Annotated in this window: 52 protein-coding genes (2 of these 52 running past the window's edge); 12 read left to right on the forward strand and 40 right to left on the reverse strand. The window is 70.0% G+C overall.

Annotation, left to right across the window (positions count from 1 at the left end):
• The 10 genes from JYK02_RS33500 to trpS form a co-directional block, all read right to left on the reverse strand.
• Window positions 1-507, reverse strand: partial view of a type VI secretion system protein IglI family protein gene (locus JYK02_RS33500; protein ID WP_207056982.1) — the 5' end (the start) only. It extends 570 nt beyond the left edge of the window; the window shows 507 of its 1,077 coding nt (coding positions 1-507); it begins with the start codon at window positions 505-507; its stop codon lies off the left edge, out of view.
• Complete coding sequence (locus JYK02_RS33505) at window positions 500-886, reverse strand: DUF4280 domain-containing protein (RefSeq protein ID WP_207056983.1); 387 nt, start codon at window positions 884-886, stop codon at window positions 500-502. Before JYK02_RS33505 ends, JYK02_RS33500 begins: the two co-directional genes overlap by 8 nt.
• 13 nt (window positions 887-899) lie before the next feature.
• Window positions 900-2,615 (reverse strand): long-chain fatty acid--CoA ligase, encoded by a 1,716-nt coding sequence (locus JYK02_RS33510; RefSeq protein WP_207056984.1) that lies wholly within the window; start codon window positions 2,613-2,615, stop codon window positions 900-902.
• Window positions 2,616-2,621: 6 nt separating this feature from the next.
• On the reverse strand, window positions 2,622-3,536 hold the full coding sequence (locus tag JYK02_RS33515; RefSeq protein WP_207056985.1) for a hypothetical protein: 915 nt from the start codon (window positions 3,534-3,536) through the stop codon (window positions 2,622-2,624).
• 147 nt (window positions 3,537-3,683) lie between these two features.
• Window positions 3,684-5,642: a cyclic nucleotide-binding domain-containing protein gene (locus JYK02_RS33520; protein ID WP_207056986.1), complete on the reverse strand. Its 1,959-nt coding sequence runs from the start codon at window positions 5,640-5,642 to the stop codon at window positions 3,684-3,686.
• On the reverse strand, window positions 5,643-7,760 hold the full coding sequence (locus tag JYK02_RS40945) for a HEAT repeat domain-containing protein (RefSeq protein ID WP_207056987.1): 2,118 nt from the start codon (window positions 7,758-7,760) through the stop codon (window positions 5,643-5,645).
• A gap of 97 nt (window positions 7,761-7,857) precedes the next feature.
• Window positions 7,858-10,524, reverse strand: a complete 2,667-nt coding sequence (locus JYK02_RS33530; protein WP_207056988.1) for a pseudouridine synthase — start codon at window positions 10,522-10,524, stop codon at window positions 7,858-7,860.
• Window positions 10,525-10,551: 27 nt separating this feature from the next.
• Complete coding sequence (gene scpB, locus JYK02_RS33535) at window positions 10,552-11,553, reverse strand: SMC-Scp complex subunit ScpB (protein ID WP_207056989.1); 1,002 nt, start codon at window positions 11,551-11,553, stop codon at window positions 10,552-10,554.
• On the reverse strand, window positions 11,540-12,352 hold the full coding sequence (locus tag JYK02_RS33540) for a segregation and condensation protein A (protein ID WP_242589522.1): 813 nt from the start codon (window positions 12,350-12,352) through the stop codon (window positions 11,540-11,542). The genes scpB and JYK02_RS33540 overlap by 14 nt, the downstream gene beginning before the upstream one ends.
• 202 nt (window positions 12,353-12,554) lie before the next feature.
• Complete coding sequence (gene trpS / locus JYK02_RS33545; protein WP_207056991.1) at window positions 12,555-13,568, reverse strand: tryptophan--tRNA ligase; 1,014 nt, start codon at window positions 13,566-13,568, stop codon at window positions 12,555-12,557.
• A 243-nt stretch (window positions 13,569-13,811) separates the two neighbouring features.
• On the opposite strand from trpS, the gene JYK02_RS33550 reads away from it, so the two are divergent.
• Both JYK02_RS33550 and JYK02_RS33555 read left to right on the forward strand, forming a co-directional pair.
• Window positions 13,812-14,999 carry a DUF4388 domain-containing protein gene (locus JYK02_RS33550; RefSeq protein WP_207056992.1) on the forward strand — a complete coding sequence of 396 codons (1,188 nt, stop codon included), beginning with the start codon at window positions 13,812-13,814 and terminating at the stop codon, window positions 14,997-14,999.
• A gap of 4 nt (window positions 15,000-15,003) precedes the next feature.
• A complete protein-coding gene (locus JYK02_RS33555) occupies window positions 15,004-15,999 on the forward strand; it encodes an RNA ligase family protein (protein ID WP_207056993.1) in 996 nt (331 codons plus the stop codon).
• Here the strand turns inward: JYK02_RS33555 and JYK02_RS33560 are convergent.
• The 5 genes from JYK02_RS33560 to JYK02_RS33580 are packed head-to-tail and all read right to left on the reverse strand — an operon-like array spanning window position 15,986 to window position 19,690.
• Window positions 15,986-16,348 carry a DUF2019 domain-containing protein gene (locus JYK02_RS33560; RefSeq protein ID WP_207056994.1) on the reverse strand — a complete coding sequence of 121 codons (363 nt, stop codon included), beginning with the start codon at window positions 16,346-16,348 and terminating at the stop codon, window positions 15,986-15,988. The two genes, JYK02_RS33555 and JYK02_RS33560, sit on opposite strands and share 14 nt — an antisense overlap.
• Window positions 16,345-17,571: a SitA5 family polymorphic toxin gene (gene sitA5, locus JYK02_RS33565; RefSeq protein ID WP_207056995.1), complete on the reverse strand. Its 1,227-nt coding sequence runs from the start codon at window positions 17,569-17,571 to the stop codon at window positions 16,345-16,347. The genes JYK02_RS33560 and sitA5 (JYK02_RS33565) overlap by 4 nt, the downstream gene beginning before the upstream one ends.
• A 45-nt stretch (window positions 17,572-17,616) precedes the next feature.
• Window positions 17,617-18,573, reverse strand: coding sequence for a homocysteine S-methyltransferase family protein (locus JYK02_RS33570; protein WP_207056996.1), 957 nt, complete (start codon window positions 18,571-18,573; stop codon window positions 17,617-17,619).
• A 53-nt stretch (window positions 18,574-18,626) separates the two neighbouring features.
• Window positions 18,627-19,409, reverse strand: a complete 783-nt coding sequence (locus tag JYK02_RS33575) for an SDR family NAD(P)-dependent oxidoreductase (RefSeq protein ID WP_207056997.1) — start codon at window positions 19,407-19,409, stop codon at window positions 18,627-18,629.
• Window positions 19,409-19,690 carry a hypothetical protein gene (locus JYK02_RS33580; RefSeq protein WP_207056998.1) on the reverse strand — a complete coding sequence of 94 codons (282 nt, stop codon included), beginning with the start codon at window positions 19,688-19,690 and terminating at the stop codon, window positions 19,409-19,411. Before JYK02_RS33580 ends, JYK02_RS33575 begins: the two co-directional genes overlap by 1 nt.
• 129 nt (window positions 19,691-19,819) lie before the next feature.
• Here JYK02_RS33580 and gcvA point away from each other — a divergent pair, with 129 nt between their 5' ends.
• On the forward strand, window positions 19,820-20,731 hold the full coding sequence (gene gcvA, locus JYK02_RS33585; protein WP_207056999.1) for a transcriptional regulator GcvA: 912 nt from the start codon (window positions 19,820-19,822) through the stop codon (window positions 20,729-20,731).
• A 15-nt stretch (window positions 20,732-20,746) separates the two neighbouring features.
• Here gcvA and JYK02_RS33590 read toward each other — a convergent pair whose 3' ends face one another.
• Both JYK02_RS33590 and sitA5 (JYK02_RS33595) read right to left on the reverse strand, forming a co-directional pair.
• Window positions 20,747-21,109, reverse strand: a complete 363-nt coding sequence (locus JYK02_RS33590) for a DUF2019 domain-containing protein (RefSeq protein WP_207057000.1) — start codon at window positions 21,107-21,109, stop codon at window positions 20,747-20,749.
• Window positions 21,106-22,302 (reverse strand): SitA5 family polymorphic toxin, encoded by a 1,197-nt coding sequence (gene sitA5 / locus JYK02_RS33595; protein ID WP_207057001.1) that lies wholly within the window; start codon window positions 22,300-22,302, stop codon window positions 21,106-21,108. Before sitA5 (JYK02_RS33595) ends, JYK02_RS33590 begins: the two co-directional genes overlap by 4 nt.
• A 110-nt stretch (window positions 22,303-22,412) precedes the next feature.
• Here sitA5 (JYK02_RS33595) and JYK02_RS33600 point away from each other — a divergent pair, with 110 nt between their 5' ends.
• Window positions 22,413-22,796 (forward strand): hypothetical protein, encoded by a 384-nt coding sequence (locus tag JYK02_RS33600; protein WP_207057002.1) that lies wholly within the window; start codon window positions 22,413-22,415, stop codon window positions 22,794-22,796.
• 6 nt (window positions 22,797-22,802) lie between these two features.
• On the opposite strand, the gene JYK02_RS33605 is transcribed toward JYK02_RS33600, so the two are convergent.
• The 4 genes from JYK02_RS33605 to xerD all read right to left on the reverse strand — a co-directional run bounded on the left by JYK02_RS33605 (window position 22,803) and on the right by xerD (window position 26,871).
• Complete coding sequence (locus JYK02_RS33605) at window positions 22,803-23,246, reverse strand: PAS domain-containing protein (RefSeq protein WP_207057003.1); 444 nt, start codon at window positions 23,244-23,246, stop codon at window positions 22,803-22,805.
• Between the two features lie 142 nt (window positions 23,247-23,388).
• Window positions 23,389-24,132: a glutathione S-transferase family protein gene (locus tag JYK02_RS33610; RefSeq protein WP_207057004.1), complete on the reverse strand. Its 744-nt coding sequence runs from the start codon at window positions 24,130-24,132 to the stop codon at window positions 23,389-23,391.
• A 54-nt stretch (window positions 24,133-24,186) separates the two neighbouring features.
• Window positions 24,187-25,716 (reverse strand): hypothetical protein, encoded by a 1,530-nt coding sequence (locus JYK02_RS33615; RefSeq protein ID WP_207057005.1) that lies wholly within the window; start codon window positions 25,714-25,716, stop codon window positions 24,187-24,189.
• Between the two features lie 216 nt (window positions 25,717-25,932).
• Window positions 25,933-26,871, reverse strand: coding sequence for a site-specific tyrosine recombinase XerD (gene xerD, locus JYK02_RS33620; protein WP_207057006.1), 939 nt, complete (start codon window positions 26,869-26,871; stop codon window positions 25,933-25,935).
• A gap of 129 nt (window positions 26,872-27,000) precedes the next feature.
• Here xerD and JYK02_RS33625 point away from each other — a divergent pair, with 129 nt between their 5' ends.
• Window positions 27,001-27,315 (forward strand): hypothetical protein, encoded by a 315-nt coding sequence (locus tag JYK02_RS33625; RefSeq protein ID WP_207057007.1) that lies wholly within the window; start codon window positions 27,001-27,003, stop codon window positions 27,313-27,315.
• Here JYK02_RS33625 and JYK02_RS33630 read toward each other — a convergent pair whose 3' ends face one another.
• From JYK02_RS33630 to JYK02_RS33660, 7 genes are all read right to left on the reverse strand, one after another.
• On the reverse strand, window positions 27,316-28,302 hold the full coding sequence (locus tag JYK02_RS33630) for a hypothetical protein (RefSeq protein WP_207057008.1): 987 nt from the start codon (window positions 28,300-28,302) through the stop codon (window positions 27,316-27,318).
• A 23-nt stretch (window positions 28,303-28,325) separates the two neighbouring features.
• Complete coding sequence (locus JYK02_RS33635; protein ID WP_120524187.1) at window positions 28,326-28,946, reverse strand: L-threonylcarbamoyladenylate synthase; 621 nt, start codon at window positions 28,944-28,946, stop codon at window positions 28,326-28,328.
• Between the two features lie 49 nt (window positions 28,947-28,995).
• Window positions 28,996-30,294 (reverse strand): cation:proton antiporter, encoded by a 1,299-nt coding sequence (locus tag JYK02_RS33640; RefSeq protein WP_207057009.1) that lies wholly within the window; start codon window positions 30,292-30,294, stop codon window positions 28,996-28,998.
• Window positions 30,291-31,526, reverse strand: coding sequence for a sodium:proton exchanger (locus tag JYK02_RS33645; RefSeq protein WP_207057010.1), 1,236 nt, complete (start codon window positions 31,524-31,526; stop codon window positions 30,291-30,293). The genes JYK02_RS33640 and JYK02_RS33645 overlap by 4 nt, the downstream gene beginning before the upstream one ends.
• Window positions 31,527-31,562: 36 nt before the next feature.
• A complete protein-coding gene (locus tag JYK02_RS33650; protein WP_120524190.1) occupies window positions 31,563-31,898 on the reverse strand; it encodes a hypothetical protein in 336 nt (111 codons plus the stop codon).
• A 39-nt stretch (window positions 31,899-31,937) separates the two neighbouring features.
• Window positions 31,938-32,387: a general stress protein gene (locus JYK02_RS33655; RefSeq protein WP_242589502.1), complete on the reverse strand. Its 450-nt coding sequence runs from the start codon at window positions 32,385-32,387 to the stop codon at window positions 31,938-31,940.
• 229 nt (window positions 32,388-32,616) lie between these two features.
• Window positions 32,617-32,754, reverse strand: coding sequence for a hypothetical protein (locus tag JYK02_RS33660; protein ID WP_207057139.1), 138 nt, complete (start codon window positions 32,752-32,754; stop codon window positions 32,617-32,619).
• Here JYK02_RS33660 and JYK02_RS33665 point away from each other — a divergent pair.
• The gene (locus JYK02_RS33665) at window positions 32,753-33,445 is read left to right on the forward strand and encodes a TVP38/TMEM64 family protein (protein WP_242589503.1); all 693 of its coding nucleotides are present in this window, start codon (window positions 32,753-32,755) and stop codon (window positions 33,443-33,445) included. The two genes, JYK02_RS33660 and JYK02_RS33665, sit on opposite strands and share 2 nt — an antisense overlap.
• Here JYK02_RS33665 and JYK02_RS33670 read toward each other — a convergent pair.
• On the reverse strand, window positions 33,432-34,334 hold the full coding sequence (locus tag JYK02_RS33670; protein ID WP_207057013.1) for a LysR family transcriptional regulator: 903 nt from the start codon (window positions 34,332-34,334) through the stop codon (window positions 33,432-33,434). The two genes, JYK02_RS33665 and JYK02_RS33670, sit on opposite strands and share 14 nt — an antisense overlap.
• A 103-nt stretch (window positions 34,335-34,437) precedes the next feature.
• On the opposite strand from JYK02_RS33670, the gene JYK02_RS33675 reads away from it, so the two are divergent.
• The 3 genes from JYK02_RS33675 (at window position 34,438) to thiD (ending at window position 37,046) form a co-directional block, all read left to right on the forward strand.
• Window positions 34,438-35,088 carry an NADPH-dependent F420 reductase gene (locus JYK02_RS33675; protein WP_207057014.1) on the forward strand — a complete coding sequence of 217 codons (651 nt, stop codon included), beginning with the start codon at window positions 34,438-34,440 and terminating at the stop codon, window positions 35,086-35,088.
• A gap of 87 nt (window positions 35,089-35,175) precedes the next feature.
• Window positions 35,176-36,192, forward strand: a complete 1,017-nt coding sequence (locus JYK02_RS33680; protein ID WP_207057015.1) for a hypothetical protein — start codon at window positions 35,176-35,178, stop codon at window positions 36,190-36,192.
• Window positions 36,193-36,236: 44 nt separating this feature from the next.
• Window positions 36,237-37,046 (forward strand): bifunctional hydroxymethylpyrimidine kinase/phosphomethylpyrimidine kinase, encoded by an 810-nt coding sequence (gene thiD, locus JYK02_RS33685; protein ID WP_207057016.1) that lies wholly within the window; start codon window positions 36,237-36,239, stop codon window positions 37,044-37,046.
• 292 nt (window positions 37,047-37,338) lie between these two features.
• Here the strand turns inward: thiD and JYK02_RS33690 are convergent, their stop codons facing one another.
• The 6 genes from JYK02_RS33690 to JYK02_RS33715 form a co-directional block, all read right to left on the reverse strand.
• A complete protein-coding gene (locus tag JYK02_RS33690; protein ID WP_207057017.1) occupies window positions 37,339-40,905 on the reverse strand; it encodes a DEAD/DEAH box helicase in 3,567 nt (1,188 codons plus the stop codon).
• Between the two features lie 20 nt (window positions 40,906-40,925).
• On the reverse strand, window positions 40,926-42,707 hold the full coding sequence (locus JYK02_RS33695; RefSeq protein ID WP_207057018.1) for an N-acetylmuramoyl-L-alanine amidase: 1,782 nt from the start codon (window positions 42,705-42,707) through the stop codon (window positions 40,926-40,928).
• Between the two features lie 84 nt (window positions 42,708-42,791).
• On the reverse strand, window positions 42,792-43,559 hold the full coding sequence (locus JYK02_RS33700; protein WP_207057019.1) for a DUF3592 domain-containing protein: 768 nt from the start codon (window positions 43,557-43,559) through the stop codon (window positions 42,792-42,794).
• 131 nt (window positions 43,560-43,690) lie between these two features.
• Window positions 43,691-44,653, reverse strand: a complete 963-nt coding sequence (locus JYK02_RS33705) for a hypothetical protein (RefSeq protein ID WP_207057020.1) — start codon at window positions 44,651-44,653, stop codon at window positions 43,691-43,693.
• A gap of 227 nt (window positions 44,654-44,880) precedes the next feature.
• A complete protein-coding gene (locus JYK02_RS33710) occupies window positions 44,881-45,798 on the reverse strand; it encodes a DUF2381 family protein (protein ID WP_207057021.1) in 918 nt (305 codons plus the stop codon).
• A gap of 24 nt (window positions 45,799-45,822) precedes the next feature.
• On the reverse strand, window positions 45,823-47,595 hold the full coding sequence (locus JYK02_RS33715; RefSeq protein WP_347402645.1) for a serine/threonine-protein kinase: 1,773 nt from the start codon (window positions 47,593-47,595) through the stop codon (window positions 45,823-45,825).
• A gap of 137 nt (window positions 47,596-47,732) precedes the next feature.
• Between JYK02_RS33715 and JYK02_RS33720 the strand changes: the two genes are divergently transcribed.
• The gene (locus JYK02_RS33720) at window positions 47,733-48,092 is read left to right on the forward strand and encodes a helix-turn-helix transcriptional regulator (RefSeq protein WP_207057023.1); all 360 of its coding nucleotides are present in this window, start codon (window positions 47,733-47,735) and stop codon (window positions 48,090-48,092) included.
• A 4-nt stretch (window positions 48,093-48,096) separates the two neighbouring features.
• On the opposite strand, the gene JYK02_RS33725 is transcribed toward JYK02_RS33720, so the two are convergent.
• Window positions 48,097-49,266 (reverse strand): serine/threonine-protein kinase, encoded by a 1,170-nt coding sequence (locus tag JYK02_RS33725; RefSeq protein ID WP_207057024.1) that lies wholly within the window; start codon window positions 49,264-49,266, stop codon window positions 48,097-48,099.
• Between the two features lie 126 nt (window positions 49,267-49,392).
• Here JYK02_RS33725 and JYK02_RS33730 point away from each other — a divergent pair, with 126 nt between their 5' ends.
• Complete coding sequence (locus tag JYK02_RS33730; RefSeq protein WP_207057025.1) at window positions 49,393-49,743, forward strand: DUF2019 domain-containing protein; 351 nt, start codon at window positions 49,393-49,395, stop codon at window positions 49,741-49,743.
• A gap of 27 nt (window positions 49,744-49,770) precedes the next feature.
• On the opposite strand, the gene JYK02_RS40620 is transcribed toward JYK02_RS33730, so the two are convergent.
• On the reverse strand, window positions 49,771-49,896 hold the full coding sequence (locus tag JYK02_RS40620; RefSeq protein ID WP_277991481.1) for a hypothetical protein: 126 nt from the start codon (window positions 49,894-49,896) through the stop codon (window positions 49,771-49,773).
• Window positions 49,897-49,923: 27 nt separating this feature from the next.
• Here JYK02_RS40620 and JYK02_RS33735 point away from each other — a divergent pair, with 27 nt between their 5' ends.
• On the forward strand, window positions 49,924-50,691 hold the full coding sequence (locus JYK02_RS33735; RefSeq protein WP_207057026.1) for a hypothetical protein: 768 nt from the start codon (window positions 49,924-49,926) through the stop codon (window positions 50,689-50,691).
• Between the two features lie 18 nt (window positions 50,692-50,709).
• Here JYK02_RS33735 and JYK02_RS33740 read toward each other — a convergent pair whose 3' ends face one another.
• The 3 genes from JYK02_RS33740 to mutS all read right to left on the reverse strand — a co-directional run.
• Window positions 50,710-51,609 carry a universal stress protein gene (locus JYK02_RS33740; protein ID WP_207057027.1) on the reverse strand — a complete coding sequence of 300 codons (900 nt, stop codon included), beginning with the start codon at window positions 51,607-51,609 and terminating at the stop codon, window positions 50,710-50,712.
• An 84-nt stretch (window positions 51,610-51,693) separates the two neighbouring features.
• A complete protein-coding gene (locus JYK02_RS33745; RefSeq protein ID WP_207057028.1) occupies window positions 51,694-53,970 on the reverse strand; it encodes a hypothetical protein in 2,277 nt (758 codons plus the stop codon).
• Window positions 53,971-54,093: 123 nt separating this feature from the next.
• Window positions 54,094-55,631, reverse strand: the 3' portion of a protein-coding gene (gene mutS / locus JYK02_RS33750) for a DNA mismatch repair protein MutS (RefSeq protein ID WP_207057029.1). 1,237 nt of this gene lie beyond the right edge of the window; the window shows 1,538 of its 2,775 coding nt (coding positions 1,238-2,775); its start codon lies beyond the right edge, outside the window — the gene reads right to left on this strand; it ends in the stop codon at window positions 54,094-54,096.

Genomic DNA, 55,631 nt, shown 5'->3' on the forward strand with positions numbered 1-55,631 from the left:
CAGGATGGCGAGGGCGGCGATGAGCGGGTCGCCCAGGGCCAGGGCCTCTTCCATGGGCTCGCGGTTGCCGGGTGCGTTCCAGGCCTGCCACTGCGCGTCCTTGAGGCGCGAGTGGTGCTCCAGGTGCTTGCCCATCATCTTGAGCAGCCAGCGCATGCCGGTGTCCGCGAAGACGATCTTCTTCTCCACCGGGCCGAAGAAGTCCCAGTTCTCCGTCAGCGTCCGCTTGAGGGAGCGGAACAGGACGGGCAGCGCCTTCATGCCGTCCGCGAAGAAGTGGCCGAAGAGGTACGGCCCCACGAGGCGCACGTCGCGCACGCCGTCGCGCAGCAGCTTCGCGGCGGCGCGGGCGGCGTCGGGGTACTCGCTCTTGGCGACGAGGCCGGTGATGGCCTCCAGGCGCGGATCCGGCCCCTCGGATTCGTCCAGCGGCACGGGGGCGCTGGTGAACTGCGTGTCGAGCAGCGTGAAGTCGACGGCCTCCAACACCAGCGCCGGGCTACCCATCGATGGCCACCATCTGTCCGGGGGAGACGACCTGGATGACGCCGCCGTAGCTGCAGATGCACTTGGAGTTGCTCTCCAGCGCCGGCATGTTGCCGATGAGCACCTTGGGGCAGCCGGGCACCCACGGCGCCGCGGTGGCGGGGATGCAGGGCATGGGGGTGAGGACGCCCAGGGCCGCCGCGGTCGCCGCCGCCACCATGGGGTTCGCCAGCGAGTTGCACATGGCGAAGGGCAGGATGTTCACGAACGGCTTGTTGTCCATGATGTTCGCCGCGGGCGTCGTGGCCATCACGCGGTTCATGGGCAGGACCATCAGCGACGAGGGCGCCGCCCCGAAGCTGCATTGGAGCATCGCTCCCATCACGACCTGGACACCCATGTGCCGCTCCTTTTCAGCGCGCTGGCGACGGGCCATCTTCACCCGAAGTGGCAGCGCTTTCCAGCAGTCGTCCCCGCAGCGCGGTGAGGGCCTGGAACATCGGGTCCTTCGCCTTGCGGTGCAGCGCGCCGGTGAAGAACTGCGAGGCGCACCACGCATCGTCGACTGCTCCCTTCACCCGGTGTGGAAAGAGCGGAAAGAACTCGATGCGGTCGGGCAGGAAGTCCCCGCCCAGGAGCATTTCGATGCGCCGGTTGATCTCCTGCTCGCCGGACGGGGGAGCGGGCGTGGCCCCGGTGAAGGCCAGGAGGATGAAGCGCGCGTGGCTGGCGAGGCCGCCGGTGGACACCGGCACCACGCTGGTGCCCGCGAGGAACGGCACGTCCTCCAGCGCGGCGGTGACCTCCTTCGCGGAGTAGGTGCGGCCGTCGTGCCGGAAGCCCTGCGTGCCGCCGTAGTGGTAGCGCTGGCGGATCCGCGCGAGCAGCACGTGGCCCGGCGGGCGGTCCTTGTCCGGCAGGAGCGTGAAGACGCCCACGTCCGTGGGAGCGCCCTGCCCGCTCTCGTTCGGATCCTTCAGCGTCCACGCGCGGCCCGGCACGGGGAAGACGTCCGTGTGCACGTCCGTGGCGGGCTCCGTCACGCCGCGCGACGACATCAGCACCGCGCCGCCCGCTGAGGCGTCGATGAGGATGTTGGACGACGGCACGTTCTGGAGGCCGCACTGCTTCACCCAGGTGCGCCACGCCTGGGCGTCGTAGGGCTCCTCCGGGTCGCGGAACCAGTGCTGCACGTTGCGCAGGGAGGCCCGGTGGCGCAGGAGCAGGTCGCGCAGCTTCGGCGTGACGCCCAGGGCGCGCAGCGGGTTCTCCAGCAGCGGGGCCGGGTTGAGCGCCAGGTCCGCCATCTCCAGGTGCAGGTAGGTGGCGCCGCGCAGCAGCGTGGCGAAGAGGAGCGCCGGCAGGTGCTGGAGCACCGGGAAGTCCGGCGCCGCGAGCAGGTCCCCCGGCGAGAGGCCGAACGTGAGCATCCCGTCGCCGATGGCGCCCTTCCACGCGTCCTCCGCGGTGAGGGGCACGGGCGTGTGCGGCGGATCCACCAGCGGCGAGAAGAGCAGCCCCACCACGTCCGTGGGCTTGTACGTGTGCGACGTGAAGCCCGGCGCTCCCCTGCCCTGGCTCTTGAGCAGCAGTTGTTCGTGGCCCTTGAGGAGCGGGAGCTGGTGGGGCTCGGCGGCGATGAAGTCCGGCTTCAGCGCGGCCAGCCGGGTGGCCATGGCGCGCGGGCCCATGGGCGGCAGCAGCGTGAAGCAGCCTCCCAGCTTCAGCGTGGCCAGGAGCGACACGAGCAGCTCCTGCCCCACCCCATGGACCAGGCAGACCTTCATGCCCGGCTCGACGCCCTGATCCATCCACTCGCTGGCGCGGCGCGAGGCCAGGTCGTGCAGCGCGCGGTAGCCCACGGCCTGCCAGCCCTGGATGCGCGCGTGCGTGCGGAACGCGGGGCGCTCCAGCGCGACGTGGCGCACGATGAGGTCGTGGAAGAAGTCGTACTGCTGGCCCGGGCGGCTCTTGGGCGGCGGGACGCCCCGGCCCGCGTGGGCCTCCGCGAGCGCGGCGGCGAACCCGTCCGGATCCTCCCAGCTCTCCTGCCACCACTTCGGGGCTCCGGACTCCGGAGCGAAGCCGGCTTCCAGCTGCCGGAGGATGTCCTTCACGTCGAAAGGCATGGGTGTCTAGCGGGAGGGAAAGTCGAAGCCGACCTTCACCATGAAGCGGACCTTGGAGCGCACGTTGCTGTCCGAGGGGTAGTCGATCGGGGTCGCCCCGCGCTTCGCCGGCTGCTGCTGCTTCGCGCGTTCGATGGACGTGGGCACGACGGCGCGCACCAGCGGGTGGCGGGCCTGGAGCGGCGGCACGTGCATGTCCACGTCGCGGCCGAAGAGCCACGCGCCACAGCGCCAGAGGACATCGTGGCGCCGGGTGAGCAGCGTCCAGAAGCGATCGCGCGTCTCCGTGGCCTCGAAGAGCAGCGGTGAGGTCCCGGTGTCGCGGGCCTCGCCCGGGGCCACGAGCAGGGCGCGCAGTTGCTGCGCGACACGCTCCACCTCGTTCACGTCCTCGGGCGTCACGGGCGAGCGGCCGGCGAGCTTCGCCTCGTGCTGGCGGAACAGCGCCACGAGTCCCAGGCAGTCCCCCACCACGTCGCGGTGGCCCTCGCCGTGGGCGGCCGACACGTCGCTCGCGGTGAGGAAGGAGGCCTCCGCGAGCGCCTCCGCCGTCTTCAGCAGCTTGCGGCGCAGTTGCTGGGCGCGGTCGAAGAGGCCTCCGAAGGCGCTGGCCCGCATGTCGCGCTGGACTCGGAGCGCCGCGAAGGCCAGGCCCTGGGCGAGGAGCGGCAGGTCGCGCAGCTCGGCGATGGTCACGCCCGGCAGCGTGGCGACCTCCGCCTCGCGGGCCAGCACGCTGTCCACGCCGCGCTTCGTGTTGTGGAAGGCCAGCGCGATGTTGGAGCGGCACTCCTCCACGGCGCCTTCGAGGGCTCGCGCGGGGGCGACGAACGCGTCATAGCCGGGCTCGGAGCCAATGGCTTCCAGCTCGGCGATGTCGTCGGGCCCCAATCCCGCTGTCGCGTGCTGGCCTCCAGCCATGCAGGGCAGGATAGCGGGCGCTTCCGGGTGTCACAACCTGGCGCCCTGCCCCGCTTTCCCGTGGGCCTGACGGGTCGTCCGGCGTGAGTCCGACCGGGTGACTTCGCGGGTGGGACGCGGGCCGTGGGACCCGTGAGGGCGCCTGCCTCAGACGAGGATGAGGTCCTCGTCGTCGGTGTCCGGCGCGGCGTCCGCTCCGGTGCCCAGCACGTGCTGCGTGCGGCGCAGGCGTTCGTCGCTGAGGTCCGACACGAGCATCAGCACCTGCGGGTGGCTGGAGATGAGCGAGTCGAAGTCCTCGCGCGGCAGGCGCAGCAGCGTCGTGTGGCGCGAGGCCTCCACGGTGGCGGTGGCCGGGGTCTTCTGCAGGAGGGAGATCTCTCCGAAGAGGTCCCCTTCCTTCAGGCGCGACAGCGGCTGCCCGTTCTTGTGGACCTCCACCTCGCCGGAGAGGACGACGTAGAGGCCGTCGGTGGCGTCGCCCTCGCGGATGATGACGTCGCCGCGCTCGACGTCGCGGGCCCGGAAGCGCTCCACGAGTCCGCGACGGTCCTGGCGGTTGAACGGCCGGAACAGCGCGGAGCTGTTCATCACGTTCGCGAGGAGGCGCTCGCGGCAGAACTTCTTGAGGGCCTTCGCCACCGGCGGGTGGCTGCGCGACAGCGTGGCGAGCACGGAGGCGGAGATCTCGAGCACCTGCGTGTCGTCGGAGAGGGACTCCACGGAGGCGGCGCGCGGGGCTCCGGACAGGAGCGCCATCTCGCCGAAGAAGGCTCCGTCCGCCAGCGTGGCCAGGTCCTGGCGGCGGCCGTCCTCCTCGCGGAAGACGCGCACGCTGCCCTCGCAGATGACGTAGAACGCGTCGCCGTGCGTGCCCTGCGCGAGGATGCGCTCACCGGGGCCGAAGCGGCGCAGCGGGCAGCGCTCGAAGAGCTGGATGAACGCGTCGCGCGGCAGGTCGGAGAAGAGCGGGATGGAGGGCAGCGCGTCCCAGGTGCCGGTGGTAGGCTCGGCCTCCTCCGTCAGCTCGTAGACGGGCTCCTCTTCGGTCGCGTGTTCGGACAGGCCGCGCTGGGCCGCGAGCTCCACCGCGTGCAGCAGCGAGTCCGCTTCGATCTCCAGCTCCGTGAAGCTGGAGACGCGCAGGGACGCGCGCCACGGCTCCGGGGCTCCGGCGGTGGTGGGCACCACGGAGGCTCCGGCGGCGGGCGTGACCGTGCTCTTGGCGGGCGCATCGGTACGGCGCGGGCGCAGGCCTGGAGGTGCCGCTTGGGAGGAGGCCTTCGGCTCGGTGGGGGCCGGGGCGGTGTCGGGACCCGTGATGGGCGGCGCGAGGGCCTGCCAGCGTCCGCTGGGTGTCCGGGTCTGGGGAAGCTCGGGCATGGGGGATGGGGACGGCGGGGGGCGCGGCGGCGCTACACGGACGGACTGGCCCGTCGGAGCGGCTTCGGCCGGTGAGGCGGACGGCGGAGGAAGGGTTGGCGCCGGGGCGGCAGTGACTGGCTGATCCGACGCTTCGGGCGTCAGGTCCCAGGCGGGTTCGTCTTGGGTGGGTTCGACCTGCACCTCGACGGAGATGACGACTTCGGTGTCATCCGTGGCGGGCGCTTGGGGCAGGGCCAGCTCCGGCGGGAGCGAGTCCGACAGGTCCACCGGCACGCCTTCCGCCTCCAGGGGCGCGGGGGGCGCGGCGGGTTTCGGAGTGGGCGGGGCCTCGTGCTGGGTGATCAGGCTCGCGGGGGGCTGCTGGGGCGCTGCGTCCTTCGGCTTCGCCCTGGACGTGGCCGGCGTGCCCTTGCGCGCGTACAGATCCGCGAGCATCTGCTGCACGCCCTGATGGGACGGATCCAGCTCGAGGATCAGCTTGCTCGCGGCGATGGCGCGCGGCAGGAAGCCCTCCTTCGCGAAGCCCTCCGCCGCGGACTGGTACGCGGAGATGGCGCGGTCCTGCTGCCCGGCCTTGGCCCACGCGTCGCCCATTCGCAGCCGGCTCTGGTGGTCCTTCGGATCCGCCTGGCAGTAGTCCTGGTACAGCTCAGCGGCCTTCGCGAACCGGCCCTTGCTGAAGGCCTCCGTCGCCTTGTCCTTGAGCGCGCGCAGCTCCATTCACCGCGCCCCGCCGGCCGCCGTGCCTTCCTTCGTCGGCGAGGCGCCCGCGGCGACGCGGACCTCCCGGAAGTAGTCGCCCTTCAGCGCGTCCAGCGGCTCCGCCTCCACGCCCGAGTTCATCTTGCGCAGCGCCGTGGCCGCCGCGGCGCGGATCTCCGGCAGGTCGTGGTACAGGTCGCGCCCCACCACCTCCGCGGACTTCGCGTCGCCAATGACTCCCAGCGCCAGCAGCACGTCGCGCCGGGCCACGCTGTTGGAGTCGTCCAGCGCCTTGAGCAGCGTGGGCACCGCGTCCTTCGCGCCCATCCGTCCCAGGAGCTGCGCCGCGAGCGCCGCCTCCGCCCCACCCTCCTTCACCACGCCCTGCAGCGCCTCCGACGAGGACGCGGGCGGCGCTCCGACGCGCTTCAGCGCGTCCAGCACCACCAGCTTCTCGCTGCCCATCTTCGGCAGCGATGCCACCAGCGCCAGCTGCCCGGCCTCACCCTGCTCCGCCAGCGCCAGCGCCAGCGTCTTCTGCAGCTCGCGGTCGGGCTCCAGCAGCGCCGCGCGGGCCACCTCGATGCCTTCGGGTCCCACGGACGTGAGCCCCACCAGCGCCGCCGCGCGCAGCACGGGGCTGGCGTCCTCCGCGTAGCCCTTGAGCACCTCCAGCGCTCCGGGCGCCTTGAGCGTGCCCAGCGCGGTCAGGAGCGTGGCCAGCGGCTGCAGCTTCGCGGGATCCACGTCGTCGCTCAGCTCCGAGGGGACTCGCGGCGGGACCACCACGCGGCCGGCCTCCTTCGCGCGGGCCGCGTTCAGCGCCTGGAGCCGCTCGAAGAGCTGCGCGTGCTTGGCGGAGCGGTTGTCTTCCGCCCCCTTGAGCGCCTCCGGACGCGGCGCCGACGGATCCATGTTGGCGGCGTACTTCTGCGGCAGCGCCTGCGTGACCCAGTCCGCGCGCAGCGCCGTGAGCCCGGCGACCTCCTGCTCGTAGAGCTTCTGGATGACGGGCACCACGGAGGCGTCGCGCACGTGGGTCACGGCCTCCACCGCGAGCGTGCGCAGCGCCACGTCCGGCTGGTTCAGCCACGGCGTCACCTTGGGCAGCAGCGCCTGCGCCGCCGGGCCCAGGCCCGTCACCGCCTGGAGTCCCGACGCCGCGGTGGCCGGGCGCGAGAGCCGCTCCGCGATGGGCTCCGCCGGGCAGCCGCCTCGTGAGCGCATGGCGTGGCCGGCGTCCAGGGCCTCGTCCCGGGCGCCGTCGAGCGCGATGGCGCACAGCGCGGCGTCCGTCGTGGGCGTGCGCGGGAAGGTCAGGATGGCCTCGGTGGCCAGCGGGCTCACCGCGCTCTTCTCCACCGCCACGGCCTGGAGCTTCGTCGCGGCGGTCGGGTCCTGCAGCTTCATCAGCGCGCCGATGGCGGACTCGCGCAGCTCCGGGAAGCTCTCGTCGAGCAGCAGCGCGATGGGGGCCACCGCGCGGGTGTCGCCCGCGTCTCCCAGCCCGCGCACGGCGGCGGCGGCGAGGATGACCTGGCTGTCGCGCACCATGGGCAGCAGCCGGTTCACGGCCTCCGCTCGGCCGCTCTTGCCCAGCTCTTCGGCGGCGCCCACGCGTTCGGGGAGCGCGCCTTCGGTGAGGGCCAGGAGGTTGCGGTCCCAGAGGCCCTTGGACTCGGCGGCGACGACGGTGGCCATGGCGCCGGGGACGTTGGCGCTCTTGAGCGCCTGGACGATGACCTGGCGCGTGGCGCGGCCCCGCCGTCCGTACTGGAGCGTGAGGTACGCCTTGGCCTTGTCGCTCTTCACCTTGGCGAGCGCCAGGGCGGCCTGGCCCTGCACGGCCTCGTCCGGATCCTCCAGGAGCTCTCCGAGCAGGTCCACGACGCGCGAGTCCTGGCTCTCCCCGAGCGCTCCGGCGGCCTCGCCCCGGACGATGGCGGAGAGGTCCTTGGCGGCGCGGGTGAAGAGGACCAGGTCGTCCGGGTTGTTCTGCGCGGCCAGCTTCTTCACGGCGGCGGCGCGGACTTCAGGACGGGGGTCCTGGATCTCCGCGAGGAGCTGATCCCGGTTGCCATTGCACCCGACGAGCAGGGTCAGGGCGAGGAAGAGGGGTCGCACGCGGATTCGCATCGTTCTCCCGGAGCGGCGGACGGTGAAGCCAGGCGGTGCTTATATCAACGCCCTCCCGGGCCGCCCACCGACGGAGCGACCCAGGAGGACGGATGTTCTAGCGGGAGCGGCCACCGCGAGGAGGCGGACGGCCTGCCCCTCCCCGAGGCGCCTTGCTGCTCCAGCGGGGCTCGGCGTCGCGCGTCTTGCGCTCCTTGAAGTCCTGGTAGCCGCCGCCGCGCTCACCCGGGGGTGCCTTCTTCACGCCCGCGCGGACGATGCGCTCGCCGGAGCTACTGGACGCGGACTCACCGCCGCGCGACCGGCTGCCGGAGGACTCACCGCGAGGCTTGAAGTCCCGGCGCTCGGGACGACCCGCGGACTCACCGCGAGGCTTCCACTCCCGGCGCTCCGGGCGGTCGCCACCCGCACCCGCGGGCTTGCCGAAGCCACGGCCCCGAGGAGCACCGCCCTCGTCACCGCCACGGCCCGCGGGCTTGCCGAACCGGCTGCCACCGGAGGGCTTGCCGAAGCTGCGTCCGCGAGGCGCGCCGCCTTCGTCTCCGAAGGAGCGACCCCGAGGAGCGCGGTCGTCACCGCCACGGCCCGCACCGGCGGGCTTGCCGAAGCCGCGGCCACGAGGAGCGCCACCCTCATCACCGAAGCGGCCCGCGGGCTTGCCGAAGCCGCGGCCGCGAGGAGCACCCCCCTCTTCGCCGCCGAAGCGGCTGCCACCGCGCGACGCACCGCCCTCGGAGCGACCGGCACCGGCGGGCTTGCCGAAGCCGCGGCCACGAGGGGCACCGCCTTCATCACCGAAGCGACCGGCAGGCTTGCCGAAGCTGCGTCCGCGCGGCGCGCCACCCTCGTCACCGAAGCGACCCGCTGGCTTGCCGAAGCTACGGCCGCGCGGCGCGCCACCCTCGTCACCGAAGCGACCGGCCGGCTTGCCGAAGCTACGGCCACGAGGAGCGTCGTCACCGCCACGCCCCGCACCGGCCGGCTTGCCGAAGCTACGGCCACGAGGGGCACTGCCCTCTTCGCCACCGAAGCGGCTCGCGGGCTTGCCGAAGCTGCGTCCACGAGGCGCTTCGTCACCGCCACGACCCGCACCGGCCGGCTTGCCGAAGCTACGGCCACGAGGGGCACTGCCCTCTTCGCCACCGAAGCGGCTCGCGGGCTTGCCGAAGCTACGGCCGCGAGGCGCTTCGTCACCGCCACGACCCGCACCGGCCGGCTTGCCGAACCGACCGCCGCCACGCGGCGCTCCACCTTCGTCACCGAAGCGGCCCGCGGGCTTGCCGAAGCGGCCCGCGCCGCCCTCGGAACGACCGGCACCGGCAGGCTTGCCGAAGCTGCGGCCACCACGCGGCGCGCCGCCCTCTTCGCCACCGAAGCGGCTGCCACCGGCCGGCTTGCCGAAGCTACGGCCGCGAGGAGCACCCCCCTCGTCACCGCCACGGCCCGCCGGCTTGCCGAAACGCCCGCGCGGTGCTTCGTCACCGCCACGGCCCGCGCCAGCCGGCTTGCCGAAACGGCCGCCACCGCGCGACGCACCGCCCTCGGCACCGAAACGGCCGCCGCGCGACGCACCGCCCTCGCGGGCCGGCTTGCCGAACTTCGCGGCGCCCCGGGGTGCACGCTCACCGTCAGCCTTGCCCGTACGGCCCGCGCCTCGCGCGGCCTTGCCGTAGGTGGCGCCTTCCGCGGCGTCGGACTCCGTCACTTCCTCACCGTCGTCGTCGAACGACGGCACGTCATCCAGGTCCAGGTCCGCGTCGCCGCCGTCCGTCTCCAGCGTCGCCCCGCGCTTCGCGAACTTCGGCGGACGCGTGCCACCGTCCTGCACGCCCTTCCACTCCTTGCGCTCCGGACGCGCCTCGCGGGTCTTCGGTCCCGTCGGCGCCTTCTTCTCCGTGCGCTCCGCCTTGCGAGGCGCCACCGGCGCGTCGTCGTCCATGGACAGCTCGACGTCGTCGTCATCCGGCCCGTTGAAGCCCGGCGCGGAGCGCCCGTGACGGCGCGGCGGCAGCTTCAGCTCGGCGGCGTTCGGCTGCGCGCGGCCCTCCGCCACCTCCGTGAGCTGGTTCACCTCGGAGACCTTCAGCGGACGCAGCTCGCCGGGGCGCAAGCCCTCCACGCCCACGCCCGCGTAGTTCGGACGGAACAGGCGCACCACCGGGTGCCCCACCGCCGCGCACAGGCGCTTGATGAGGTGCGGACGGCCTTCCGCGACGACGATCTTCAGCCAGGTGTTGCGCTCGGCCTTCTCGAAGATGTCCACCGACACCGGCGTGGCCATGCCGTCTTCCAGCCGGACACCGCCGCGCAGCTTCTCCAGCGTGGGCATGTCCGGCACGCCCTTCACCTTGGCCAGGTACGTGCGCGGCACCTGGAAGGACGGGTGCGTGAGCTTGTGCGCCAGCGCCCCGTCATCCGTGAAGAGCAGCGCCCCTTCGGCGTCGTAGTCCAGACGGCCCACGGGGAACAGGCGGCGGCCCGTCTCCTCCAGGTAGCTGGCCACCGTGGGCCGGCCCTGCGGATCCGACAGCGTCGTCACGACGCCCACGGGCTTGTAGAGCAGGTAGTACGACGATTCTTCCGGCGGCGTGACGAGCTTCCCATCCACGGTCACCAGGTCCACCCCGGGCTCCACCCGGCTGCCCAGCTCCGTCACCGTCTCGTTGTTCACTCCGACGCGACCGGAGGTGATGAGTTCTTCCGCGTGCCGGCGCGAAGCCACTCCCGCGCGAGCCAGGTACTTCTGCAAACGTTCCGCCGCCATGCCTTGCCTTCTTCCAGTTGCCGCCCGTCACTCGGGCTTGGGCCCCTCGCTATCACCCTTCTCGGGCGATGGGGGGCTTTCCAGGATGCTGGAGCTGACCTTCTGGCTCCGCTCCGCGGCGGCCATGGCCTCCTCCAACTCCTCCAATGCGGCCTCGCTGGCCGCCTCGTTCTTCTCCATCCGCTTCGTGAAGTTCGGGTCCGACAGCGCCGCCACCGTGCCTTCCGCCTTCGGAGCCGGGGGCGCCGCCTCCTTCTCCACGATCTCCCGGTGCTCCTGGGTCAATTCATGGAATTCCCGGAGCGTGGGCAGCGCGGAGAGGTCCTTCAGCGCGAAGAACTCCAGGAACTCCTTGGTCGTTCCATAAAGGATGGGCCGGCCGACTTCTTCCCGCTTGCCCAGGATTTTCACCAGCTTGCGGTCCATCAGCGCCTTGAGCACCGCGCCGCAGTCCACGCCGCGGATGTCCTCCAGCTCCGGCCGGGTGACGGGCTGGCGGTACGCGATGATGGCCAGCGTCTCCACCGCCGCCCGGGTGAGCCGCTGCGGCTTCACCCGCAGGTAGCGCCGGACGTACTCCGCGGAGTGGGGGTCCGTGCGGAACTGCCACCCGCCCGCCACCTCGTAGAGCACCACGCCGCTGATGCCCTCGCGGTGGATGCCGGAGAGCTGATCCAGCGCCTGGAGGATGGGCTCTCGCTGGATGCCGGTGGCCTGGTACAGCTCGTCCACGGACAGGGGGCGCTCGGCGACGAAGAGCACGCTCTCCAGCACCGTGCGGATGCGGTCCGGGGAGAGGTTGCGGCTCTTGGCGAGCAGCTTCTCGAAGGAGGACTGGAGGTCCGGGACGTTGTCGTCGTCGTCCGAGCCCTCTTCGATGGCGGCCGCCTCCACCCCGTCCAGCTCCGCGTCGTCGGGGCCGGGGCCGGTGACGGAGGCGATCTCCTCCTCGGAGAACTGTCCGGGGCCGCCGGGCGTGCCGGGGGCGGGCGTCTCGTCCGCGTCGTCGGGACCGTTACCGGTAGTCACTCTCGTCGACCTCCGTGGGGACGAGCTTCTCCAGCGCGTCCCCGTTGGGCGTCACCTGGATGGGGCCCAGGGGCTCCTCCTGGAAGACCTTGATGAGGCGGCGCTTCACCATCTCCAGCATGGCGATGAAGGTGATGACCACCTCCTGGCGCGTGGCCGCCTCCGTGAACAGCGCCTCGAACACCACCTGCCCGTCCTTCTTCACCCGCTCGGCCAGCCGGAGGATGGCCTCGGAGAGGCTGACGCGCTCCAGCACCACCTCGTGCTGCACCTTGGGCGTCAGCCGCTCGAGCACCCGGTCGAGCGCCTCCACCAGCTTGAGGACGCTGATCTCCTGGAGGCCCACCTCGTCCTCCGGGATGGGGACGGCCTCCACGGGCACCTTCCGGGCGAACACGTCCCGGTCCAGGATGTCCTGCATGGCCAGGTGCTCCGCGGCCTCCTTGTACTTCTGGTACTCCAGGAGCCGCCGCACCAGCTCCGCGCGAGGGTCCTGCGCCTCCTCGACCGCCGCGAGCACGTCCGCCCCTTCCGGCACCTGGGCCGCGTCCTGCCGGGGCAGGAGCATGCGGCTCTTCAGGTGGGCGAGCGTGGAGGCCATCACCAGGAACTCGCCGGCGATGTCCAGGTTCAGCTCCCGCATCCGCTCGATGTACTCGAGGTACTTGGCGGTGATCAGCGCCAGCGGGATGTCGAAGATGTCGACCCGGTGCTCCTTGATGAGGTGGAGCAGCAGGTCCAGGGGACCCTCGAAGTTGGGCAGCGCCACCCGGAAGGCGTCTCCGGGCGTGCGCGGCAATCCCTCCCCGTCGGGGTCTGGCGGGAGGTCGTCGGGCGGTGGGGGCTTGCGACCTTCGCTCACCGGCCGGCGTCCTTCTGGGGGGATGGGAACTTCGTCATGCGAAAGGGTCCGAATTTCCGGCCTTTAGCGCGCGCCGGGGGGACAGACCTCCTTAGCAATGCCTCCCAGGTGGGTCAAACATTTGAACAGGAACGGGTGTTCAGGGGATTCCCACGGCCCGTCTCACCTGGTCCATCAGGCGGGTGGCTTCCGCCCGGGCGCGCTCGGCGCCGGCGTGGAGGATGCGCTCCAGCTCACCGGGGTCGTTGAGCAGCTCCTGGCGGCGCTGGCGGGCGGGGCCGAAGGTGGTGTGGAAGGCCTCCAGCAGCTTCTTCTTGTAGTCGCCGTAGCCCTTGCCGCCGGCCTTCCAGGACGCGTCCACGTCGGAGAACTCGCCGGGCGGGAGCATCAGCTTGAGCAGGTCGTAGAGCGGCGCGTCCGTGGTGGGCTTGGGGGCCTCCACCGGCGTGGAGTCCGTCTTGATGGACATGATCCGCTTCTTGATGTCCTTCTCCTCGCCGAAGAGCTCCAGCGTGTTGCCGTAGGACTTGGACATCTTGCGCCCGTCGATGCCGGGCACCGTGGCGGCGCTCTCCTGCACGAAGGCGGCGGGCAGCTTGAGGATGCCGGGCGCGTGGCCCCGCTCCTTGCCTTCCGGATCCGCGGGGTCGTAGCCGGGGACGTACTGGGTGTTGAACTTCACGGCCCAGTCGCGCGCGAACTCGATGTGTTGGATCTGATCCTTGCCCACCGGGACCTGATCCGCGCTGTAGAGCAGGATGTCCGCCGCCATCAGCACCGGGTAGGCGAAGAGGCCGAAGTCCGGGCTGATGTTGTTGGCGACCTTGTCCTTGTAGCTGTGCGCGCGCTCCAGGTGCGCCTGGGGCACCACGGTGCCGAGGATCCAGTTGAGCTCCAGGACCTCCTTGACGTCGCTCTGGCGGAAGAGGACGGCCTTCTTCGGATCCAGGCCCAGCGACAGGTACGTGAGGGCCGCGTCGCGCGTCAGGTCCAGGGCCAGCTTCGGATCCCGCACGGTGGTGAGCGCGTGGTAGTTGGCGATGAAGTAGTAGGCCTCGCCCTGATCCTGGAGCTGCACGAACTGCCGCATCGCCCCGTAATAGTTGCCGATGTGCAGCCTTCCGGACGACTGGACGCCTGAGAGAATCCGCATCGCGATTCGCGCTCCGAATGACGGGTGGAGGACACGGCTCGTTCGCACACCCGCCGTCATGCTGCAACCTTCCGTTGGGACAGGTGGGCCCTTTCAACGCCTGACATTCGCGCGCCCTGCCCTCCTGGAACATTTCGCCCTGGCAGGAAAAGCCCAGCAGTTTCGAGGGGTTGAGGGGTCTCGGGTCTCCCGCTACCCTGGCGGCCCACGCAGCATGCGGCCCGCCTTGGAGGGCGCCCACGGATGGAAGCGTTCACGGGAAACCTGGCCAGCTACCGGCTCCAGTTGGTGTTGCCTCCGCTGTTCACGACGTCCGGGGTGGAGGGGACGCTGCGGGTGGAGCGGGGCGCGGTGCGCCGGGAGTTCTACCTGCGGGACGGGCACCTGGTGGGGGTGGCCTCCACGGATCCGAGGGAGCACCTGGCGCAGGTGCTGGTGAACCTGCGCATCCTGGACGCGCCCCGGGCGGCGGCGGCGTTCGAGGCGGCGGAAGGGGCGAACCTGCCCTACGGCACGTTCCTGGTGCAGCGCTGCTTCGTGGAGCTGTCGCAGCTGACGGAGGCGATGGAGCACAAGGCGCGCGAGGCGCTGTTCGACTGCTACGCGTGGGAGTCGGGCGAGGTGGAGTTCACACCGGGGCTGCCGTTGTCGGGGCGCGCGGTGGGGTTGCGGCTGCCGTTGAGCACGCTGCACCGGGACGCGGTGGCGAGGGTGCAGGAGTGGGCGCAGTTCCGGGACATCTTCCCGCGCCTGGACACGACGTTCCGCGTGTACCGCGAGTTCGCGGTGGAGACCTTCTCCGAGGAGGAGGACGTGCTGCTGGACCTGGCGGCGGGAGGCGCGACGCTGGGAGAGCTGCTGGCGAGCGCGAGGGAGGCCCCGCTGTTCGCGGCGCGCTGGGTGCTGCACCTGTACCGCCGAGGAGCGCTGGCGCCGCACCGGGCCACGGGGCTGACGGTGGGCGAGTCCACGGAGTTCACGGAGCTGCTGGCGCTGGTGCGAGCGTTCCTGTCGTCGCGCAAATACGACCTGGCGGTGGCGCTGGCGGCGCAGGTGCTGGAGCGGGGGCCGGTGCCGGAGGCGCACGCGCTGTACCGCGAGGCGGAGGTGGGGTTGACGCTGGCGTTGAGTGACGCGCTGTTCGCGTTGGACGGGAGGCTGGTGTTCGAGCCCATCCCCCGCCCTGCCCCACCGGACCTGACGGCGGACGACCTGTATCTGTATTCGAAGCTGAGGGGCAGCCGGAGCATCCGTCAGGCCCTGCGCACGGCGGCCATGGGAGAGCTGGCCGCGTCCCGGTCCGTGGACAGGCTGAGGGCCGCGGGGCTGATCCGCGTGGCCCCGCTGGCACCCGGAGCCGTGGAGCCCGCGCCGAGGCGCACGACCACGGATCCGTATGGGTTGAACCTGGCGGACCTGGGCGGTAGCTGAGGCCATGCGCTTCCGACCCTTCCTGAAGATGTCCTCCGCGGGTGATGCACGGGGGCAGGCCAGTCCTTCGGGGAGCTGGGTGGCGCTGGAGAAACTGCATGGTGCGCAACTCGTCCTGGGCGTGCAGGACGGGGCGGTGCACTTTGGCAAGCGCAAGGCGTGGCTTGAGGAGGGGGACTCCTTCTTTGGATGGCAGTTGTTGCGCCTGTCCTTGAGCAACGCGGCGCTGAGGGCGGTCCAGGCGCTGGGGCTCACCGACGCGCGCGTCTATCTGTACGGAGAGTTGCTGGGAGGCCGCTATCCCCATCCGGACGTCCCCGCCGTGCCGGGAATGATGCCGGTCCAGACGGGCATCTGGTACGCGCCGGACCTTCACTGGGTGCTGTTCGATATCCTCGTGGCCCGGTCGGACGAGGACGAAGGCGTGATGCTCGCGCATCGCGATGTGGAGACGGCCGCGAAGGCAGCCGGGGTGCTGACTCCTCCCATTGTGGCGCGAGGCGCCCGGGCGCAGATGGAAGCCGCCCCCACGCGGGCGCTGACGCGGCTCCCCGCGGTGCTGGGCCTGCCCCCGCTGGCGGACAACTGGGCGGAGGGGCTCGTCATCAAGAGCGAGCAACCCATGGCGCCCGGGCAGCGTGCGGCCTTCAAGCGGAAGATCGAGGAGTTCGACGAGGCCCGCTTCGACGAGAGCACGGCCTGGGATGCCCACCAGCGCCTGTCCATCGCCGAGCTCCAGGGCTGGTCCTCACGGCTGGTGAATCCCGCGCGAATCGCCAGTGCCCTTTCGAAGTGCGGGCGCGCCGACGTGGAGGCCATCGTGAGCGAGGTGGAGTTGGATGTGCGGGTGGACCTGGAGCTGGCCTTCCCCTCCGCGTGTCAGTCCCTGGATCCGGCGAGCGAGGAGCGGCTGTCCGCGCACATTCGCGAGCTTGCCCAACCTCTCATCCAACAGGCCTTGGACGCCGCCAGCGGTCGGTCTCTGCTCAGGGGAACTTGAGCGTGCCCTCGCGCCAGGCCTTGAGCGCGTATTTCGCAGCGACCCCATTGATTCCCGGACGCTTCTCGATCCAGAGCAGTACCGGCTCACCGAGTTCCGGAGCGAATTCCAGCGCGTGGGCTGCGACGTGGGAACGCACGGTTTCATCTTTGCTCTGAAGCAATGGAAGGAGCTGGGACGTCGCGCCACGACTCCGAAGCTCCCGGTACGCCCCCGAAATCTTATCGGCGGCGCGATTGGCGGACCGCGAGTCCGCAGCATCCAGGGCCTGTCCGTATGCAATGGCACCCTCCTCGTACCACTGGACGAGTTCCTCAATGCTGGCCTTCTGGAACTTGCGAGTGCTCATGGAAGAACTCCAAACCACCCGAGGACGGTCATGCCGAAGTCGCGTTGGGCCTGGAAGGATTGGCCGCTCAGCCATTGTCGCACGGTCTGCGTTGCTGAGAAGCGAGCGTCCTTGGACGAGTAGTACGCACTGATCCGTTGATGGACGACTTCATCCATCGCGATGACGTTCTCGGTGTTGTGCAGGGCCTGGGGACCGAAGCGCCGCACGTTGCCGTCCGTCTGTTCGACGATGTGGTGCCACTGCTTGCCTGGGCCCGCGGGTCCCCGTGCCCTCTTGAAGGCGCTGAAGGAGTTCCAGGAGCCTGGAGGTGCTCCACTCCCCTTCGCTACCATCGCGACCGCTGTGGATGGAAGCGCGAGCGTGATGACGCCTCCCGAGACGGACACGGCCCGCACCTGATCGAGGCTCGCGACCTGGACACCAATGCTCGAGGCTCCCGGGAAGTTCGGCAGCGTCGACAGCCGTGCCGCCAGCAACGACGCGCCACCGGTCATGCCGTGGCTCACCGCGACCGTGGTCGCGAGGACCAGCACCCTCGCGATGGACGGCCCCACCCGGGCCGCGAAGCGTTGACCGGACTCATCAAGTTCCTCCCACGTGGAGGCCCCATCCGTGGCGAGCTTCAGGTCCTGACTCGCGTCAATCAGCTCCAGGAACGTCTCTGCCCCCAGGTAGACCAGGAGCAGGGCTGACACGAGCGCGGCGCCCTTGGTGAAGGCAGGCTCGGGGTTGGCGGCCAGCGCCGCCCAGGTCACGAGGCCTGTGGCGATGACCGAGTAGAAGAGCTGCGGCGCCAGGGTGTCCTCCACGGCCCTGGAGATGCTCGCCTTGAGGGGCTCAAGAGACAGCGCCAGCGCTACACCGAACTTGTCCCAGTCGCTCAGCCCCATCACGTCTTCGAGCAACGAGATGCAGTCGCCTCGACGCAGACCCGGCTCGCAGAAGCCCCCGAAGGCACGGTCCGCATCGCTCGTGGAATAGGAAGCGCGCACCCAACTGCCTGACCGCGATGCCCGGAGATGCAGCGGCGTGCCCAGCACCAGCTCGGTCAGCGCCTTCTCGAAGGCCCCCGCCCCTACCTCCACGGCCCGGACGGGAGACGGCGGGCTGTACTCGATGGGTGCCCCTTCGCCGGTATCCAGCCGCACCCTGCCCTTCGGGGCAGCGCATGCACTGAGCAATGCGACGAGCAGGACCGCGAAAGGAACCCGAAAGGCCATGAGGCTCTTTAGCCGCCTTTGCCCCGGATCCGCTCCCACACCTGCTCAACCCGTCAGGACCCTCGCGAGCGTGGCGATATGCCGCTCATCGGTGCCACAGCATCCGCCGAGCAGGCGCGTGCCGAGCTCCACGCGCACGCGAGCCATCTCCCGCGCGAAGGCGTCCGGCGATTCGCTGTCGAGCTCCGCCCGTCCGTCGAGTTCCTCGGGTGCGAGGCGGGAGGTGTTGGCCTGCAATCCCACCACACGCTTACCGAGTCCGGGCCATGCCTCCAGTTGGCGCGCCATTCCCTCGCGAAAGACGGAGGGATGGACGCAGTTCACCATGTACGCCGTCGGGCGTGCTCCGGGCAGGGCATCAATGCGCGCCACGGCCTCACCCAGCGGGGTTCCGTCGAGCAGCATCCCACTGGGACGCAAGACGAAGCTCAGGAGGAACGGCGCTCCCGTGCGTGCCATCGCGAGCGCCAGGCCCTCGGCCTCCGAGAGCGCCGGCAGCGCCTGGGCCACGAGGAAGTCCACACCAGCCTGCACGAGCGCCTCCACGTGCGGCGCGTGGAATGCCGCGGCCTCCTCGCGCGGCAGGGCCTCCGCGGGCTGGTACGCATCCCCGCGACACCCGACGAGCCCGCCGATGAAGACGCCTGTGCCCCGGTCGCCTACCTCGTCACGCAGGTCCGCCAGCAGACCCACCGCCTCACCAAAGACGTCCCGGCCGGCGAGTCCCGCGCGCTCAAGCCGCTCCGCATTCGCGCGCCAGGTGGGCGTGAGGAGGACGGTAGGCAGCCCGTGCCGCAGGCCGATGTCCCGGTAGTCGCGGTAGATGTCGGCGAGCACAGCTCGTCCCTCCGGCCTGAAGAGGAGGCCCGCGTTCGCCACGTGCGGATCCAGCAGTCCCGCAGTATGCCGACGCAGGCGCTCGACCACGGAGCCTTCCGCGAGCAGCAGCGGCGCCTCGTGCAAGGCACGAAGGAAGGGTGCGTATCTCGCCAGGACCGTCATCCGTGTTCCTCCCGCATCGTCAGCACCCTCCGGAACCTCGCCGCGTTGGCCGCTCAGTTGTACTTGTTGCGACCTGCCATGACACCGCCGTCGACATCCCAGATGGCGCCGGTGACCCACGCGGTGTCGTTCGACAGCAGGTGGGCGATGGTCCGCGCGACGTCCTCCGCGCTTCCCACGCGGCCGATCGGATGGAAGCCGTTGAACCCCTGGAGCGTGCCGTGGACCTGCTCCTTGGGGATGAAGCCTTCGTAGATCGGGGTCTCGACGACCGCTGGCGAAACCGCGTTGACGCGGATGCCATGGCCGGACAGCTCCATCGCCAGGTGCTGGGTCAGCGAGTGCAGTCCTGCCTTGGCCATCGAATAGGCCGACGAGGGAGTGGCCTCGATGGCCTGCCGGGCCCACATCGATCCGATGTTGACGATGGCGCCCCCCTTGCGCAGCGCGACCATGGACCTGGCGACGGCCTGTGTGATGAAGAAGACGGCCTTGTTGAGGTCGAGGTACAGGTCGTAATCGCGTTCGTCGTGCTCCAGGAAGGGCTTCGGCACGAAGACGCCTGCCGCGTTGACCAGCAGCGTCGCGTCCGCGTGGTCCCTCTGAAGCCGGGCCACCAGGGCCTGTCGCTCGGGGCCGGAGGTGATGTCCGCGCGCAGGCCGTCCACGGGCCCGAACGCGGACAGCTCCGCGACCGCGGCCTGGAGCTTGTCGTCTCGATGCCCGATGACGACCGCCCTTCCGCCCTCTTCGAGGACAGTCCGGGCCACGGCCTTCCCCATGCCGCTCGTCCCGCCGACGACGATGAGCTTCTGCTCCGTGAATCGCGCACGCATCAGGCGGCCTCGTAGATGCGGACGTCCGGCGCGCCGTCGAGGAGCGGCTTCAGCGCGGTCACGACGTCGGTGTTGAACAGGTCGGTCTTGAGGTAGGCGCTGGCCTGCTGCGCCGTCTCGAAGCCGTGCAGCACCTGCACGTCCTCGTCACGGACGAGGAGTTCCTTCGACTTCGCACCGGCGATGGTGTTGAGGAAGGGGGCCTTGTAGCGCTGGTACACGCCAGCGGCATCCGGGCGATTGGCGGGAGAAATCTTCAGGGTGATCTGCAGGTAGACCATGGGTGTCCTCCGTCGTTGCGTTCGTGGTACGTGAAAGCTCAGCTATCCGACGCGAGATTCATCGTCCCGAACGCCCGCTGTCGCAAACGGGAGTTTCTTGGCCTGCGGCAAAGGAAATCTTGACCGCTCATGAGCGCACCCGAACACCTCAATGCCCTGCGTGCCTTCGAAGCAGCGGCCAGGCACGAGAGCTTCTCCGCCGCGGCCGCCGAGCTCCACGTGACGCCGGCGGCGGTGGGCCAGCTCGTGCGGAGCCTCGAGGAGGCGCTTGGCACGCCGCTGTTCCACCGGGGGACGAGCGGACACAAACGGCTCATCCCCACCGAGGCGGCCCAGCGGGCGTTGCCGGACATCCGCGCGGGGTTCGAGCGACTGAGCGCCGGCGTCGCACGGCTGAAGGATGTCTCGTCAACGGGCGTGCTGACCGTGACCGTCAGCTCCGCCTTCGCGGCCAAGTGGCTCCTGCCACGGCTCGAACGGTTCCAGGCAGCGTGGCCGGAGCTGGACGTGCGGCTGGATGCGTCCACCGAGTTGCTCGACTTCGCCGCGCGTGGCATCGACATCGGCGTGCGCTACGGTGCCGGGGGCTGGCCCGGGCTGACCGCCGAGAAGCTCCTGGACGAGGAGGTCTTCCCCGTCTGCTCCCCCGCGCTCCTGCGACAGGGGCGCCGGATGCGCCGGCCCTCGGAGCTGGACGGGCTCCGGCTCATCCACGACCGGTCCGTGGATGCCCGCTCGGGATTCGCCACGTGGGAGGCCTGGCTCGAGAAGGCAGGTGCAAGCGACGTCGACACGAAGCGGGGCCTGCGCATCAACAACTCCGCGGCGGTGCTGCAGGCGGCCATCGACGGACAAGGTGTGGCCCTGGCCCGCAGCATCATGGCGCGCGACGACCTCGCGGCCGGCCGGCTGGTGCGCCTGTTCCCGGAGGTCGAGTTCGCTTCGGTGCTGGCCTACTACGTCGTCTACCGGCCCGAGTGCGCCACGCTCCCGAAGGTGGTGGCGTTTCGTGACTGGCTGATGCGCGAGGCCTCCGGCTAGGTGATGCAGAGGGGCTCAGGAGAACTTGAGCGTGCCCTCACGCCAGGCCTTGAGGGCGTGCTCCGCACGGAACCCAACGAGCCCTGGACGCTTGGCGATCCAGAGCAAGACGGGTTCGCCAAGCTCGGGAGCGAACTCCAGGACATGCGAAGCGGCGTGAGTCCTGAGGGTTTCATCCTCACTCGTGAGGAGCGGGATGAGCCGCGACGTCGCATCCCGGTTCCGAAGCTCCTGGTAGGCCCCCCAGACCTTATCGTTGGCTCGATTGGCAGACCTCGAGTCCGCAGCCTCCAGCGCTTGTCCGTAGGCGATGGAGCCTTCCGAGTACCACTGGATGAGCTCTTCGATGCTGGCCTTCTGAAACTTTCGGGGACTCAAGGGACAACTCCGTAGCGCCGGAGGATCATCATGCCGAAGTCCCGTTGGGCCTGGAACGACTGACTGCGCAACCATTGCCGCACGGTCATCTGCCCTCCCGTGGTGAGTCGGTCCGTCGATGAATAGTACGCACTGACTCGCTGGTGGATGGTTTCGTCGATGGCGATCACGTTGTCGGTGTTGTGCAGGGCCTGGGGACCGAAGCGCTGCACGTTGCCGTCCGTCTGTTCGACGATGTGGTGCCACTGCTTGCCTGGGCCCGCGGGTCCCCGTGCCCTCTTGAAGGCGCTGAAGGAGTTCCAGGAGCCTGGAGGTGCTCCACTCCCCTTCGCTACCATCGCGACCGCTGTGGATGGAAGCGCGAGCGTGATGACGCCTCCCGAGACGGACACGGCCCGCACCTGATCGAGGCTCGCGACCTGGACACCAATGCTCGAGGCTCCCGGGAAGTTCGGCAGCGTCGACAGCCGTGCCGCCAGCAACGACGCGCCACCGGTCATGCCGTGGCTCACCGCGACCGTGGTCGCGAGGACCAGCACCCTCGCGATGGACGGCCCCACCCGGGCCGCGAAGCGTTGACCGGACTCATCAAGTTCCTCCCACGTGGAGGCCCCATCCGTGGCGAGCTTCAGGTCCTGACTCGCGTCAATCAGCTCCAGGAACGTCTCTGCCCCCAGGTAGACCAGGAGCAGGGCTGACACGAGCGCGGCGCCCTTGGTGAAGGCAGGCTCGGGGTTGGCGGCCAGCGCCGCCCAGGTCACGAGGCCTGTGGCGATGACCGAGTAGAAGAGCTGCGGCGCCAGGGTGTCCTCCACGGCCCTGGAGATGCTCGCCTTGAGGGGCTCAAGAGACAGCGCCAGCGCTACACCGAACTTGTCCCAGTCGCTCAGCCCCATCACGTCTTCGAGCAACGAGATGCAGTCGCCTCGACGCAGACCCGGCTCGCAGAAGCCCCCGAAGGCACGGTCCGCATCGCTCGTGGAATAGGAAGCGCGCACCCAACTGCCTGACCGCGATGCCCGGAGATGCAGCGGCGTGCCCAGCACCAGCTCGGTCAGCGCCTTCTCGAAGGCCCCCGCCCCTACCTCCACGGGTCGGACGGAAGACGGCGGGCTGTACACCCTGCCCTTCGGGGCAGCGCACGCACTGAGCAAGGCGACGAGCAGGACCGCGAAAGGAACCCGAAAGGCCATGAGCCCCCTCCCTAGCGCGTGGCTTGAGGCGAGGGGAAGCCAGGTTGCCCGGGCCGGCGGTTTCCTGAACCGCGGGCCATGGGTATCCCAAATGGGACTGGAGCGTGCGGATGGAACAGGCAGCCCGTGAGCGGATCACCCTGGTGGAGGTGCTCGAACGGACGGCGCCCTACGACGTCTTCACCTCCACCCTCCAGGCTGCGGTTCAGCGGCTGGAAACAGAGGGCGTGAGCAGCCTGCTCAGCATCCAGTTCCATGCCCGGCCGGAGGACACGGAGGTCGGCGCGGTCATCACGTTCGCGGACTCGCGCCGGGTCATGGAGCACATCCGGATGCTCTCCGGCTGGCCGGAGTTCAAGGCGCTCCTCGGCGTCGCGAGGCCCGTGGACGTGCGCGTCTACGGGCGGCTGGGCGAGGAGGCGCAGGCCTGGCTCCGGACGATGAACGTCGTGAGCAAGGTCTTCGAAAGCCCCGTGGCGGGCTTCGTGCGCTGAGGCGGTTCAGCGCTCGCCGGGCATCGCCTTGTCGGACACCAGGACCCAGACCGACTCCGTCTTGTCGCTGTAGAACAGCGTGATGGCCACGTGGCGCGCGCCGTGCGCGAAGCGGAAGACGAAGCCGAACGTCTGGTAGAGCTTCTTCGCCCGCACGCCCTCCTGGAACAGGCCGAAGAACTGCCGCACGCGCGTGCACGGCGCCACGTCGTAGAAGAAGTTCTTGCCGATCTGCTCGCGCGCCTGGATGCGCGCCAGCGACGCCTCGGTCCGGTTGAACTTGAGGATCCGACCCTGCCCGTCCAGCTGGATCATCCCCAGGGGGAGGTGATCCAGTTCCACTTCCGACATGTTGTCGACCCGCTGGATGAGGTCATTGAGCGACTCCATCGTCGTCGCTTGAAGGGGAACTGGTTCACCAGAGGGGGGCGTGAAGGGGGTCGCGTTCATGCGCAAACCGTAAAGGAGGCAAGGACCGGCATGCCCGTGCGATGCGGGTGTCCAACGTTTGATCGTTGGGTGGTGTGCTCGGACGCGTGCGCAACCCTCCGCTATCGGACGGAAGCATTGGATGGGGGGCCCCCTCCCCGCCTCAGCTCGCGGCGCGCAGGGGCACGCTCGCGGTGCGGGTCGCCGCGTCCACCCGTCCCAGCCATGCGCTCAACCGCTCGCGCCGGTCCACCTCCGCGCCCTGCCAGGGCGTGAGCGGCGTACGCAGGCTGTGCAGCTGCGCGAACAGGGCCAGGTCCGCCACGCTCAGCGCTCCGGACAACCAGTAGCCCTGCTCCGGGGCTCGCGCGTCCAGTTGGTCCAGCAGCGCCCCGAACCGGCGCCAGCAGGCCTCCGGACCCGCGCGCCAGACGTCTCGCGCCACCAGCCGCTCCACCTGCTTACGGCGGATCAGCGTCGGCACCAGCGCGCGCACCGGCGCCGGCATGAAGTGGAAGAACGCGGCGCGGGTCCGGGGCCAGTTGCGGTCATCCGCCCAGCGAGATGCGACCAGGAAGCCGTTGAGGGACGTGTCCGCCAGCTCCTCCCAGAGCAGCGCCTCCGGCGAGGCGTCGATGCGGCCCGGCGCCAACTGCTGGATGCGCGCGAGGATGGCCGTGGAGTCCGGCACCGCCTCCGCCCCCACCAGCAACACCGGCACCTGGCCGGTGGGGTTGTGCGCGCGGTGCGAGGCCGGGTTGTCCGCGCAGCTGCGCGCGTACGGCAGCCCCGCGTACCTCAGGGCGCGGTGGGCCTTGAGGCAGAAGGGAGAGTAGCTCTCCAGCCCGGGCAGGCCCGGGTCGGCGAGTTCCAGCAGGGTCAGGGGAGGCAGGGCGTTGACGTTCATGGCGCCACCCTACCCCCGCCTTGTGACAGCCTTCTGTCAGGATTGTGGCGCGGCCTACAGGCCGTTGTACTTGAGGTCGCGCGGGTTGACGGACGGCTTGCCGCGGACGTTGTCGGCGGCCTCGAAGGCCTTCATGCCGCTGTTGCCCTGGGTCGCCGCCTGCCACGCGGGCAGGGACTTGAAGGCGAACACCATGTCGAAGTCCATGGGCACCGTTCCGGGGTCCAGCGGCACATTGCCCGGGTTGTCCTGGAACCACTTCATCCAGGCCTGCGAACCCGGCTGCTCGAGGACCAGGATGTCGTTGTTCGGCCCCGTCGTCGTGGGAGGCATCGTGGTGGTGGGCAGGAGGAACGTCTTCATGGGCCACTCGGCCACGCTGTGGCAGCTCATGCACGACGAGGCCTGCACCGCCGGCACCGTCTGGCCGTTGATGGAGGCCGGCGCCACCACCGCGCCGTCGTTCGGCCCGGACAGGCGGCCACCCCACCCCAGCGTCGCCGTGGAGTACGCGGGCGCCGCCGGGTTGATGACCGTCTCCTGCAGCGGCTGGGTCGGGTTCAGCGTGGAGTTGACGTTCGGATCATCCCCCCACATCGCGCCCAGGGGGATCATCTTGTCCCACGGGCTGCCGGGCACGCGCATGTCGTAGACGAGCGTGGAGAACACCCAGCCCGTCTTGGGCGCCGTCTGGGTGTCCTTCACGATGATGTCGAACTGCATCACCGATGCGTTCATCACCTGCGGCTTCGCGTTCGTGGGGCCGTTGGGCGGCGGGACGTAGACGGGCCACAGCGTCGCGCCCTGCATCACCGGCCAGTCCCTGGCCAGCGCGCTCGTCAACGCGACCTTGATGACGATGGAACCCTCCGGGAACTGCGCGGACGTGTTGGTGAGCGTGGGGTTCAGGGCCGTCTTGCCCCACACCTGCCCCAACGCGTACGCCGCCACCTTGTCGTAGTAGGTCAGCACGTACGTCGTCATGTCGACCTTGAGGCCGGACGCGGCGAAGGTGCTCGCGGGGAACTCGGAGCCCACGTAGGTGCCGTGGATGCTCTCCCGGATGGAGGCAAGCCACGGCTCGTTGTACCAGCCCGCCTTCGCCGCATCCCACTGGGGATAGTTGTAGAGCAGCGTCTGCATGGACGGCGCGATGTACGCCTTCAGCGCGTTGACGTACGCGAGCGCGTTGGCCTTCGAGATGGGCTGCCCCTTGAGCGCGGCGATCCACGGCGGGTTGGCCGGCGGCGCCACGGGCGACTGCGGATAGTCATGGCTCAGGCTGAACAGCGGGCCCTGGTACTGCCAGGACGGCGGGATGCTGCCGTTGTTGTCCGCGAAGGGATTGGCGTTCACGGCGCTGCGCTCGAACGCCTCGCGGGCCGCGCCAAACGGCGTCCGCGCCTTCGTGTCCGAGGGCGCGGTGGCGGAGGCCGGCACCACGTTGGCGGTGGGCGCCTTCTTGGGCGGAGACTTCGCTTCGGCCGCGTCGGCCTCGGGCAGCTTGCAGGCGGAGAGCGACAGCGCCAGGCAGCCGGTGAGGCCCAGCGCGCCAGACATCAGGAGTTGGCGGGAACGCTTCATGGACGAGCAGTCCTTCGTGGGCCGCACCGCGCCCGAGTGGGGTGGAACGCGCGGCGGTACTGCACGCGGCGATCCAATCCCCCGGAATGCCTCGCTTGCTCTGGGAATGGCTCGCGGTGTCGCGAGCGCGAGGCCTTCCGCGCGTCTTCACCGCAAGCGATTGCGTTCACCCGCGACGCACGCCCCTCGCCCCCTCCCCCAGGGTCAGGGTCCCGCTCACCCCGGCGTGGGCGGGCGCTTGCGCGCGGTGGGCTTCGGCTTGAACGCGTCGCTGCGCGGGTGGAACTCGTCGTACACCTTGCGCAGCCGCGCGCTGTTGACGTGCGTGTAGATCTGCGTCGTCGCCAGGTCCGCGTGGCCCAGCATCTGCTGCACCGCGCGCAGGTCCGCGCCGCGCTCCACCAGGTGCGTGGCGAACGAGTGCCGCAGCTTGTGCGGCGACAGCGGCTTCAGGATGCCGGCCTTCAGCGCGTAGCGCTTGAGCAGCTTCCAGAAGCCCTGCCGCGTGAAGCCCTCGCCGCGCGGCGTGACGAAGAGCGCGTCCGCCTGACGCTTGCCCAGCAGCTCCGGCCGCGACAGGGACAGGTACGCCTGGACCTTCTCGATGGCCACGCGCCCCAGCGGGACGATGCGCTCCTTGGAGCCCTTGCCCCGGGTGACGAGGTAGCCGGACGTCAGCTGGACGTTGTTGAGCTCCAGCGTGCACAGCTCCGTCACGCGCAGGCCGGTGGCGTAGAGCACCTCCAGCATGGCCTTGTCGCGCAGGCCCGTGACGGTGCGCTCGTCGGGCGCGGCGAGCAGCTGCTCCACCTCCTCCAGCGTGAGGAACACGGGCAGCTTGCGGGGCGACCTGGGCGTGTCCACGTCCTCCGTGGGGTCCTTGTCCGCCATCCGCTCCGCGACGAGGAAGCGGTGGAAGACGCGGATGGCGGCCAGGTGCCGCGCCTGGCTGCGGCGCCCCAGGCCCTGCTTGCCCAGCGTCACCAGGTGCGCGAGCACGTCCTCCTGGGTGACGCGCGCCACGTCCTCCCGTCCGCGCGAGCGCAGGTCCGCGAAGTACACGGTGAGGTCCGCCGCGTAGGCGTCCACCGTCTTGCCGGACAGCCCCCGCTCCGCGCGGATGAAGGCGATGAACGCGTCGAGCAGTCCTTCCATGGTCCCCGGAGGGTACCGGACGCGCCCCCCGGGGCAACTCCCTGACGGGCCCACCCCCCACGGCGTTGCCTTCCACCGCGAAGAAGCGCCACCCTGCGTCCAGGTTCCCCAGGACAAGGAGCAGCGAAGATGCGTGCACAGGCATGGATGTGGATGGCGGTCCTCACGCTGGGCAGCGTGGGCGCGACAGCGCTGGCGCAGCAGCCCGCGCCCACGGCGACGGCGCAGAAGACGCGCGAGGGCAAGGTGAAGAGCGTCAGCCCTTCCAGCATCCAGCTGGAGGGCGCCACCGCTTCAGCGCCGCCGCTCACCTACGTGGTCGACACGTCGAAGCCCCAGCTCAAGGCCGCGCTCCAGGGCATCAAGGCCGGGGACTCCGTGAAGCTGACCTACGCCCCCAACGAGGTGGGCGCGAAGGTCGTCACGAACGTGGAGAAGCGCTAGTCACGCCTGCGGGCCGGTGGCGGCCTCTTGCGCGTGCGCGCGCTCCAGCGCCTCCACCACCCAGGGCCAGCCCACCAGGATGTTGCCCGGCGAGCGCAGGCACGCGTCCGCCACCGCCAGCACCTCCGCCGGACGCGAGCGCACGGCCAGCGCCAGGTGCCGGCCCAGGAACGGGTGCGGCAGGTAGCTCAGGTTGTGGTGACGCACCGGCACCCAGCGCAGCGTGGGCTTCCCGGTGAAGCGCTCCACCGCGTACGCCACCGCCTGCGCCAGCACCTCCAGCGCGTAGAACGGCAGCCGGAACGCGCACATCAGGAAGGCCACCAGCGCGCTGGCCGCCACCGCGCCCGCGAAGGACACCGACGAGGCGCTGCTCCACACCAGCATGGGCACGAGGCTCATCGCGATGGCCGCCACCTGCACGTTGCGCACGGACGGACCGCGCCCGCTCGCGAGGCCGCCGATGCTCCCCGCGGACAGGCCGGACACGATGCCCAGGCACAGCCCCACCGTCACCGCCGCCGCGCCCCCGGACTCCGGACCGAACGCGCCGCCCGCCGTGGCGTGCAGTCCCGCCAGCATCGACACGCTCGCCAGCGAGCCCAGCAGCACCCCCGACGCGAGCCCCGATATCAGCGCCACCACCAGCCCCACCGCGGTGCACAGCGCCGCGGAGACCAGGTACACGCCGCGCATCGGCACGCCCGCGAGCCGCAGCCCCAGCCCCACGAGCACCGTCAGGCTCGGCGACAGCACGACGAGCAGGAGCAGCATGCGCGACACGAAGGCCCCCGCGGCGCGGCCTCCTTCGGCCTGCTCCCGCCACAACTGCCCGATGCGGCCCGCGGGTGAGCGGATGCCCGCCTCGCGCAGCCGGTAGTGCAGATCAATGGGCCGAAACACCAGGAGGCCGAGCAGCGCGAGCGCGCCCGGAACCCGCTCCGGTGAGTCAACGACAGGCTTCGCGGATGGGTCGCCGTCGGCCAAGACTTCCCCCTCTGGAAAGGATTTCAGGACTCCAGACTACCCTTGCCTTGCCTCAGGATTTCAAGCGTATCGCCTATCAGTGAAACCACCGTGGACGGCTCGTTCAACGTCACGCCACCGTCAAGAATCAGGTCCAGTCCATGCCCCAGCGCCGTCTTGATATCCCGTGCGTCCGAGAGGACCGTACCGTCGGTATGGGTCGCGGAGGTGGTGATGAGCGGGCGGCCGAGCGCTTTCGCCAGCTCCCTCGGCAGGGCGGCGTCCGGCACGCGCAGGCCCACCTGCTTCTGCTTCGTCATCATCACCTCCGGCACCAGGCGCGTGGCCTCCAGGATGAAGGTGAAGGCGCCGGGAGTGAGCCCCTTCATGGCGCGGTAGGCGAAGTTGCTCACGTGCGCGTAACGCGCCACGTCCGACAGGTCCGGGCACAGCAGTGACAGGGGCTTCTTCTTGTCGCGGCCCTTGAGCTGGTACAGCCGCTCAATCGCTTTCTTGGAATTCAAATCACAGCCGAGCCCGTAGTACGTGTCCGTCGGGTAGGCGATGACGCCGCCCTTCTCCAGCACCTCCACCGCCCGTGCGACCTGGCGGGGCGAGGGATGATCCACGTCCACCTCGAGGATAGGAGCGGCGGCGGCGGGCATGACGGGGAGCTCCTGGGGAGAGGCCACCCCGTGAGGGGTGTTGCCCCCACTATGCGCCGCCGCCCGCCTCTTCCGCACGGATTTCGCCACTGCCCAGCAGGGCGCGGCGCGTGAGCACCGGGCCCACCAGTTCGTGCGCGGTGATCATCGCGACGATGAGCACCTCCACCTGCGGACCGAAGGACGGGAACGTGCGCGACACCAGCGCCGCCAGGCCGAACGTCACGCCCGCCTGCGAGATGAGGCCCATCCACAGGTAGCGCTTGAGGCGCGGATCCTCCGCGGGCGCGAACCTGCGGCACGCGCCCCAGATGGCCAGGCCGCGCAGCGCCACGAGCAGCAGCGCGGCCGGCCCCACCGTCACCAGCGCGTCCAGCTTCAGCCCCGCCCCCGCCGCGGCGAAGAAGAGCGCGAACACGGGCAGGCCCGCCTGGTTGATGGCCTGGTGGATGCGGCGGCCCTCGCGCTCGTCCAGGTTGGCGATGAGCGCCCCGGCCGCCAGCGACACCAGGAGCGGCGACAGGTGCAGCCGCGCCCCGCCCTCGGCCGCCGCGAAGGACAGGCCCACGAGGAACAGCGGCAGCTCGCGGTTGACGCCCCGCATGTACAGGAGCATCGCCAGCGCCAGCAGGCAGCCCACCGCCACGGAGCCGAACAGCTCCCACCCCACCCCGCCCACCAGCGCGGGCACGTCCAGCCCGTTGCCGAACGTCGCGCGGGTGATGCCCGCCGCCAGGCCGAAGGCCACCATCACGAACAGGTCCCCGATGATGACCAGCGCCATCAGGAACTCCGTGAACGGACCGCGCGCGGACGTCTCCTGCACGATGGCGATGGTCACCGTCGGGGAGAACGACACCACCACCGTGGACAACAGCGCGCTCACCGCCAGCGCCTGCGGCACCGTCATGGGGGTGAGGAACGGCAGCACGGGCTTGAGCGCGAACGTGGCCGCGAAGCACACCGCGAACGTCACCCCGCACACCGCCGCGCAGAGCAGCGCCACGCGCGCGCCCACCCGGCGGATGAGCCCCAGGTGCAGCTCCGTCCCCGCCACGAGCGCGATGAGGCTCACCGCCAGCCCCTTCACCAGCTCCAGCCCCTTCACGCCCGCGTTGGGGATGAAGCCCAGCGCGTAGGGCCCCACCGCCACGCCCACCAGCAGGTAGCCGGTGAGGCGCGGGAGGCCCAGGCCCTTGGCCACCTTGCCCGCGAACAGGCCGCACAACAGCAGCGCGCCCGCCGCCAGCAGCACCGGGGTGCCCGCGTCCGCGCGCACCACCTGGGCCTGGGTGATGGCCGCGAGCAGCGCCATGAGCAGCAGCAACCGGAAGACGGACCCCTTCACGCGGCCACCCCGGCGTCACCCGCGGAGGGCGTGTCCGTCGTGGACGTGGGTGGTGGCTCCGCGGCCAGCACATGCCGGAAGGCCCCGTGCGCGAGCATCTCGTTGACGACCGCGCCCACCGCCACCACGTCCAGCACCCGCTGCGACAGCGAGCCCGGCACCAGCAGCACGTACTCCGCCACCAGGCACAGCGCCAGGCCGCCCTGGGAGATGAGCGCGTAGCCAAAGCGCGGCGGCAGGTCCAACACGCCCTGCGTGAGCCGCTGCGCGAACGTGCCGCCCAGCACCTTGCCCAGGAAGCGCAGCCCCACGAACGCGGGCAGCAGCGCCCACGCGGACAGGTCGCGCGCGTGGATCTGACTGCCCACCAGGAACACCAGCACCAGGTACGTGGGCCGCTCCACGCGCCCCAGCGCCCGCGCCACCCGCTCCGCCGTGCGCCCGCCCATGAGCGCCAAGGTCGCGCCGCACGCCACGCCAGCCAGCAGCGACGACAGCCGCAGGTACGCCGCCGCGCCGCCCACCAGCGCCACCATGCCCAGCGTCACCGTGGTCTGCTCCGCCGGGTCCTTCAGCGCGTGCGTGAGGAACGCGAGCAGCGCGCCGCAGAGCACGCCCAGGAGCAGCGCCAGCCCCAGCAGGCCCAGCCCTTCCGCCACGTTGCCGGTGGCGCCCAGCACCAGCCCCAGCGCGAGCACGCCCAGGCCCACCGCGTCGTCCATCATCGTGAGCAGCGCGACACCCAGGCCGCGCGCGCGCTCCAGCCGCCCGTTGCGGTAGCCCAGCACCGCGAAGTGGCCGGAGGACAGGCTCGCCGCCGCGCCCAGGAGCGCCGCCGCGCCCACCGCCACCAGGGGCCTGAGGCCCATGGACAACAGCAGCGGGACGGACAGCGGGAGGGCGACGAAGAGGAAAGCGGTGCCCGCGTGCGCGACCGCCGCCGCGTAGACGGGCCGGGGGAGCAGCCGCAACAGGCGCGGCTCCAGGTTGAGCCCCAGGAGCACGCCGCCCGTCCCCAGCCCCAGCGCCACCAGCGGGCGGAGCGATTCCAGGTTGCGCGTCGTGAGCACGCCCAGCACGGACGGGCCGAGCAGGGCTCCGAAGATGAGGAACAACAGCCCGCTGGCCGCCAGCTGCGCCAGCGCCGGGAAGCGGCCCGGAGCCAGGAGCGACCGGCTGGACGCGAGCAGCGACAACGCCGCGACGATGAGGAAGACGAGCAGCGCTTGCACGCGGACGTGCTTACACCCGTGCGCCCCCGCGCGTCATCAACGCCGGTGCGTGGGCGCCGCCATCACCGGCAGGGCCACCAGGCGGCCCATGGGCGGGTCGTCCGCATCCATCTCCAGTTGCACGCGCTGGAGCATGCGATCCATCTCCTCCTGCGGCAGGGCAGGCAGCACGCTCACGAGCACGACGCGGTCTTCATCCGCGCCCAGGGCGAGACTGCGCAGACCGGCGAACACCGGCACCTCCGCGGACAGGGCCGCGGCGGCGCTGCGCGCCCGGATGACCAGCGGTTCCGGGATGCCAAACTCCCGGAGCCGGCGGATCGCCCGCTCGGTCGTCTCCACCTGCTCGAGGAACGTGATGACCAGGTACACGCGGCCGTCATACCGGAAGACCGCGCATCCTGTCCCCCGTTACTCGTTGCCACCCGGCTGAGCGGGCTCTTCCGGCGTGGCGGCGGGCGCTGAAGTGCCCTCGGACGCGGGAGCGGTCCCCCCGGCCTGGGCATCCATGGCGGCGCGAGCGGCGCGCTTGCCCTCTTCAATCAGCTTCTTGACCTTCTGCCCGCCCTTGCGGCCGATCTCCTCGTAGAAGTTCGGACCGCGGGTGGCCTTGACGCGGTCGCCACCCTTCTTGCCGATCTCCTCGTAGAACTTGGCGCCGCGCTCGGCCTTCACGGTCTCGCCGCCCTTGCGGCCGATCTCCTCGTAGAAGGAGCGACCGCGCTCGGCCTTCACCGTGGCGCCGCCCTTGCGGCCGATGGTCTCGTAGAACTCGCGACCGCGCTCGTTGCGGACCGTCTCGCCGCCCTTACGCCCCGCCTCGGCCACCGTCATGCTGCCCTTGTTGTCCTTGTCCGACATGTCCGTGTCTCCTCTCATGACTGCCCAACCCCGTCCGCGCCTTGGTGTCCCTTGCCTGAAACCTTGGGACGGAAGCGCCCCGATGCAAGCAAGCTCCGTACACCGCCAGCCGTTCTCCCCTGACATTGCATGCATAATCCCCAAGGATTTCGCGCGCTTGTCAGGGCCGCTGGGCATCCGGACGGGACGGGTGATTGCCCGGCAGGACGCTCTCGTTGTTCACAACAATTCAGGTCACGTTGCCGATTCCCTGCTCGGTTCCCACCTTGTGCGCAACGCCTGACACAAGGGTTTCGCGGGCGATGGGGGAGGTTTGCTTGGCGAGCAGCAGCGGTCTGAAGACCTGGTTGCGGATCCTCGCGCCCATGGTCGTTTCCATTGGCGGTCTGGTGATGCTCCGGCTGTTGGGCCCGGACTTCATCGATCAGCGCACCATCCGGGAGCTGCTGCTCCCCTTGGGCGACTACGCCCCCCTTGCCTACGTGGCCTTCCTGGCCGTGCGGCCCCTGACGCTGTTGCCGGGTCAGGTGCTCACCGCGGTGGGAGGGATGATGTTCGGAACCCTCGCCGCGACCCTCTATTCACTAACGGGCAGCTTCCTGTCCGCCACCCTGCTCTACTTCGTTGCCCGCAAGCTGGGCACGCGGCCGATGCAGCGTCTGTGCGGCAGCAAGTACCCGGCGATCGCCAAGGCGGCGCGGCGGCACGACTTCCAGTTCACGTTCCTGGCGTGCCTCAACCCGCTGTGCCCCACGGACATCATGCTGATCGCCGGCGCGGCGTCTGGCGCGCGCTTCTGGCCGTCCGTGCTGGGCGTGGTGCTGGGCACCATCCCGGGAACCTTCCTGACCGCGCAGTTTGGCAGTGGCCTCGCGCAGGGCCGCACGGTGATGACCGCCGTGTCCGCGGTGGGCATGGTGGTGTCGCTGGTGCTGGGCGTCATCTTCGGCCGCCGGTTCTACAAGGAGGTCAACGAGGCGTCAGCGGAGGCCCCCGCGCCCGAGGCGGAGCCCACGCGCGGTCTGCCCGCCACGAAGGTCCCGCTCACCACGCCGTGACGGCGCGCAGCTCCTCCACCAGGTGCTGGAGGAGCGCGCGGACGCGGGGCACGGACTGGCGCCCTGGCAGGCACAAGGCATGGACCGGCGGCCCTTCCGCCGCGTACTCCGCCAGCACCTCCACCAGGGCGCCCTCGCGCAGCCGGGCGTCGCTCATGAAGTCCAGCACCTGGCACAGCCCCGCTCCGGCGGCGGCCAGGTCCAGCAGCGCCGGGCCGTGATCCACGTCGATGGCCGCGCGCGTGCGCACCACCGTGGCGGGGCCACCGGGTGACTCCCGGAAGTGCCACTCGCGGGTGAGGCCGCGCGGATCCACGAACTTCAGGCACGCGTGGCGCTCCAGGCGCGACGGATGCTCGGGCGTCCCGTGCCGGGCCAGGTAGGCCGGCGACGCGAGCGTCATCCAGCGCGTGGAGAACAGCCGCCGCGCCACCAGGCTGGAGTCCTCCAAACCGCCCAGCCGGATGGCCACGTCGACCTGATCCTCCACCAGCTTGCTCAGCCGGTCGCTCATGCGCACGTGCAGCGTGAGTTGTGGGTGCCGCGCCTGGAGTCGCGCCAGCCGGGGCAGGAGCACGGGGCCCAGGATGAACGGCAGCGACACCGTGAGCGGTCCCCTGGGCGCGCGGTGCGCCTGGGCCACCGTCTCGCGCGCGGCGCGGATCTGCGCCACGGCCTCGCGCGCCCGCTCCAGGAAGGCGGTGCCCTCGGACGTGAGGGCCACCTGACGGCTGGTGCGCTCCAGGAGCCTCGCGCCCAGCTCCTCCTCCAGCTTCCGCACCGCCTTGCTCACCGCCGCCACGGTGACGCCCAGCCGCTCCGCCGCCTTGCGGAAGCTCCGCTCCTCCGCCACGTGGAGGAAGGGCAACACGCCCGTGAACAGGTCCATGGCGCAGCATTGTCAACCCAGGGTTGACGATGGTTCAACCCGGACGTGCTGCCTGCCCATCCGGTTGACGATTAGGGTTCACCCCACACGAAAGGGAGTCCTCATGAAGATCGCGATCCTGGGCACGGGCATGGTGGGTGAGACGCTGGGCGGCAAGCTGGTGGCGCTGGGCCACGAGGTGCGCATGGGCTCGCGCACGCCGGACAACGCGAAGGCCGCCGCGTGGGTGAAGAAGGCCGGGGGCAAGGCGTCGCAGGGCACGTTCCGGGACGCCGCGCAGTTCGCGGAGCTGCTCTTCAACTGCACGCTGGGCAACGCGTCGCTGGAGGTCCTGAAGTCCGCGGGCGAGGACGCCCTGCGCGGCAAGGTGCTGGTGGATGTCTCCAACCCGCTCGACTTCACCCGGGGGATGCCGCCGGTGCTCTCCACGCCCCCGGATGACTCGCTGGGTGAACAGCTCCAGCGCGCCTTCCCGTCGCTCAAGGTGGTGAAGACGCTCAACACGATGAACTGCGAGGTGATGGTGGAGCCCTCGCGCGTGCCCGGGGACCACGACGTCTTCGTGTCCGGCAACGACGTGGACGCCAAGGCCCGCGTGAAGCAGCTCCTCACGGAGGGCTTCGGCTGGAAGCACGTCATCGACCTGGGGGACATCACCACGGCGCGCGGCACCGAGGCCTTCCTCCCCCTCTGGCTGCGCCTGTGGGGCACCCTGCGCACCGGTGACTTCAACATCCACGTCGTGAAGCGCTGAGAGTCCATGACGCGGGGGGACGCAACTTCCGGGGCCGGATGCGGATAACCTACCCAGACCCACTTCCCCCGGTGGTTGGAGGTTCTCGTGAGCACGATCGACCGCACCCGTTCCCTCGCCGTGCCGTCCACCGCCTCGAAGCCGGCCGCGGAGCCGCTGGCGAAGAAGCCGGCGCCGCACCCGCCCGCGTTCCAGAAGTCCTCCTTCGAGCAGGCCGCGCCCGCGCGGAAGAACACGCTGCTGGGCGGCCTCATCGACGCGGCGGTGGGCGGCATCAAGGACATCCCCCGCTTCGTGGAGATGGGCGCGAACGTCTTCAACGCCACCACGGTGCGCGAGATCACCAGCCTGTTCGGCGGCGCGAAGCCGGACCGCGCGCAGGACGGCATGTTCGTGGGCGCGGGCGGCAAGGTGCTCCCGGCGACGACGAAGCTGGGCGACGTGCCGGGCGTCACGCCGAAGAACAACGCGAACCCGGACAAGACGATCCTCTACGTCAACGGCATCATGACGCCGACGGCGGGCCAGTTGGGCGAGATGCAGGCGCTGGCGGACAGCTCCGGCGCGAAGGTGGTGGGCATCCACAACGCGACCGAGGGCCTGGTGAAGGACCTGGCCCAGTGCGTGACGGACAAGCTGGACAAGGGCAAGAACCCCGCCGTGGACACGCTGGCGGACACGCTCTACTCGGAGCTGAAGGCCGGCCGCGACGTGCACCTCGTGGGCTACAGCCAGGGCGGGCTCATCACGGCGCGCGCGCTGAACGACGTGGCGAAGCGGCTGCGCGTGGAAGACGGGCTGTCCCCCGCGCAGGTGGAGGCGAAGCTGAGCCACCTGCAGGTGGAGACCTTCGGCGCCGCGTCCACGAAGTACCCGGACGGCCCCCAGTACGTGCACTACGTCAACAACGCGGACCCGGTGCCCACGCTCACGGGCCTGGGCGGCGACGTGGATCCGCTGGCCTTCCTCAAGGACGCGGGCAAGGGCGCGGTGGTGCACCGCTTCACCGACGGCAACCTGAACCCCATCAGCAACCACATGCTGGACACGCTGTACCTGAAGCACCGCGTGGACTTCGACCAGGCCCGGCAGAACCACTTCTAGTTCCAGGGTTGCATGAGCCGGGGCGCGGCTAGGATGCCGCGCCCATGAAGCCCTTCCCTGTCGCAACCGCCCTCACCATCGCCGGCTCGGACAGCGGCGGTGGCGCCGGCATCCAGGCCGACCTCCGCACCTTCTCCTTCCACCGCGTCCACGGCACCAGCGCCGTGACGGCCATCACCGCGCAGAACACGCGCGGGGTGACGCGCGTGGACCTGCTGCCCCCGGAGTCCGTCACCGCGCAGGTGGACGCCGTCGCGTCGGACATGCGCGTGGACGCGGTCAAGGTGGGCATGCTCGCGCAGCGGGAGCTCATCGAGGCCGTGGCGGATCAGCTCGCCCGCGTGTCGCTGGGCCCCATCGTGGTGGATCCGGTGATGGTGTCCCGCGCGGGCTCGCAGCTCATCGACGACGAGGCGGTGGGTGCGCTGCGCTCGCGCATGCTGCCCCTCGCGGCCATCCTCACGCCCAACCGTCACGAGGCGAAGCTGCTGGCGGGCATGGACATCCAGACGCTGGAGGACATGCGCGAGGCGGCCCGGCGCATCCACGCCCTGGGCTCGCGCGTGGTGCTCGTGAAGGGCGGAGGCATGCCGGGCGCGCTGCGAGGCACGGACGTGTGGTTCGACGGGACGCGGATGGAGACGCTGTCCGTCGCGCCCGTGGACACGCCGAACACGCACGGCACCGGCTGCACGTTGTCCGCCGCCATCGCCGCGCGGCTCGCGCTGGGGACACCGCCGCTGGAAGCCGTGCGGCTGGCGAAGGAGTACGTCACCTCCGCCCTGCGCTACCCGCTCGCCGTGGGCCACGGCAACGGCCCGATCGGGCATTTCTTCCCGCTGATACATGACTGACAATGCAATTAATTGCATACAATTACAGACAAACACAACAAACGAAACATGTATTTATTTGATACATGTTTCATCTGGGTGGATGGCGACCCACTAAAATCATGAGCATGTAGGCATGGGGGTTCTGATCCCAGCACCTTCCTACCTGATCAGACCTTCATGTAGGTATGGCCGATCAGGAACCCAGGACTGCTCGACCGTTCAGTCAGGGTCCTCACGGAACTCTCTAAAAGTCTGTTCAGTGCCTGTTCAGGCGCAAGAACGGCCCGTCCAAAAACCACGGAAAGATTGTTCAGTGCTTCGTGGCGTCGGTTTCCAGGCCTTCGATGCCCGGCAGCCGTCGCGCGAGCAGCCCCAGCAGCTCCTGGGTGGACAGGCGCCCGGCGGCGTCCTTGCCCTCCAGGACGCCAGCCACCAGGGCCCGCTTCTGCTCATGGAGCGACAGCATCTGCTCCTCGATCGTCCCCCGGGACACCAGGCGGTAGACCGTGACCGGTCGCTGCTGCCCGATGCGGTGCGCGCGATCGGAGGCCTGATCCTCCACGGCCGGGTTCCACCAGGGGTCCAGGTGGATGACGCTGGTGGCGGCCGTCAGGTTGAGGCCGAAGCCGCCTGCCTTGAGCGAAATCAGGAACAGGGGCGCGTCGCCCTCCTGGAAGGCTCGCACGCGGTCGGCACGCGCCGCGGCGGGTGTCTGCCCATCCAGGTACTCGTACGCGATGCCCTGCGCGTCCAGCACCTCGCGCACCAGCGCCAGGTGGGACGTGAACTGGCTGAACACCAGTGCACGGTGTCCCTCCTCGCGCAGCTCCTGGATGAGCTCCAGGAAGCGCTCCAGCTTGGAGGACTCCAGCTTGGACGACTCGTCGTACAGCCGGGGGTGCGACGCCAGCAGCCGCAGGCGCGTCAGGGCCGCCAGCACCTCGATGCGGCGCTCCTGGTCCTTCATCTTCGACTTGCGCGTCTCCAGGTCGGACAGGGCCGCCAGGCGCGCGTCCTCGTAGAGAGTCCACTCCGGTGGCGACAGCACGACGGGCACGTGCACGTCCGTGCGCGGCGGCAGTTGAGCCTCCACCTGGGACTTGGTGCGGCGCAGGAGGAAGGGCTGGAGCACCCGGGCCAGCGCGGGCGCGGCCGTGGGGTCCACCTGCTTTTCAATCGGCGCGGCGAAGCGGTTGCGGAACGCCTCCAGGCTGCCCAGCAGCCCCGGGAAGACGACGGCGAAGAGGGCCCACAGCTCGCCCAGGTGGTTCTCCAGCGGCGTGCCGGACAGCGCGAACTTGAAGTCGCCCTGGAGCGCCCTCGCCGCGCGGAAGCGCTGCGTGGCCGCGTTCTTCAGTTGCTGGGCCTCGTCGAAGACGATGGTGGAGAAGCGCAGCGCGGCCAGCCGCTCGATGTCGCGCACGAGCAGGCCGTAGCTGAGCACTAGCACGTCGCGAGGCCCCAGCCGCTCCAGCGTGCCGCCCCGGTCCTCCGCGTCGGAGAAGATCGTCACCTTGAGGGACGGCGCGAAGCGCTTCGCCTCGTCGCGCCAGTTGAAGGCCACGGACGTGGGCGCCAGCACCAGCGCGGGCCCCTGCTTCGCGCGCTCCAGCAGCACGGCCAGGGCCTGCACCGTCTTGCCCAGGCCCATGTCGTCCGCCAGCACCCCACCCGCGTTCCACGACGCCAGCCGCGTGAGCCAGCGGAAGCCCTCCAACTGGTAGTCGCGCAGCTCCGTCTTGAGCGTCGCGGGCACCCGGGGCTTCAGCTCCTTCGCCGCGAAGATGCGCTCGACCAGCGACTTCCAGGACGCGTCCGCGTCGATGATGGCGCCCGCGGTGCCCAGCCCCGCCAGGGCCTCCGCGGCGGACGGGCCCACTTCCAATCCGTGGCGCGAGTGGTAGGCGTGATCCGCCAGCTTCTCCAACTGCTCGCGCAGCGCTGCTTCAATCTCCACCCAGGTGCGCGCGTCCACCTGGACGAAGCGCTCCTTGCGCCGGGCCGCGTCCAAGAGGCGCGCCAGCTCCACCCGCTCGCCCTCCACGGACAGGCTGCCCAGCACGCCGAACCACTCGCGCTTGCGCTCCAGGACGACCTTCAGGTCCCCCGCGCCGCGCTTCGGCACGAGCCGCATGGACGTGCCCACCCACTCCAGCTCCGGCCGGGGCTCCATCTCCGCGCACGCGGCCAGCACCGCCAGGCCGCCCTGCGCGCTGTGGAAGAGGAAGCAGAACGGCAGCTCCTGCGGCTCCGCCGTCTGCAAGGGCAGCCGGGCCTGGAGCGCCGTGGCCGCCGACAGCTCGCGCCCGAAGTCGCGCACCGCATGGAAGGAGCGCGTGTCCCGCCGCACGTAGACGTCTCGAGGCCCCTCGCCCGGCAGGAACGCCTGGCTGTCCGGCATCGCGCGCAGCCGCAGCTCCAGCCGCACCGCTCCTCCGGGCTGTCCCTCCAACCGGAGCACCGGGAGCTGCTGCGGCGCGATGGACTCGCCCATCACGCTGCGGGGCATGGCCACCGGCAGGCGCACGGAGAACTTCGACAGCTGCTCCAGGAGCGCGCCGTGGCTCTCCGGCGGAAACGCGTTGCCGTGCCGCTGGAGCACCGTGGCCAGCGCGCGCACCTCCGGGCTCACGTCCAGCACCGTGAGCACGTGCGCGCCCTCATCCCAGAGGAACACCGCGTCCTCGGGCTTCGACTTGCGCACGCGCTCCAGGAGCGGCGCGGGCAGCACGGCGCCGTCCACGCCCGCGTTCACCAGCACGGTGCCGCCGCGGTCCTCGGCGACCAGGCCCACCTTCTCGCGCTCGATGCGCACCGGGATGTCCTGCGTGCCCTCCAATGACAGACGCGGATGGTCGATCAGCTCGAACAGCAGCGCGCGCGACGCGGGGGCCGTGCCGTCGGGGAGCAGCGTGGCGATGCGCGAGTCCGCGGGGCCCAGCTGCGAGCCGTACTCCTGGAGCAGCTTGCGCCGGCCGACCTTCGCACCCGTCGTGCGCTGGCCCTTCTTCGTGCGCCGGTGCACGTACGGCGCGACCTCCACGCCGTACCCTTCGATGACGTCCAGGCGCCAGGAGATCTCCACGCCTCCGCCGCCGCCCGGACTCTCCTCCACCGCCCGCTCCAGCGCGCGCAGCGTCCGCGCCCACGCGGGCCGCACCAGCTCCTCCAGCGTCTCGCCGAAGGCCTCCGTCCAGCGCTGCCGCAGCCACAGGAGCGTGGTGTCCACCGCCGCCAGCTGGTGCACGCAGAACGTGGCGCCGCAGGAGCAGTCCACCGTCACGCCCGACGGACTGAACGTCAGCCGCGCGTCCGGCAGGATGAAGCCCGAGCCCGGCGGGGACACCGGCGCCTCGGAGATGCGCGTCTCCTTGAGGCGGAAGCCCGGCAGGTCCGGCTCCTCCACCAGCGCCTCCAGCGACAGCGCCCGCTCCGGACGCGGCGCGATGCCCGGCGGCACGCGGGCCCTCCAGGCGAGCAGCATCCCGTGGACCGTGTGCGTGCGCTTGTCGGACGGGGGCGCGAGCCGCTCCGCGATGGTTGCCCGCGCCTCGATGGCGCCCTGCCGCTCGTCCTCCACGTAGCGCCAGGCGAGCTTCGGCAGCAGGTCCCGCATGCGCGGCGTGGGCAGCACCTCCGCCGTCCAGCGGTCGAGCGTGTCCTGTGCCAGCACCTCCACCAGCCGGCGGCGCGAAATCACGGCGCGCACCTGCGGCAGGTACGCGGCCTCCACGCGCGGGGTGAGCAGCGCGAGGCTCAGGCGGGCCAGGTGCTCCAGCCCTTCGGCCCTCAGCCACGCGCGCAGGTCCGCCTCCGTCTGGAACGGGGGCTCGTGGGGGCTCTGCGCGGGCTTGGGTGGGGGGGACTGCTCGGCCATGGGGACTGACGACGAAAGCGTCAGTCTACCTTGGCCATGCGGCGGCGATCACCGAGGAACTCTTCCACTCCCAGCACGATGTTCTTCGCCACCTCGTCCTGGTAGCGCTCGGACGCCAGGCGCTTCTCGTCCTCGGCGTGCGACAGGAAGGACGTCTCCACCAGGATGGCGGGCATCTTCGCGCCCAGGAGCACGTAGAACAGCGCCTCCTTGTGGCCCAGGTCCTTGATGCCGTCGTACTGGGCGGACAGGCCCGTCACCAGGTTGTGCTGCACGGCGTTCGCCAGACGCGACGACTCCTCCGTGTTCGCCTTGGTGGCCAGGTCCGCCAGGATGAACTGGAGGTCGCTGATGCCCTTCTCGGAGGACGCGTTCTCGCGCGCGGCCAGGCGGATGGAGTAGCGGTCCGCGGAGGTGTTGAGCGTGTACGTCTCGATGCCGCGCAGCTTGTGCGTCGCCGCCGAGTTGCAGTGCACCGAGATGAACAGGTCGCCGTGCGCCTCGTTGGCCAGCTTCGCGCGGTCCTCCAGGCGGATGAACGAGTCGTCGTCGCGGGTGAGCACCACCTCCAGGCCCTTCTCCCGCAGGCCGTCCGCGACCTTCTTGGAGATGGCCAGCGCCACGTCCTTCTCCTTCGTCCCCGCCTTGCCGATGGCGCCGGAGTCGTGGCCACCGTGGCCCGCGTCGATGACCACGCGCCGCACCTTCAGCCCCAGCTGCTCCGCCAGCGTCAGCTCCGCGTGGCGCGACTGCTTCGCCACCGCCTTGAGCCGCGCCTGCGCCACCTGCGCGTCCACCGGCGCCGTCACCGGGCGCGGGGCCTCCTGCACCGGGCGCGTCTGCTTCGACGCCACGGCCTCGGGCTGCACGGGCTTCACAGCCGGGGCCGGCTCCACCTGCGCGGGGGCCTTCGACGCCACGGCCGGGGTCTCCACGCGGGCCTCCGGCTTCGCGGGCTGCGACGTCCCGTTCGAGGACGCCACCGCCTCCGGAGCCTTCGTCTCGGCCTTCGCGCCGTCCTTGGGGCCGTCTTTCGTCTCAAGGGCCCGGTCGGCGACGGTGGGCGCGTCCACGATGGTGGCCGCCGGGGCCTTCGCGCTGTCCGAGCCGGAGGCAGCAGGGGCGCTCGGATCCAGGCGGGGCAGCACGGGGGACGGCTCGCGCGCGAGCTTGCTGATGGCATCCACCAGCGGCGAGTTGGGGTTCGAGGCGGCGACGGCGGTGTCAGGCGTCGACTTCACCACCGGGGGCAGCGGCTTCACCGTGGGCTTCGCGGGCGGAGTCCGGTTGGACGGCGGCAGCGAGGCCAGCAGCGCGCGGAGCTCCTTGCCCTGGTCGCCCTTGGGGTTGGTGGCCAGCGACTCGTTGAGGATCTTCCGGGCCGCCTCCGGCTTGTCCAGGCGGTTGACGTGGATGCGCGCCAGCGCCAGCGCCGCGTCGTCCGCGAGCCGGTGCTTCGGGTGCGCCTCCACCAGCTTGGAGTAGTCCGTGATGGCCGCCTGCAGGTCCTCCTCGACGAAGGAGATGCGGCTGAGCTCCTGGAGCAGGTCTCCCGCGGTGAAGAGGGCGTCGGGGGCGCGGTCGCTCTTGGGGAAGCGCGTGGCCACGGCCTCGAAGCGGTGCACGACGTTGAGCCAGTGGTGGCGCAGCTTGCGGCGGGACGCGTCGTCCTTCAGCGCGTAGTAGGAGCGGCGGGCCTGCTGATACGCCTCCTCGGCTTCGTTGCGCTTGCTGGCTCCGACGGCGCTCGGGGCCGTGAGGAGCAGCACGGGCAGCACGAAGTGGGAGAAGCGTACGCGCATGGAAGCCTCCGGACGTTGCAGCTACAGGCGTGTGTCACACGGCCTCCGGGGGCCAGCAACTTTTCAACCCCACCTGTCCGTCCGTCAGCGCACCCAGCCCAGCGTCCGCGCCAGCTCCTCGTCGATGACCCGGCACCAGCCCGGCTCGCCAGGAACGACGGCCGCCAGCACCTTGCCGCCGTTGCGCACCGGGGCCCGCTGGGGGCGGCAGCGCGCCCGCACGGGGTGTTTCACGTCCTGGCGGAAGAAGTGCGCGGGGAACACCGCTTCGCCCTTCCCTTCCGGCAGGTAGCCGTCATCCGGGGTGAGCCACACCAGCGCGCCCAGGCGCAGGGGCACCACCTCCCGGCGCCACAGCCGCCGCACCTCCCATGCGAACCCGGCCAACGCCACCAGCAAGCCCAGGCCCAGGCCCCAGGGCAGGAGTCCCACCCGTGCCGCCCGCGCCCGAGCATGGGTCGCCTCGCGCGGACGTCCCGGCTGGGAGGGATCCACCAGCAACTGCACGCGAGCGCCATGGCCCAGGGAGGCCGCGTGGTCCGCGTCCGTGCGCACGCCCGACACGGAATGCTCCTCGCCCGCGAACGTGTAGAGGACGTCCAGCGTGCCCTCCGCGTCCTCGCGCTGGTTCCAGGGCGGCGCATGGCTTGCGCCCACCAGCGCGTCCACCAGCTCCGCGCGGGCCGTGAAGCGCTGCTCCTCCACGAAGTAGCGTCCCACGTAGCCGGCGCCCAGGCCGAGCACGGCGATGACCACCAGGCCCAGCACCACGCCACGCACCAGCCGCGCCACCGCCCCAGGCACCTGGGCAAGTCGGACACGGCGGGGGGCATGGGGAATGGCGAGCTGCATGGCGGACGGAGACTACTTCACGACCGGTGCGCGCGCTCCATTCGTGCCCGGCTCAGCGCTCCGATGGCCCTATGTCAGATTGGGTCCTGATTCCACGAGCCTCCTAGCTCTCGCTTCAGCGCATTAAGGGGTCAGCGGAGGCGGAGTATCGTCATCTCGCCGTTGGAATGCTCAGCCGAGAACTCCCTTCCGCGTGGGAAAATGCCCTTTGGCAGTGGGTTACAAGCAAAGGGGTTATGGATGAGTACGAAGTCATCACCCCAATTACCGCCGCGCTCCGCTGCGTGACGACTCACAGTTGCATCCGAGTACAGGATGCCGCTGACGCCTGCATGCTCGTCATTTGCAAACAGGGTCGTTGGAACAATTGAGAGTGCCGCAAGTTCGCTCGACGGAACTTGCGTATTGGCGGGTGGATTTCGCTTCTTTGATATACCCATTCTAGACGTCCAGCCTGAGTTCTCGACCTCAAGCGACGCCGTGTTCACAGTGAAATACTGGTGTCCAATTGGGAACACGGCCCGCACTATGAGGGGATAGTCGCTCCGTGCGGCAAATGCATGCGGTACGGCTCCTGCATTGACTGCGATGACATAGGCATCTTCCGCTTTTATGCGGCCACGCCCAATTCGCTTGGCGCGCTGTTTGATCTTGGATGCAATAACACCCGTGATGCGCAGAACCATCTGCTCTTCGGGCAAGTAGCCAACATGTACAGTGCCGGGCGCAAGCTCTGGTAGCGGAGGCACGCTATTAGGGTTGTCCTGATCGCCTGCGTCAGCAGCGACAGCCTCGAACCAGGCTGCGCTACCGTCCGGCAAGCGTACGAGTGCATCGGGGGCATCATCACGGAGCGGTTCCAGTTGGAGGCCAACATCCAGGAGTGCAGCGCAAAGGTACATCTCCCAGAAGCGCCTATGCGTCTGTCGCGGAAACTCACTCTGCCAGTGGGAAGATGCGAGCGGTCGGAATCGCGACCACATTTCCTCCAGATGCGCCCGTAACTGCGCATGAAGTGGGATTTTCTCTAGAAGGGCCCTGTACTCCGGATCATCACCCAACTGGGCTTGGCGATTAAAAAGAGGCATATTCATGGTTGATGAATTGACGATGCTTGCATGGAGACTACGCATTCACTGCGAGGGCTTTGACCGATCGAGGCTCGGGAAGTACATTGCAGTAACGAGCCTTGAAGCTGTATGCGAATGCGGGCACGGAGGAAGAATAGCTCTCCACGATCGCCAATACGCACCTGCAACTCCTTAAGCCTTTGCTACGGCCCCGCGTCCGGCGGCCCGTCGCTCGTTATTGATACGAGCGGTCAGGGGAATGTCACGTTACCGAGCGTGATGCTCCGGGGCCCATCTGCTTCCCAGAGCTTGAGCGAGAAGGGCCCTTGGTCGGCCGCCGCAGGGGCCTCGGCCTCGACGATCACGCGTCCTTTGGTTTTCCCTGGCAGTATTGGCGTGACTTGCCACACCCGGAGTACCGTCAAATCTTCGCCAAGCCTGCCTTTAAGCGTCGCACCCTCCGCCCTCCACGGCCGCGTTCCCGTCTTGAGTTCAATCCAGACATCCGCAGCCACCAGCTTATTGGCGCGGTAGCTGTTGACGATGGATGCCTCAAGTCCCTTGGACGCTGTTTGCTCGACGGCCCTGGTCAGGACATGCCCCGCCACGCCGTGTAGATCCAATCCGCCATTGAACAGGAGCCCTGTCAATCCAGCAGGCGCCTCGCGCTCGGACGCCATGCGCGCCAGTTCTTCCTTGCACTGCAGGGCCTCCGCGCGGGTATCCCGGATTTCTTGCTGATACGTTTCAATCGTCCGCCGCGCCCGGTAGACCTCGATGGTGGCCTCCGCTTTCGCCGGATGAACCTTCAGCACGAACACCGCGGTTGATGGCGCCGCGCCGTCCCGAAAGCGCACCACCATCTTTAGCCGTTCACCTGGAGAGGCGCTCACTGACGGCACGAGTCTGAGGGTCGCCTGCCCTACGTCCACGAGAGAAAAACGCTGGCGGCTCTCTAGTTCGATGCTCTCGCGCTGAAGCTCTGAGTCGAAGAGGAGCATCGTGGAAAGGCCCGGGCTGACCACCACTTCACTCGCGCTCCCGGCTTCCTCTGGACTCAATTCAATGCGCCGTGCTCCCGGCACTGAGGATGAAACCGGCGGCTGTGCTGCAGCCGCGCTCCCAACCAGAAGCAGCCCCAACAGAACGACCAGCGATAAAGAGGGCACTCGACAGTCTTTCCGTAAGAGTCGCTATTCAAACTCAGCAACCGCCTTCACATAAGCCGTCGTCCAGATGCGCGCTCGGGAGGGAGAATCGTCGCCTGCTTCCCGCGCCATTCCTCGCGGCCCCTCTTCGGCATAGACGTCAAAGCAAACAGGGAAGCTGTCGCCCTGTGACGTCGTAGCCCAGGTGAGGCGAGCATAGACACGGTCACGCACAATGCTCCGCCCAGACAGAACACTGTTGCCCGGCAGGCCTTCCCAGCCCCCAATGAGATGGACTTCAACGGGTCCCTCTCCTATTGAAATGATCCGAGGTCTTACCCGTGCGAATTCCGCCGGCTGCTTATCCCCAATGTCTATCCCCCGCTTCGCCATGGCCTTCACCGCTCCCACCGGACACGGCTCAGGCGGCGGTGGCGGACGCACCTGCGGCCCGGGACACGCGAGCGCGGTGCAAGCCGCCGCCGTGCTCACCGCACGGGCCATGACGCCCATCCCCTTCTTTGTGGGCTTCGAGGTGATTTGAAGGGGCTGCATCTGGTTCGGCTGCGTCGTCACGGTGGCTGAATCCTCCTGGAGCATCGCGGGGAGCGCGACGGCCGCGGCGGTGGCCTCCGGCCTGATGGGAGCTGCGGCGCGGTCAGCTTGTGGGGACTTGCCAGGGGTCGCTACTTCCTGACGGGGGATGAAAACGGGCCCCGCGAGTCCCCATCCTGCCCCTGCCAGGACGAGCACCCCGGCGAGAGCCGCCCAGGTGCGAAAGGCCCCGCGCTTCGCAGGAGCGACAAGCACTGTCGTCGTGGCAGGCGGCATCTCGTTCACCGCTGGCGCCCCTTTCTCGGGAAGGCGCTTGCCTCGGCGGGGACGACGCCGGGGCTGGTTCATCCACTGCTCGAAGCTGTCGAGGTCCTCCCCCTCCGTCGTCGCGGAGTCCCCGGCATAGGCGTCGCAGAGCGGCACGTCCCACGTCGTGTCCGAACCCTCCAGCGCCTGCTCCAGGGACTCACAAAGAACCTGTGCGCTCGGCGTCCGCGCCTCGGGCGTCTTCTCCAGAAGCCGCATGCACACGTCGCCCAGCGTCCGGGGCACGCGCTCGTTCTCCTCGTGCGGTGGCGTGGGGGCACTGGAGAGAATTGCCTCCGTCACGCTGGCCACGTCCGGCCCATCGAAAGGGAAGCGCCCCGTCAGCAGCCGGTAGGCGACGAGGCCCAACGCCCACAGGTCGTCCGCCGGGCCCGCCGTGTAACGGGCGTCCGGCGCCTCGCGGCGAGCCCGCAAGAAGCACCACGCCTCCGGGGACCGGTAGTCCACCGTCCCGGGCGGAAGAATGTCCGCCGTCAAGTCACGCGCGCCCGCGTAGTCGCCAATGCCGAAGTCCACCAGCTTGGCCAGGCCGTCCGAGGCGCGCACCATGACGTTGGCCTCCTTCACGTCCCGGTGCACCACCCCGTCCGCATGGGCGGCCGCGAGCGCGCGTGCCACGCCCAGCAGCACGCGCGCGGCCTTCCGCGCCGTGGGGTTCTCCGCGTCGGCCCAGGCATCCAGCTGAGACCCTTCCACGTACTCCATGGCGATGACGGCGAACTGCGGCTGGGCCACTGGCCAGTAGCCATGACCCAGGATTCCCACCACGTTGGGGTGACGAAGCCGGGTGAGGATGGAGACTTCGCGCTCCGCTCGCTCTCCCACGCGCGGCAGGTGCAGCAGCTTCAAGGCGAAGCGTTGGCCCTCGCAGCGAGCAAGGTAGACCGTACCGAAACCGCCCTGCCCCAACTGACGCTCCACCGTGTAGCCAAGCACCTGGGCTCCAGGCGACAGCACGGCTGGGGGTGGCCCCCGGATCATGGCTTGTCTCCTTAAACCCATAGGGTCCATTGAAACTCTTCCAACCTGCAGCATTCATCCTCTTCGCTGCCTCGGCTACATTGCATCAGGCCATGAACGAAGAACTCGGCATCACCATTGGCACGGAGGCCCGTGCCGCCCGCCAGCACCTGGGCTTGACGCAGGCCGAAGTCGCGGAGCGCATCGGGCTGGTGCACCCCGTCTACAACCGCCTGGAGCGCGGGAAGATGCTGCCCAGCGTCCCCTCCCTCTACCGCCTCTGCCGCGAGTTGAACGTCTCTCCCGAGAAGCTGCTGGGCCTCACCGCGACAGGCGACGTTCGCAAGGGCACGCGGCCTCAGTCCAAGGCAGAGGACCTTCCGGAACTGCGGCGCCTCCTCCACCTCGCGCGCAAGCTGGACGCGGAGAAGCTGGACGCGCTTCTCCATGTCGCCTCGGCGCTGGCGCGCTGACGGATTACTCCCGCTTCAAGCCGTCCAGTTCGTGGGCCTCCAGCCCCTCACGGAAGAGGCCGCCCTCACCGAACTCCACCTCGTCGCGAAGGCCGCTGCCCTCCGCCAGCACCTGGGCCCATTCCGCCGCCGCTTCCTGCCGGCCGAAGCCCGGGTGCCGTCTCGCAAGGGCGACCCGCATGGCGTCGCGCATGTCCGCCGCCGTGCAGAACCGCTCCTCGGCGCTGGCGCGCAGCGCGACATGCAGCATGGCCTTCACGTCCGGGGAGAGTGAGGCCACGGCCCCTTCGACGTCCTCCGGGCCGAAGCGGGCGAGCAGCGCCTGCATCTGCGTCAGCGGCAGGGAGGGAAGGATCTCCGTGTAGAGCGAGGCCAGGCCCGTGGGCGTGCGCAGCACGTCCTCCACGTCGAAGAGGTGTTTGCCGGTGAAGAGCTCCACCAGCAGCACACCCAGGCCAAAGACGTCGGAGCGCGGTGAAAGCGGCTGCCGAGCCAGGTATTCCGGCGAGGCGTAGGCCACGTCTCCCCGCACGAGGTTGGCGGGTGATTCCTCGCGCCCCACCACCTGCGAGTACGCCGCGCCGAAGTTCGTCAGCTTCACCTGGCCTTGCGTCCCCACGTAGACGTGCCGTGGGTTGACGTCCCGGTGGATGACGCCCAGCGGCTGGCCGGCCGCGTCCAGCAGCGTATGTGCGTGGTGCAGCGCCTCCGCGATCTCCGCACCGACATAAAGGGCGAAGGCCTCGGAGACGGGCCGGCCGCGCGCGACCCCCGCACTCACCAGCGTCTCCAGCGAAGGGCCATCCACGGACTCCATGACGACGTGAAGCGCGCCCTGGTGCACCTTCCTGTGGAAGACCTGGGCAATGGCCGGGTGGTGCAGGCGGAAGGCCAGCTGGATCTCCTCTCCCAGGCGCGCGCGCTGGAGGTACGTGGAGGGGTTCGCCAGCCGTCGCACGAAGCAGAAGCCGGGCAGCGAGGGGATCCGCTCCGGGTAGCGACGGGCCAGCAACAGCTGCTCGCCCGTCTGCATCAGCACCAATTCGCGGACAGCCTCGTAGCGGATGCCTTCGATGGTGAAGAGGTGCAGAGGTCTGTCGGGCGTCGGTGGAAGTTGCCTGCGACGCCGAGAAGCTTCCGTGCGAGCCAGGTCATCGGTTGTTGTAGCGGGCATGGCTCCTCGGGAGGCGGAAGAATGCGCAACGACGCCTCTTCGTGAGTTTGTGCGAACTTGCCTTTTAAAGTCCATGCCATTGGACCTTAAAAGTCCATTTGTGCCTGCAAGCAAGGAACTCTGGTGATGCGGTTGGAGGAACTGGTCGAGCAGTTCGCCGAGAACGTGGTCGCGCAGAACGAGGCCATCTTCCGGGGCGACGCCAAGACCGGAAACAAGCACGCCAGGAAGTACGGCGCCGCCGTCGATAAGCTTTTCGCGCACGGCGATGCCGGACGTGATGCCCTCACCGTGCTGCTCAAGCACGAGCGAATGGACGTGCGTGTGATGGCTGCCGCACATCTGCTCCGCTATCGAACGGCCGAAGCAAGAGCGGTCCTGGAGGAAGCTGCCAAGGGACAGGGACTGGTCCCGTTCGGAGCGCAGCAGGCATTGAAGCGCTGGGAAGAAGGCACCTGGGCACTCGATCCGGGATAGCTCACCTTGAGTGGTGGACCCACGCCATCACGGCGACGCCTTCCCGAGCAGCTCCTTGGCGCGCGTGATGGCGGACATGGCGTTGGGCCAGCCCACGTATGTGCAGGCTTGCGAGGCGTGCGTCAGCCGCGCGGCGTAGGATTCCGCGCGCATCGGGTTGGACCCACGGAGGGGGAATTCATGAAGGCGAGCGGATTCGTGTTGGTGGCGGCCGTACTGGCATGGACAGGCGTGGCGGGGGCGGAACCCCAGCCGGCCCAGCTCGTCATCTGGGGTGGCGGCAAGGACGCCACCGAAGCCCAGGCGTCCCTGGACCGGTGGCGGGCGCGCGAGAAGAAGAAGGTCTGGGAAGGCACGCTGAAGGTGGCCGAGGGCTACCCGCGCATCGTCCAGAGCGACACCGTGCCGGGGCTCAAGCCGGGGTTCGTGGTGGTGGTGCTCGGGGCCTGTGAGCCGGCCGCGGGTCCGAAGGTGATGGAGACGCTCAAGGCCTTCGAGCCGGCCGCGTACGCGCGCGACGTGACGTGGGCGGAGCCCCTGGCGTGCCCGCAGCTCGGCCCCGAGTGGCGCGTCATCCGTTCGAAGACGTGGAAGAAGAAGGACGGCACCCTGACGGCCGTCCTGCTGCAGACCCCGGAGACGCAGGCGCCAGACGCGTCCACCCGCCAGTCCCTGCGCGTGATGCTGCAAGCCCCCGACGGTCGGCTGCTCGGCTTCGACGAGCGCGATGGCTACACCGCCGTGAATGACTTCGCGATGGAGCCGGGGTTCGTCCCCAACCTGGACGGAGCGTGGCCGACGGTGACGTACCTCTCCCTCGGGGCCGGCTGCACGGCGGGCCCCAGCGTCTTCGAGACGCGGGTGAAGTACGCCATCGACGGCGACACGCTGTATCCCCAGGAGCGCAACCGGACCCTCGTGGACAACTCGCGCAACTGCGACCAGTGACGGGCCGCGGCCGCGCGCCTACGCGGGAGGCCGGACCACGAGGACGTCGCAGCCCGCCTCGCGAATCACGTCCGTCGCCACGCTCCCCAGCAGGATGCGCGACACGCCGGAGCGCGCCTGGGTGCCGAGCGCGAGCAGGTCCGCCCGGTGCCGGCGCGCCTCCTTCAGGATGATGGAGTACGGGCTGCCGTGCTCCAGCGCCTGCCGGTAGCGCAGCCCCAGCGTGTCCAGGTGCCGGTGAAGTGGGCGGAGCTCGCGCAGCGCGGACTCCTTGAACCGCTCCCGGTACCGCGCGCGTTCGTCGCGCGTCAGCCCGGGGAAGACCATGTACTCCAGCGGTGACTCATAGGCGTGGATGAGCCGCAGCGGCGTGCGCGGCTCCAGCAGCGCGGGCAGGAACTCCGCGGCGTGCCGCGACGTCTCCTCGGCGTCCACGGCCACCAGGGGCCGGTGGTACCGGTCCTCCACGAGCCCGTGGACCACGAGCACCGGAGGCAGGCCGTACCGGATGACGTGCTCGGCGGTGGAGCCCAGGAACAAATCCCTGACGGGCCGGCGGCCATGCCGCCCCAGGACGACGAGGTCCGCGCTGGCCGCCTGGGCCTGGCTCACGAGCGTGGGCGCCGGCTTTCCGAAGACGATCCTCGCCTCGACGGAGGCGCTGGAGCCCGCGTCGTGGAGCGCGGCATGGAGCTCGTGCGCGACGACCGCCAGCGTCCTGGCCGCCCGCTCCCGGGCCTGCTCCACGAACTCCCGGGGCGCCCGGCCCGGCAGCGCGTGCACCAGGATGACGGCCGCCCCCGGGGCGAGCGGCAGGCGGGCCGTCCGCTCCACCGCGCGCGCCCCAGCGGGCGAGAAGTCGGTGGCGACAAGCACGGACCGGAGGAGGGGCGGCGTCGGGCTTCGCTGGGAGGTCATCCCGTAGGATAGGCCCCCGCTGCCCGAGCCGCGCCAGCGAGCGCCCCCATGCCTCCGGGCGGGGCGCCCTGCCCTCCGCCTGCCTCAGCGCTTCATCCGCTCCAGGAAGATGGCCGCGTTGCGGGGGCCCAGGCCGTCGTAGGAGCCCGTGCGGTTGCCCATCTCCCGCAGGAAGTGGATCCACTGGTCCTTCTTCGACAGGCCCTGCGGCATCGTGATGCCCACGGTGTTCTTCGGGTAGTTGCGCACGGCCTCCGCGAACTTGTTCAGCGCGTGCGCGCTGCCCTTCGGGCGGCCGCCGGTCTCACCAATCGCAAGCAGCATCTTGTAGCGCTGATCCGGCGTGAGGCCGAAGTCATTGGCCACCGTGTCCAGCTGGGGCAGCGTCGACGCCGCGCCGGCGAAGAAGTCCGGGAACGTCTTGCCCAGGCTGAGCACCTGGTCTCGCGTCCAGCCCGTGGACTTCACCAGGGACTCCACCTGCTCCGGCGACGAGTACCGCTCCAGGTTGGTGACCTGCTCCGCGTCCGCTCCGGCGCGGCTCAGCAGCGTGCGCTGCTCGGCGCGCAGCTGCTCCGCGGCCTCGTACTCCTGCCGGGACAGGATGCTCAGGCTGACCAGCTCGCCCATGATGTAGACCGCCGCGCCCACGGCCGCCAGCGGCGCGCCCACGCCCGTGGCGCCCGCCGCGACCAGGGCTCCGCCGACAAGGCCCATCACGTCCCCCGCGATGGACAGGCCGGTCCCCGCGTTGCCCTGCCCCGCGGCGATCTCCTTGCCCTGGACAATCAGGTCCAGCGCGGCCCCGAAGGCGCCCAGGCCGCCCGCGACCCGCGCGGCCACCAGCGCGCCGCCGGACTTGTTCGCCGCGTTCAGCGCGGCGCTCGTGAAGCTGGCGACCTGCTGGCCCGTGAAGGTCTTCGCCCACAGCGTGCCCAGCGCATCCTGCGCCTTCTCCGATTGGTTCGTCTGAAGGAAGCCCAGCACGATGCCCGCCGCCGCGAACGCCCCGCCCCAGTGCGACGAGCCGGACTCCAGCCCCTTCAGCGTGTTCAACCCCGCCTGGGTCCTCCCCGCCGCCAGCTCCCGCAGGCCGGAGAGCCCCGTGCGCATCGCCTGCGGCAGGTTGTTGACGTTGACGTCCACCTTCGCGCCGCCCAGCTGCTGCAACAGGTACCCGTCGGTCAGCAGCTTCTGGACGTGGTCCACCGCCTGCGTGGGCGTGGCCTGGGGGAACTTCTCGTAGAAGCTCACCAGCGCGCCGGAGACGGCCTTCTCGCGCAGGGTGTCCAGCGGCAGCGACTCCATGAAGGGCGCGAACGCGGAGCCGGGCGCCTCCATCTTCGCGGCCCACTTGAGCGCCTCGCCCGCGCCCTTGGACTGGGCCAGCGCGGTGTACGCGGCCTGGATGGACCGGGCGTGCTCGGAGCCATCCGGCCCACGCAGGGCCTGCTCCAGCTTGAGCGCGTTCCTCGCGAGTGCGTCCTCCAGCGTCTTCGCCTTCGTCTCGAACCGGGCGTAGTCGGGCCCGTGCAGCTTGCGGAACTGCTCGATGTACGCGCGCTGCTGCGTGTCGGTGAGGTACGGCCCGAAGGACGCGATGTCCCCCGCCAGCCGCTGCTCCAGCGCGTCGCGCTCCGCCAGGGCCGCCGTGTACGCCAGCTCCGCGGCGTGCACCTCGGCCACCGCCGAGTCCAGCTTCGCGTCCACGGCCGGGTTGCCCACGACGGACACCAGCACGTCGCGGTCCGCGGGCAGCAGGTGGCCGCGATTCGCCGCCGCCTCCAGCGCGGGCTTCATCGTCGCGGCGCTCCCCTGCTTCGCCACCGTCTCCAGCGCGCTGTTCGCCACGCGCAGCGTGCCCACGGAGGTGATGCCCGGCGGACGGGGCGGCGGGTTGGGCACCGCCTCCTTCACGCCGTGGGCGAAGTCCTTCACCAGCGCGTCCTCGAGCGTGCTCGCGGGCGTCGCCTGCAACAAATCAATCAGCTTCGCCTGGAGCGCGGGGTTGCCCGCGGCCTTCTGCAGCGCCGCGTTCGCCGCGCCCGTGAGGGTCTTCGCCTGCGAATACCCCTGCGTCAGCAGCGACCACGCCTCCGCGACGTTGACCGTGGAAGCGCTGTCGCCCACGGCCTGCGTGGACGAAACGCTCGTGGCCGTGGAAGTGGCGGAAGCCGTGGTGCCGTAGCCCAGACCCAGCAGGTCCGGCCCCTTGCGCGGCGCGGCCGCCACGAAGGCATCCCGCGGCTCCTCGGGCGGAGGTGGAGGCGGCGGAGGCGGCGGAACATACGGCTCCGGCTCCCACGTCGTGTTCACCTGTGACACGCCAGACGACGAACCTGCATTCGAAATGGTGCTCATGCGCAGCCCTTCCCCCAGGGCAAGCGGACGGAAGCACCGTTGTGGAAACAGCCCCCCCTTGCTTCCGTCCTGTCCACATTATCGAACCAGGACGGAAACAATTGCGTGCGACCGCACCGCCCCTCAGGCCGAGCCCAGCTCCTGTTTCAACTTCGCCAGCAGGTTGAGCGCGTCCAGCGGGGTCATCCGGTCGATGCTTGCGGCGCGAAGCGTCTCCAGGACTTCCGCGTGCGCCGGAGGCATGGGCGGCGCGGCCACGGCGGCCGGGGCGGGCGCCGGGCCTCCGAACAGGCCCAGCTGTCCCGCGTTCGCCGCCGCGCGCTTCGTGGAGCGCACCGCCACGCGGGGGCGGCCCGCGTCGTCCAGCTCACCGGACTCCAGGTTCTGGAGCAGCTCGCGGGCGCGCGACACCACCTCCGGCGGGAGGCCCGCGAGCTTCGCGACCTCGATGCCGTAGGAGCGGCTGGCCCCGCCGGGCACCAGCTTGCGCAGGAAGATGACCTTGCCGCCCTGCTCCTTCACCGCGATGCACAGGTTCTTCACCCGGGGCCGCTCGCGCGCCAGGTCCACCAGCTCGTGGTAGTGCGTGGCGAAGAGGGCCCGCGCGCCCACCTTGTCGTGGATGTGCTCCGCCACCGCCCACGCGATGGAGAGGCCGTCGAACGTGGACGTGCCACGGCCAATCTCATCCAGGATGACCAGGCTCTTCCTCGTGGCGTGATGGAGGATGTGGCTGGTCTCCGTCATCTCCACCATGAACGTGGACTGCCCGCGCGCCAGGTTGTCCGCCGCGCCCACGCGCGTGAAGATGCGGTCGCACAGGCCGATGCGCGCCGCCTTCGCCGGCACGAACGAGCCCGCCTGCGCCATCAGCGCCGTCAGCGCCACCTGCCGCATCACCGTGCTCTTGCCCGCCATGTTCGGGCCGGTGATGACCAACAGCTGCGCGTCCTCCGGATCCAACCGCACGTCGTTGGGGACGAAGGACTCGCCCGAGCCCAGCATCCGCTCCACCACCGGGTGCCGGCCGCCGGTGATGGTCAGCCCCTCCCCTGCGTCCACCTGCGGCCGCGTGTAGCCGTACTCCGCCGCGCACCGCGCGAAGGACACCAGCGCGTCCGCCGTGGCCACCGCCTCCGCCGCGGAGCGGATGCCCGGCGCGGAGGCAATCACCTTCGTGCGCAGCTCCTCGAACAGCTGGAGCTCCAGCACCACGCGGCGCTCCTCCGCGGTGAGGACCTTCTCCTCGTACTCCTTCAGCTCCTCGGTGACGAAGCGCTCCGCGCCCACCGTGGTCTGCTTGCGGATGTAGTCCTTGGGCACCGCGTGGAGGTTCGCCTTCGTCACCTCCAGGTAGTAGCCGAAGACCTTGTTGTAGCGGATCTTCAGCGAGGAGATGCCCGTGCGGTCCTTCTCCCGCTGCTCCAGCTTGAGCAGGTAGTCCTTGCCGGACGTGGACAGCGCCACCAGGTCGTCCAGCTCCGCGTGGAAGCCCGGCCGGATGAAGCCGCCCTCGCGGATGATCACCGGCGGCTCGTCCTGCACCGCGCGCATCAGCAGGTCCGCCAGTTGGGGCAGCGCGCCCAGCGGCCCCGCCAGCGACTTGAGCAGCGCCGAGTCACACCGCGCGAGCGCCGCGCCCAGCCTGGGCAGCTGCGACA

This window comes from Corallococcus macrosporus (assembly GCF_017302985.1).
GTDB classification, from domain to species: Bacteria; Myxococcota; Myxococcia; order Myxococcales; family Myxococcaceae; genus Corallococcus; species Corallococcus macrosporus_A.

Excerpts from the sequence above, each read along its gene's own strand:
- JYK02_RS33730 (WP_207057025.1), top strand. The coding sequence starts at position 49,393 with ATGCGGTTGGAGGAACTGGTCGAGCAGTTCGCCGAGAACGTGGTCGCG.
- sitA5 (WP_207057001.1), bottom strand. The coding sequence starts at position 22,302 with ATGGCCTTTCGGGTTCCTTTCGCGGTCCTGCTCGTCGCCTTGCTCAGT.
- JYK02_RS33700 (WP_207057019.1), bottom strand. The coding sequence starts at position 43,559 with ATGCAGCTCGCCATTCCCCATGCCCCCCGCCGTGTCCGACTTGCCCAG.
- JYK02_RS33610 (WP_207057004.1), bottom strand. The coding sequence starts at position 24,132 with ATGAACGTCAACGCCCTGCCTCCCCTGACCCTGCTGGAACTCGCCGAC.
- JYK02_RS33675 (WP_207057014.1), top strand. The coding sequence starts at position 34,438 with ATGAAGATCGCGATCCTGGGCACGGGCATGGTGGGTGAGACGCTGGGC.
- JYK02_RS33670 (WP_207057013.1), bottom strand. The coding sequence starts at position 34,334 with ATGGACCTGTTCACGGGCGTGTTGCCCTTCCTCCACGTGGCGGAGGAG.
- JYK02_RS33655 (WP_242589502.1), bottom strand. The coding sequence starts at position 32,387 with ATGTCGGACAAGGACAACAAGGGCAGCATGACGGTGGCCGAGGCGGGG.
- JYK02_RS33635 (WP_120524187.1), bottom strand. The coding sequence starts at position 28,946 with ATGCCCGCCGCCGCCGCTCCTATCCTCGAGGTGGACGTGGATCATCCC.
- JYK02_RS33705 (WP_207057020.1), bottom strand. The coding sequence starts at position 44,653 with ATGAATATGCCTCTTTTTAATCGCCAAGCCCAGTTGGGTGATGATCCG.
- JYK02_RS33515 (WP_207056985.1), bottom strand. The coding sequence starts at position 3,536 with ATGGCTGGAGGCCAGCACGCGACAGCGGGATTGGGGCCCGACGACATC.
- JYK02_RS33575 (WP_207056997.1), bottom strand. The coding sequence starts at position 19,409 with ATGCGTGCGCGATTCACGGAGCAGAAGCTCATCGTCGTCGGCGGGACG.
- gcvA (WP_207056999.1), top strand. The coding sequence starts at position 19,820 with ATGAGCGCACCCGAACACCTCAATGCCCTGCGTGCCTTCGAAGCAGCG.
- JYK02_RS33625 (WP_207057007.1), top strand. The coding sequence starts at position 27,001 with ATGCGTGCACAGGCATGGATGTGGATGGCGGTCCTCACGCTGGGCAGC.
- xerD (WP_207057006.1), bottom strand. The coding sequence starts at position 26,871 with ATGGAAGGACTGCTCGACGCGTTCATCGCCTTCATCCGCGCGGAGCGG.
- JYK02_RS33520 (WP_207056986.1), bottom strand. The coding sequence starts at position 5,642 with ATGGAGCTGCGCGCGCTCAAGGACAAGGCGACGGAGGCCTTCAGCAAG.
- JYK02_RS33695 (WP_207057018.1), bottom strand. The coding sequence starts at position 42,707 with ATGCGCGTACGCTTCTCCCACTTCGTGCTGCCCGTGCTGCTCCTCACG.
- JYK02_RS33660 (WP_207057139.1), bottom strand. The coding sequence starts at position 32,754 with ATGGGCGCGAGGATCCGCAACCAGGTCTTCAGACCGCTGCTGCTCGCC.
- JYK02_RS33510 (WP_207056984.1), bottom strand. The coding sequence starts at position 2,615 with ATGCCTTTCGACGTGAAGGACATCCTCCGGCAGCTGGAAGCCGGCTTC.
- JYK02_RS33560 (WP_207056994.1), bottom strand. The coding sequence starts at position 16,348 with ATGAGCACTCGCAAGTTCCAGAAGGCCAGCATTGAGGAACTCGTCCAG.
- JYK02_RS33725 (WP_207057024.1), bottom strand. The coding sequence starts at position 49,266 with ATGCCCGCTACAACAACCGATGACCTGGCTCGCACGGAAGCTTCTCGG.
- thiD (WP_207057016.1), top strand. The coding sequence starts at position 36,237 with ATGAAGCCCTTCCCTGTCGCAACCGCCCTCACCATCGCCGGCTCGGAC.
- JYK02_RS33720 (WP_207057023.1), top strand. The coding sequence starts at position 47,733 with ATGAACGAAGAACTCGGCATCACCATTGGCACGGAGGCCCGTGCCGCC.
- JYK02_RS33600 (WP_207057002.1), top strand. The coding sequence starts at position 22,413 with ATGGAACAGGCAGCCCGTGAGCGGATCACCCTGGTGGAGGTGCTCGAA.
- JYK02_RS33555 (WP_207056993.1), top strand. The coding sequence starts at position 15,004 with ATGCGCTTCCGACCCTTCCTGAAGATGTCCTCCGCGGGTGATGCACGG.
- trpS (WP_207056991.1), bottom strand. The coding sequence starts at position 13,568 with ATGCGGATTCTCTCAGGCGTCCAGTCGTCCGGAAGGCTGCACATCGGC.
- JYK02_RS33690 (WP_207057017.1), bottom strand. The coding sequence starts at position 40,905 with ATGGCCGAGCAGTCCCCCCCACCCAAGCCCGCGCAGAGCCCCCACGAG.
- JYK02_RS33665 (WP_242589503.1), top strand. The coding sequence starts at position 32,753 with ATGGTCGTTTCCATTGGCGGTCTGGTGATGCTCCGGCTGTTGGGCCCG.
- JYK02_RS33580 (WP_207056998.1), bottom strand. The coding sequence starts at position 19,690 with ATGGTCTACCTGCAGATCACCCTGAAGATTTCTCCCGCCAATCGCCCG.
- JYK02_RS33745 (WP_207057028.1), bottom strand. The coding sequence starts at position 53,970 with ATGAGCACCATTTCGAATGCAGGTTCGTCGTCTGGCGTGTCACAGGTG.
- JYK02_RS40620 (WP_277991481.1), bottom strand. The coding sequence starts at position 49,896 with ATGCGCGCGGAATCCTACGCCGCGCGGCTGACGCACGCCTCGCAAGCC.
- JYK02_RS40945 (WP_207056987.1), bottom strand. The coding sequence starts at position 7,760 with ATGCGAATCCGCGTGCGACCCCTCTTCCTCGCCCTGACCCTGCTCGTC.
- JYK02_RS33740 (WP_207057027.1), bottom strand. The coding sequence starts at position 51,609 with ATGACCTCCCAGCGAAGCCCGACGCCGCCCCTCCTCCGGTCCGTGCTT.
- JYK02_RS33505 (WP_207056983.1), bottom strand. The coding sequence starts at position 886 with ATGGGTGTCCAGGTCGTGATGGGAGCGATGCTCCAATGCAGCTTCGGG.
- JYK02_RS33530 (WP_207056988.1), bottom strand. The coding sequence starts at position 10,524 with ATGGCGGCGGAACGTTTGCAGAAGTACCTGGCTCGCGCGGGAGTGGCT.
- JYK02_RS33735 (WP_207057026.1), top strand. The coding sequence starts at position 49,924 with ATGAAGGCGAGCGGATTCGTGTTGGTGGCGGCCGTACTGGCATGGACA.
- sitA5 (WP_207056995.1), bottom strand. The coding sequence starts at position 17,571 with ATGGCCTTTCGGGTTCCTTTCGCGGTCCTGCTCGTCGCATTGCTCAGT.
- JYK02_RS33550 (WP_207056992.1), top strand. The coding sequence starts at position 13,812 with ATGGAAGCGTTCACGGGAAACCTGGCCAGCTACCGGCTCCAGTTGGTG.
- JYK02_RS33570 (WP_207056996.1), bottom strand. The coding sequence starts at position 18,573 with ATGACGGTCCTGGCGAGATACGCACCCTTCCTTCGTGCCTTGCACGAG.
- JYK02_RS33605 (WP_207057003.1), bottom strand. The coding sequence starts at position 23,246 with ATGAACGCGACCCCCTTCACGCCCCCCTCTGGTGAACCAGTTCCCCTT.
- JYK02_RS33615 (WP_207057005.1), bottom strand. The coding sequence starts at position 25,716 with ATGAAGCGTTCCCGCCAACTCCTGATGTCTGGCGCGCTGGGCCTCACC.